Annotated in this window: 42 protein-coding genes (1 of these 42 only partly in view); 31 read left to right on the plus strand and 11 right to left on the minus strand. The window is 72.6% G+C overall.

What is annotated here, in order from left to right:
- The 5 genes from ACFWU6_RS06940 to gatB form a co-directional block, all read left to right on the plus strand.
- Positions 1-1090: the 3' portion of a putative bifunctional diguanylate cyclase/phosphodiesterase gene (locus ACFWU6_RS06940; protein WP_383802708.1), read on the plus strand. 1094 nt of this gene lie to the left of the window's left edge; only the last 1090 of its 2184 coding nucleotides appear in the window; the start codon falls outside the window, past its left edge; its stop codon occupies positions 1088-1090.
- Positions 1091-1390: 300 nt separating this feature from the next.
- A complete protein-coding gene (gene gatC, locus ACFWU6_RS06945; protein WP_165335824.1) occupies positions 1391-1687 on the plus strand; it encodes an Asp-tRNA(Asn)/Glu-tRNA(Gln) amidotransferase subunit GatC in 297 nt (98 codons plus the stop codon).
- 5 nt (positions 1688-1692) lie between these two features.
- Positions 1693-3186: an Asp-tRNA(Asn)/Glu-tRNA(Gln) amidotransferase subunit GatA gene (gene gatA, locus ACFWU6_RS06950; protein ID WP_383802710.1), complete on the plus strand. Its 1494-nt coding sequence runs from the start codon at positions 1693-1695 to the stop codon at positions 3184-3186.
- On the plus strand, positions 3183-3428 hold the full coding sequence (locus ACFWU6_RS06955; RefSeq protein ID WP_383802712.1) for a hypothetical protein: 246 nt from the start codon (positions 3183-3185) through the stop codon (positions 3426-3428). Before gatA ends, ACFWU6_RS06955 begins: the two co-directional genes overlap by 4 nt.
- A 16-nt stretch (positions 3429-3444) precedes the next feature.
- On the plus strand, positions 3445-4956 hold the full coding sequence (gene gatB / locus ACFWU6_RS06960; protein ID WP_383979012.1) for an Asp-tRNA(Asn)/Glu-tRNA(Gln) amidotransferase subunit GatB: 1512 nt from the start codon (positions 3445-3447) through the stop codon (positions 4954-4956).
- 84 nt (positions 4957-5040) lie between these two features.
- Here the strand turns inward: gatB and ACFWU6_RS06965 are convergent, their stop codons facing one another.
- The gene (locus ACFWU6_RS06965; RefSeq protein WP_383979014.1) at positions 5041-5166 is read right to left on the minus strand and encodes a hypothetical protein; all 126 of its coding nucleotides are present in this window, start codon (positions 5164-5166) and stop codon (positions 5041-5043) included.
- 144 nt (positions 5167-5310) lie between these two features.
- On the opposite strand from ACFWU6_RS06965, the gene ACFWU6_RS06970 reads away from it, so the two are divergent.
- Positions 5311-6024, plus strand: a complete 714-nt coding sequence (locus ACFWU6_RS06970; RefSeq protein ID WP_383979074.1) for a siderophore-interacting protein — start codon at positions 5311-5313, stop codon at positions 6022-6024.
- Between the two features lie 229 nt (positions 6025-6253).
- Here ACFWU6_RS06970 and ACFWU6_RS06975 read toward each other — a convergent pair whose 3' ends face one another.
- Positions 6254-7051: a GNAT family N-acetyltransferase gene (locus tag ACFWU6_RS06975; protein WP_383979016.1), complete on the minus strand. Its 798-nt coding sequence runs from the start codon at positions 7049-7051 to the stop codon at positions 6254-6256.
- Between the two features lie 54 nt (positions 7052-7105).
- On the opposite strand from ACFWU6_RS06975, the gene ACFWU6_RS06980 reads away from it, so the two are divergent.
- The 3 genes from ACFWU6_RS06980 (at position 7106) to ACFWU6_RS06990 (ending at position 10659) form a co-directional block, all read left to right on the plus strand.
- The gene (locus tag ACFWU6_RS06980) at positions 7106-7504 is read left to right on the plus strand and encodes a signal peptidase I (RefSeq protein WP_383802721.1); all 399 of its coding nucleotides are present in this window, start codon (positions 7106-7108) and stop codon (positions 7502-7504) included.
- A 211-nt stretch (positions 7505-7715) separates the two neighbouring features.
- A complete protein-coding gene (locus ACFWU6_RS06985; protein WP_383979018.1) occupies positions 7716-9965 on the plus strand; it encodes an MMPL family transporter in 2250 nt (749 codons plus the stop codon).
- Between the two features lie 73 nt (positions 9966-10038).
- The gene (locus ACFWU6_RS06990) at positions 10039-10659 is read left to right on the plus strand and encodes a hypothetical protein (protein ID WP_383979020.1); all 621 of its coding nucleotides are present in this window, start codon (positions 10039-10041) and stop codon (positions 10657-10659) included.
- Between the two features lie 135 nt (positions 10660-10794).
- On the opposite strand, the gene ACFWU6_RS06995 is transcribed toward ACFWU6_RS06990, so the two are convergent.
- The 3 genes from ACFWU6_RS06995 to ACFWU6_RS07005 all read right to left on the minus strand — a co-directional run bounded on the left by ACFWU6_RS06995 (position 10795) and on the right by ACFWU6_RS07005 (position 13428).
- Positions 10795-10983 (minus strand): DUF6191 domain-containing protein, encoded by a 189-nt coding sequence (locus ACFWU6_RS06995; RefSeq protein WP_383979022.1) that lies wholly within the window; start codon positions 10981-10983, stop codon positions 10795-10797.
- 33 nt (positions 10984-11016) lie between these two features.
- Entirely contained in the window at positions 11017-12315 is a 1299-nt protein-coding gene (locus ACFWU6_RS07000) for a PQQ-dependent sugar dehydrogenase (protein ID WP_383979025.1), read from the minus strand.
- Positions 12316-12420: 105 nt separating this feature from the next.
- Complete coding sequence (locus tag ACFWU6_RS07005; RefSeq protein WP_383812841.1) at positions 12421-13428, minus strand: aldo/keto reductase; 1008 nt, start codon at positions 13426-13428, stop codon at positions 12421-12423.
- A gap of 73 nt (positions 13429-13501) precedes the next feature.
- On the opposite strand from ACFWU6_RS07005, the gene ACFWU6_RS07010 reads away from it, so the two are divergent.
- The 7 genes from ACFWU6_RS07010 (at position 13502) to ACFWU6_RS07040 (ending at position 23937) form a co-directional block, all read left to right on the plus strand.
- Positions 13502-14458 carry a 2-hydroxyacid dehydrogenase gene (locus ACFWU6_RS07010; RefSeq protein ID WP_383979028.1) on the plus strand — a complete coding sequence of 319 codons (957 nt, stop codon included), beginning with the start codon at positions 13502-13504 and terminating at the stop codon, positions 14456-14458.
- Positions 14459-14731: 273 nt separating this feature from the next.
- Positions 14732-17596 (plus strand): putative bifunctional diguanylate cyclase/phosphodiesterase, encoded by a 2865-nt coding sequence (locus ACFWU6_RS07015; RefSeq protein ID WP_383979031.1) that lies wholly within the window; start codon positions 14732-14734, stop codon positions 17594-17596.
- A gap of 210 nt (positions 17597-17806) precedes the next feature.
- Positions 17807-19684 carry an acetolactate synthase large subunit gene (locus tag ACFWU6_RS07020; protein WP_383812837.1) on the plus strand — a complete coding sequence of 626 codons (1878 nt, stop codon included), beginning with the start codon at positions 17807-17809 and terminating at the stop codon, positions 19682-19684.
- A 32-nt stretch (positions 19685-19716) separates the two neighbouring features.
- On the plus strand, positions 19717-20241 hold the full coding sequence (ilvN, locus tag ACFWU6_RS07025) for an acetolactate synthase small subunit (RefSeq protein ID WP_053677671.1): 525 nt from the start codon (positions 19717-19719) through the stop codon (positions 20239-20241).
- Positions 20242-20349: 108 nt separating this feature from the next.
- Complete coding sequence (ilvC, locus tag ACFWU6_RS07030) at positions 20350-21351, plus strand: ketol-acid reductoisomerase (RefSeq protein ID WP_383812840.1); 1002 nt, start codon at positions 20350-20352, stop codon at positions 21349-21351.
- Between the two features lie 282 nt (positions 21352-21633).
- A complete protein-coding gene (serA, locus tag ACFWU6_RS07035) occupies positions 21634-23223 on the plus strand; it encodes a phosphoglycerate dehydrogenase (protein ID WP_383810371.1) in 1590 nt (529 codons plus the stop codon).
- A 105-nt stretch (positions 23224-23328) separates the two neighbouring features.
- Complete coding sequence (locus tag ACFWU6_RS07040; RefSeq protein ID WP_383810367.1) at positions 23329-23937, plus strand: TetR/AcrR family transcriptional regulator; 609 nt, start codon at positions 23329-23331, stop codon at positions 23935-23937.
- A 13-nt stretch (positions 23938-23950) separates the two neighbouring features.
- Here ACFWU6_RS07040 and ACFWU6_RS07045 read toward each other — a convergent pair whose 3' ends face one another.
- Complete coding sequence (locus ACFWU6_RS07045) at positions 23951-25354, minus strand: PucR family transcriptional regulator (RefSeq protein ID WP_383979034.1); 1404 nt, start codon at positions 25352-25354, stop codon at positions 23951-23953.
- A 182-nt stretch (positions 25355-25536) separates the two neighbouring features.
- Between ACFWU6_RS07045 and ACFWU6_RS07050 the strand changes: the two genes are divergently transcribed.
- Entirely contained in the window at positions 25537-26463 is a 927-nt protein-coding gene (locus tag ACFWU6_RS07050) for a proline dehydrogenase family protein (RefSeq protein WP_383810361.1), read from the plus strand.
- A gap of 20 nt (positions 26464-26483) precedes the next feature.
- Complete coding sequence (gene pruA, locus ACFWU6_RS07055; RefSeq protein ID WP_383810358.1) at positions 26484-28115, plus strand: L-glutamate gamma-semialdehyde dehydrogenase; 1632 nt, start codon at positions 26484-26486, stop codon at positions 28113-28115.
- Positions 28116-28191: 76 nt separating this feature from the next.
- Here pruA and ACFWU6_RS07060 read toward each other — a convergent pair whose 3' ends face one another.
- The gene (locus ACFWU6_RS07060; protein WP_383810355.1) at positions 28192-28893 is read right to left on the minus strand and encodes a nitroreductase family protein; all 702 of its coding nucleotides are present in this window, start codon (positions 28891-28893) and stop codon (positions 28192-28194) included.
- A 41-nt stretch (positions 28894-28934) separates the two neighbouring features.
- Here ACFWU6_RS07060 and ACFWU6_RS07065 point away from each other — a divergent pair, with 41 nt between their 5' ends.
- Positions 28935-29516 (plus strand): GNAT family N-acetyltransferase, encoded by a 582-nt coding sequence (locus tag ACFWU6_RS07065; RefSeq protein ID WP_383979037.1) that lies wholly within the window; start codon positions 28935-28937, stop codon positions 29514-29516.
- Positions 29517-29667: 151 nt separating this feature from the next.
- Here ACFWU6_RS07065 and ACFWU6_RS07070 read toward each other — a convergent pair whose 3' ends face one another.
- Positions 29668-30681, minus strand: a complete 1014-nt coding sequence (locus ACFWU6_RS07070; RefSeq protein ID WP_383979040.1) for an NADP-dependent oxidoreductase — start codon at positions 30679-30681, stop codon at positions 29668-29670.
- A 100-nt stretch (positions 30682-30781) separates the two neighbouring features.
- Here ACFWU6_RS07070 and ACFWU6_RS07075 point away from each other — a divergent pair, with 100 nt between their 5' ends.
- The 4 genes from ACFWU6_RS07075 (at position 30782) to ACFWU6_RS07090 (ending at position 34554) form a co-directional block, all read left to right on the plus strand.
- The gene (locus ACFWU6_RS07075; RefSeq protein WP_383979043.1) at positions 30782-31678 is read left to right on the plus strand and encodes a LysR family transcriptional regulator; all 897 of its coding nucleotides are present in this window, start codon (positions 30782-30784) and stop codon (positions 31676-31678) included.
- Positions 31679-31899: 221 nt separating this feature from the next.
- Complete coding sequence (locus ACFWU6_RS07080; RefSeq protein WP_383810374.1) at positions 31900-32070, plus strand: hypothetical protein; 171 nt, start codon at positions 31900-31902, stop codon at positions 32068-32070.
- 113 nt (positions 32071-32183) lie between these two features.
- The gene (locus tag ACFWU6_RS07085; RefSeq protein ID WP_383979045.1) at positions 32184-33224 is read left to right on the plus strand and encodes a 3-isopropylmalate dehydrogenase; all 1041 of its coding nucleotides are present in this window, start codon (positions 32184-32186) and stop codon (positions 33222-33224) included.
- Positions 33225-33453: 229 nt separating this feature from the next.
- Positions 33454-34554, plus strand: a complete 1101-nt coding sequence (locus ACFWU6_RS07090; protein WP_383810341.1) for a branched-chain amino acid aminotransferase — start codon at positions 33454-33456, stop codon at positions 34552-34554.
- Here the strand turns inward: ACFWU6_RS07090 and ACFWU6_RS07095 are convergent.
- Complete coding sequence (locus tag ACFWU6_RS07095; protein ID WP_383979048.1) at positions 34551-36002, minus strand: cytosine permease; 1452 nt, start codon at positions 36000-36002, stop codon at positions 34551-34553. The two genes, ACFWU6_RS07090 and ACFWU6_RS07095, sit on opposite strands and share 4 nt — an antisense overlap.
- A gap of 157 nt (positions 36003-36159) precedes the next feature.
- On the opposite strand from ACFWU6_RS07095, the gene ureA reads away from it, so the two are divergent.
- The 6 genes from ureA (at position 36160) to ACFWU6_RS07125 (ending at position 43903) form a co-directional block, all read left to right on the plus strand.
- Positions 36160-36957: an urease subunit gamma gene (gene ureA, locus ACFWU6_RS07100; RefSeq protein WP_383979051.1), complete on the plus strand. Its 798-nt coding sequence runs from the start codon at positions 36160-36162 to the stop codon at positions 36955-36957.
- A complete protein-coding gene (locus ACFWU6_RS07105) occupies positions 36954-38687 on the plus strand; it encodes an urease subunit alpha (RefSeq protein ID WP_383810331.1) in 1734 nt (577 codons plus the stop codon). Before ureA ends, ACFWU6_RS07105 begins: the two co-directional genes overlap by 4 nt.
- Before the next feature lie 80 nt (positions 38688-38767).
- Positions 38768-39826, plus strand: coding sequence for an agmatine/peptidylarginine deiminase (locus ACFWU6_RS07110; RefSeq protein ID WP_383979054.1), 1059 nt, complete (start codon positions 38768-38770; stop codon positions 39824-39826).
- Between the two features lie 29 nt (positions 39827-39855).
- The gene (locus ACFWU6_RS07115; protein WP_383810325.1) at positions 39856-40482 is read left to right on the plus strand and encodes a TetR/AcrR family transcriptional regulator; all 627 of its coding nucleotides are present in this window, start codon (positions 39856-39858) and stop codon (positions 40480-40482) included.
- Between the two features lie 352 nt (positions 40483-40834).
- Positions 40835-42454 (plus strand): citramalate synthase, encoded by a 1620-nt coding sequence (cimA, locus tag ACFWU6_RS07120; protein ID WP_383810322.1) that lies wholly within the window; start codon positions 40835-40837, stop codon positions 42452-42454.
- 105 nt (positions 42455-42559) lie between these two features.
- Entirely contained in the window at positions 42560-43903 is a 1344-nt protein-coding gene (locus ACFWU6_RS07125; RefSeq protein ID WP_383979057.1) for a hypothetical protein, read from the plus strand.
- A gap of 38 nt (positions 43904-43941) precedes the next feature.
- Here the strand turns inward: ACFWU6_RS07125 and ACFWU6_RS07130 are convergent, their stop codons facing one another.
- Complete coding sequence (locus tag ACFWU6_RS07130; protein ID WP_383979060.1) at positions 43942-44565, minus strand: YceI family protein; 624 nt, start codon at positions 44563-44565, stop codon at positions 43942-43944.
- Between the two features lie 268 nt (positions 44566-44833).
- Between ACFWU6_RS07130 and ACFWU6_RS07135 the strand changes: the two genes are divergently transcribed.
- The gene (locus tag ACFWU6_RS07135; RefSeq protein WP_383810312.1) at positions 44834-46417 is read left to right on the plus strand and encodes an acyl-CoA carboxylase subunit beta; all 1584 of its coding nucleotides are present in this window, start codon (positions 44834-44836) and stop codon (positions 46415-46417) included.
- Positions 46418-46434: 17 nt separating this feature from the next.
- Entirely contained in the window at positions 46435-46632 is a 198-nt protein-coding gene (locus ACFWU6_RS07140; RefSeq protein ID WP_383810309.1) for an acyl-CoA carboxylase subunit epsilon, read from the plus strand.
- 226 nt (positions 46633-46858) lie between these two features.
- Here ACFWU6_RS07140 and ACFWU6_RS07145 read toward each other — a convergent pair.
- Positions 46859-47203, minus strand: a 345-nt coding sequence (locus tag ACFWU6_RS07145; protein WP_383979063.1) for an ATP/GTP-binding protein, incomplete at its 5' end; no start/stop codon positions are given.

Raw genomic sequence — 47203 nt, forward strand, 5'->3', positions numbered from 1 at the left:
CGCCGTCCTGCTGCCCGTCGCCGACTCCACCACCAGTGCCCAGCGGATCGCCCGCCACCTGGTGGCCGAGCTCAGCTCCCCCCTGGACCTGGACGGCCTCACCCTCGTCCTGGAGGCCAGCGCCGGCCTCGCCGTCTTCCCCGACCACGCGCTGGACGCCGAGGGGCTGCTGCGCCGCGCGGACGTGGCGATGTACCAGGCCAAGCGGGACCGCACGGGCGTGGAGGTCTACGAGTCCAAGCGGGACAGCAACACACCCGACCGCCTCGGCCTCCTCGGGGACCTGCGCAGAGCCCTCGACGCGGGCGAAGTGGAACTCCACTACCAGCCCAAGGTCCGCTTCGACGGCCAGGTGGCGGGGTTGGAAGCACTGGTCCGCTGGGTGCATCCGGAGCGCGGCCGGGTGTCCCCCGACGAGTTCATCGCGATCGCCGAGACCTCCGGCCTGATGCCGCACCTGACGGAGTACGTCCTGGAGACCGCGCTCGCCCAGGTGGCGCGCTGGCGGGCCCAGGGCCTGAAGGTGCCCGTCGCCGTCAACGTCTCGCCGCGCGACGTCCACACCCCGGGCTTCGCCGGCGCGGTGGCCGCACGGCTGGCCCGGCACGGGGTCCCGGCGAGCGGCCTCCAACTGGAGATCACGGAGCACGTGCTGCTGGAGGACCCCCAGCGGGCGGCGGACACCATGGCCGGGCTCACCGGCCACGGCGTGAAGATGTCGCTGGACGACTTCGGAACGGGCTACTCCTCCCTGGTGCACCTGCGGCGGCTGCCGGTCAGCGAGTTGAAGATCGACCGGTCGTTCGTCGGCCGGCTCGCGGTCGACGCGCAGGACGCGGAGATCGTGCGGTGCACGGTGGACCTGGCGCACTCCCTGGGCCTGCTGGTGGTGGCCGAGGGCGTGGAGGACGACGAGACCTGGGAGCGGCTGCGGGACCTGGGATGCGACGCGGTGCAGGGCTGGCTGGTCGCGGCCGCGATGCCGCCGCAGGAGGCCACGGCCTGGCTGCTGGCCCGCGGGGAACGGGGCTGGCGCCGCCCGGCGGACATCTCGGCCGAGCTCGCTGCCGCCGAGGCCGAAGCCGTCTGACGCCACCACCCGCGCCGGCCCACCCCGCGCCCCCGGCCCACCGCTGCGCCCAGGCCCCACCCCCGCGCCCCAGGCTCATCGCGCCCAGGCCACCCCCGCGCCCAGGCTCATCGCGCCCCCGATCCGCCGCGCCCCCGCCCGCCGTCGCGCCGCCCTCCCGGGGGCTCCGGCGCCGGGCTCCGGGGGCCGCGCGGGGCGGGCCCGGACCGGCCCGCCGGAAACCGGTTTCACGCGTCCGGGGCCCAGCCCCATAGGATTGGGCCCGCAACCACATACTCACCACCCCCAGAGGATCGCTGCATGCCTGGCATCACGCGCGAGGAGGTCGCCCACCTCGCTCGGCTGGCACGTCTGGAGCTCAAGGCCGAAGAGCTGGAGCACTTCGCCGGACAGCTCGACGACATCATCGGCGCGGTCGCCCGCGTTTCCGAGGTCGCCGACCAAGACGTCCCGCCGACCTCCCACCCGCTGCCCCTGACGAACGTCATGCGCGCGGACGAGGTCCGTCCTTCGCTCACCCCCGAGCAGGCGCTCTCCGGTGCTCCCGCCCAGGAGCAGCAGCGTTTCAAGGTGCCGCAGATCCTGGGGGAGGACTAACAGCCATGACCGACATCATCAAGCTCACGGCCGCGCAGACCGCCGAGAAGATCGCCTCCGGCGAGCTCACGGCCGTCGAGGTCACCGAGGCCCACCTGGCCCGCATCGACGCGACCGACGAGAAGGTCCACGCCTTCCTGCACGTCGACCGCGAGGGCGCGCTCGCCCAGGCCCGCGCCGTCGACGCCAAGCGCGCGGCAGGAGGGAAGCTCGGCCCGCTGGCCGGCGTCCCGCTCGCCCTCAAGGACATCTTCACCACCGTCGGGGTCCCGACCACCGTCGGCTCGAAGATCCTCGAAGGCTGGATCCCGCCGTACGACGCGACCCTGACGCGCCGGCTGAAGGAAGCCGACGTCGTCATCCTCGGCAAGACCAACATGGACGAGTTCGCCATGGGGTCCTCCACCGAGAACAGCGCCTACGGCCCCACGGGCAACCCCTGGGACCTCACCCGCATCCCCGGCGGCTCCGGCGGCGGCTCCGCGGCCGCGCTGGCAGCCTTCCAGGCGCCCCTGGCCATCGGCACGGACACCGGCGGCTCCATCCGCCAGCCCGCCGCCGTCACGGCCACCGTCGGCGTGAAGCCCACGTACGGCGGCGTCTCGCGCTACGGCATGGTGGCCTTCTCCTCCTCCCTCGACCAGGGCGGCCCCTGCGCCCGTACGGTCCTGGACGCGGCCCTCCTCCACGAGGTCATCGCCGGCCACGACCCGATGGACTCCACTTCCGTCGACGCGCCGGTCCCGCCGGTCGTCGAGGCGGCCCGCAACGGCTCCGTCGCCGGCATGCGCGTCGGCGTGGTCAAGCAGTTCGCCGGCGAGGGCTACCAGGCAGGCGTCGTCCAGCGCTTCAACGAGTCGGTGGAGCTCCTCAAGGAGCTCGGCGCCGAGATCGTCGAGCTGGACTGCCCGTCCTTCGACCTGGCCATGGCCGCGTACTACCTGATCGCGCCGTCGGAGGCCTCCTCCAACCTGGCCCGCTTCGACGCCATGCGCTACGGCCTGCGCGTCGGGGACGACGGCACCAAGTCCGCCGAGGACGTCACCGCCCTGACCCGCGAGGCCGGCTTCGGCGACGAGGTCAAGCGCCGCATCATCCTCGGCACGTACGCGCTCAGCTCCGGCTACTACGACGCGTACTACGGCTCGGCCCAGAAGGTCCGCACCCTCATCACCCAGGACTTCGAGAAGTCCTTCGAGCAGGTCGACGTCATCGTCTCCCCGACGACCCCGACCACGGCCTTCCCGATCGGCGAGCGCACCGACGACCCCCTCGCCATGTACCTCGCGGACCTGTGCACCATCCCGACCAACCTGGCCGGCAACGCCGCCATGTCGCTGCCCTGCGGCCTGGCGCCGGAGGACGGACTCCCGGTCGGACTGCAAATCATCGCCCCGGCGATGAAGGACGACCGGCTGTACAAGGTCGGCGCGGCCGTGGAGGCCGCCTTCATCGAACGCTGGGGCCACCCGCTGCTTGAGGAGGCACCGTCCCTGTGAGCACCAGTGCACTGTCCAAGGCCAAGGGCTTCAAGAAGTCCAAGACCGGCACCTACCTGTCGATCGGCACCACCGCCTTCGGCGCGCTCAGCGTGATCAAGCAGGTCAGGTTGGCCCGCACCGACAACGACGTGCTGAAGCTGGTCGACGCCGCCGTGTCCGCCGCCGCCATCGTCACCGGCCTCGCGATCCTGTACCGCGAGCTGAAGCGCCTCGGCGACGACGACGTCCTGCTGGGCTGAGAGGGAAAGTTTCACCGTGACAACCTTCACCGAACTGCTGTCGTACGAGGACGCTCTCGCCTCGTACGACCCCGTCATGGGCCTGGAGGTCCATGTCGAGCTCGGCACCAGGACCAAGATGTTCTGCGGCTGCTCGACCGAGCTGGGCGCCGAGCCCAACTCGCAGACCTGCCCGGTCTGCCTGGGCCTGCCCGGCGCCCTCCCGGTCGTCAACGAGATCGGCATCGAGTCCGCCGTCAAGATCGGTCTCGCGCTCAACTGCGAGATCGCCGAGTGGTGCCGCTTCGCCCGGAAGAACTACTTCTACCCGGACATGCCGAAGAACTTCCAGACGTCCCAGTACGACGAGCCGATCGCCTTCAACGGCTTCCTCGACGTGCAGCTGGAGGACGGCGAGATCTTCCGCGTGGAGATCGAGCGCGCCCACATGGAGGAGGACACCGGCAAGTCCCTGCACGTCGGCGGAGCCACCGGCCGCATCCACGGCGCCTCGCACTCGCTGCTGGACTACAACCGCGCCGGCATCCCCCTCATCGAGATCGTCACCAAGCCGATCGAGGGCGCCGGCGAGCGGGCCCCCGAGGTCGCCAAGGCGTACGTCGCCGAGCTGCGCGAGGTCATCAAGGCGCTCGGCGTCTCCGAGGCCCGCATGGACAAGGGCCAGATGCGCTGCGACGTGAACCTGTCGCTGCGCCCGACCCCCGAGTCCGAGTTCGGCACCCGCAGCGAGACCAAGAACGTCAACTCGCTGCGCTCCGTCGAGCGCGCGGCCCGCTACGAGATCCAGCGCCACGCCGCGGTGCTCTCCTCGGGCGGTTCGATCGTGCAGGAGACCCGGCACTTCCACGAGGAGGACGGCTCCACCACGGCCGGCCGCATCAAGGACAACGCCGAGGACTACCGGTACTTCCCGGAGCCCGACCTGGTCCCCGTGGCCCCGGCACGCGCCTGGGTCGAGGAGCTGCGCGCCGCTCTGCCCGAGATGCCGCGCACGCGCCGCAACCGGCTCCGCGAGGACTGGGGCGTCACCGAGCACGACATGCAGTCCATCCTCAACGCGGGCGCGGTGGACTCGATCGTCGCCACGATCGAGGCGGGCGCCGACTCGGCCGCCGCGCGCAAGTGGTGGATGGGCGAGCTCGCCCGCAACGCCAACGAGCAGGGCGTCGTCGTCGACGAGCTGCCGATCACCCCGGTGCAGGTCGCCCGGGTCGCGGCGCTGGTTGCGGCCGGGGAGCTGAACGACAAGCTGGCCCGCCAGGTCCTGGAGGGCGTCCTCGCCGGTGAGGGCACCCCGGACGAGGTCGTCGAGAAGCGCGGCCTGAAGGTCGTCTCGGACGAGGGCGCGCTCGGCGCGGCCGTGGACGAGGCCATCGCGGGCAACGCGGCCATCGCGGACAAGATCCGCGGCGGCAAGGTCGCCGCCGTCGGCGCCCTGGTCGGCGCGGTCATGAAGACCACCCGCGGCCAGGCGGACGCGGCGCGCGTCAAGGAGCTCATCCTGGAGCGCCTGGGCGTCGGCGAGTAGCCCCGCGTCCCGCCCGAGGGCACAGGCGTACGGCGGCCCCGCACCGGAAGTCCGGTGCGGGGCCGTCCGCGCGGGACGGACCGCTCAGCGGGCCGGCTGCGGGGCGGCGATCACGACGGTGCCGTTGTCGCAGCCCTTCTCCACCTCGATGCGCAGGCGCAGCCCACCGCTCACGTCGACCGACTTCGTGACGGGCTTCCCCAGCTCCACGAGCTCGGAGAAGGCGGCAAGGGCGGGGGCGGGACGGGTCCCGGACCTCCCCCGGCGTGCTGAGTTAGGGTGTCCTAACCACAGGCGCGCGGGGGAGGGGTCGGAGATGGCGGTCGGCAAGGGCTGGGCGTGGTCCTCAAGCTCATGCGGGGCAAGGACTTCACGTTCACGGTGACGCGGACGGAAGAGGTCACGGAGCACTACCGGCGGATCCACTTCACCGACGGCGGGCTGCTCGCGGCGGCGGGCGGGTCCCCGCACCCCACGATGTGGGTCCGCGTCTGGTTCGAGGGCGCCGGCCGGCCGCACCAGCGGGCCTACACCCTCGTGGACCCCGACCCGCGGGCAGGCACCTTCGCGCTGGAGTTCGCCCTGCACGAGGGGGTCGCGAGCGCTTGGGCGCGCGCCGCCGAGCCCGGCGACACCGTCGACGCCACCGTGCAGGGCACCGGCTTCACCGTCCCCGAGCCGGCGCCCGAACGGCTGCTGGTCATCGGCGACGCGGCGTCCCTCCCGGCGATCAACTCCCTGCTGGACGCCTTCCCGAGGACCGCTGCGACGATCTGGTTCGAGACGCAGCACGACTCGGACGCGGAGCTGCCCGTACGGCTGGACGCGGACCGGCACGAGCTGCGCCGGGTGGCGCGGGACGGCACGGCGCTGGTCGACCGGGTCAAGGCGGAGCTGCCGGAGCTGGTCGGGGACCCGTCGTCGGCGTACGTGTGGCTGGCCTGCGACACGGCGACGACGCGCGCGCTGACGTCGTACCTCCGCAAGGACCTCGCCCTGCCGAGACAGCGGGTGAACGGGCTCGGCTACTGGCGGGCCGGAGCCGGAGCGGGAGCCCCGGCGGCCTGACGGTACCGGGGGCCCGCTCCGGTGCGGCGGTCAGACGCCGCCCCGGCGGTCCGGTCCCGGTGGTGCTGTCCCCGGTGGTCCGGTCCCGGCAGTGCGGCCCCGGGGAGTCCGGCTTCGGCGGTACGGCCTTAGCGGTCCGGTCCCGGCGGCGCGGCCATATCCAGCCGGCTCCGGCGGTCCGGGCGGGCCGGTCCGGGCGGTGCGGCCCCCGCGGGTCCCGCGGTGCGTTTCAGCCCGCCCACATGTACGGCACCGTCACCCCGAGCACCTCGAAGCCCAGCCGTTCCAGGATCGGGCGGCTGTCCTGCGACGCGTCCACCTGGAGGTAGGGGATGCCCCGCTCCGCCGCCAGGCGGGCGCGGTGCGCCACCAGCAGCCGGTAGATGCCCCGGCCCCGCCACAGCGGGTCCGTGCCGCCTCCCCAGAGGCCCGCGAACTGCGTGCCCGGCCGCATCTCCACCCGGGCCGCACTCACCGGGGTCCCGCCCGCCATCGCGACCACGGCCGCGATGCACTCCGGCTCGTCCCGCACCATGCCCAGCACCTGCTCCCGGAGGCCGGGCCGGGCCGTCCCGAAGGCCCGCGCGTGGACCGCCATCATCAGGTCCACGCCCGCCTCGTCCGTCACCGGCCGCAGGGTGACCCCCTCCGGCGGCTCCACCGACAGCTCCGCCAGCTCCGCGGTCAGCCCCACCATCAGCGTCTCGGCCGGCTCCGGGACGAACCCGGCCGCACGCAGCCGACCGCCCAGGTCCGCCGGCCGGTCGTGCGCGTACAGCTTCCACTCGAACTCGGACACCTCGTTCTCGGCGATGAACGCCACCTGGGCCGCGATCTCCGCGTCCGCCGTCTCCTCGTCGAGGTCCGACCAGAGCACCCCGCTCCACCCCGGGCCCGGAAGGGTCTGCCGTACCACCCGGCCCACCCGCTCCACGCGGGCGTCGGGGGCGTCGGGTCGGGCGTCCCGCCGCATCAGGGCGTCGTAGCGGTCCCGTATCCCGGTCAATTCAGCACGATCGATCGTCATCGGACCAGCTCATCAGGGTCCAGGCCGCCCGCACAACTGCATTAGCCTCGGTCCGTGACCGCCGACTCCACCATCTACACCGGCAGGGCCGCCCCCGACGCGGCCGCCGACCGAGGCTGGCTCCTGGGCCACTTCAAGGACGCCGCCGACCCCCGCCACAGCCAGGACGTGGAGATCAAATGGGGCGTCCACCCCAAGGGCGACGCACGCGAGCGGTGGGCGACCGGGGAGCGGCGCACCGCCCTGCTGGTCCTGATCAGCGGCCGCTTCCGGATGGACTTTCCGGAGCGCAGCGTCGTCCTCGCCGAGCAGGGCGACTACGTCGTGTGGGGCCGCGGCGTCGACCACTCCTGGTACGCCGAGGAGGACGCGGTGGTCCTCACCGTCCGATGGCCCTCGGTCCCCGGCTACCGGGCCGACCGGCCCGACGCGGCGGAGCCCGGCGCCGCATAGGTCCCGCATTCCCGCGGCCCCCTGTGACGATGCACACGAAAGGGGCCGACGATCAACGAACGCTGAGATCGTGGACGTGCGTACCGATCGTGGAACCCCCGGGCGACCTCCGGGTCCCGGTCGGGCCTCCATCATCCGAAGTGTTCAGTTCACGTGTTCTTTCCGACGGGCCTCCCCCGGTGAAGATCCGTACCACCAGGGAGCACGACCGTTGGCCGCAATCGCGCGGTGGTGCATGCGCCACCGGCTCCTCGCCGTCCTGATCTGGCTGCTCGCCCTCGGCGCGAGCGCGGCGGCCGCCGGGACCGCCGGAGCGGCGTTCTCCACTGACTACCGGGTCCCCGGCACCGAGTCGGGCAGGGCCGACGACCTCCTGCGCGAGGCCTTCCCCGGTCAGGGCGGAGACACCGACACCATCGTGTGGCGGGCGCCGGAGCACCACAGCGCCCGCACCCCGGACATCGAGGCGCGCATGACCCGCGCCCTGCGGGCCGTCGCCGGCCTGCCGGGCGTCGGCTCGGTCGTGAGCCCGTACGCGGCCGGCCCCGAGAGCGCCGCGCAGATCAGCCCCGACGGGCGCACCGCCTACGCCGTGGTCACCTTCGACCGGCAGGCCGACGCCGTACCCCGGGCGCAGGCCCAGGCGGTCGTCGACGCGGCGAAGAACGCGGACACCGAGGCCGGCGGCCTCCAGGTGGAGCTCGGCGGCCGAGCCGTCGGCCTGACCGAGGCCCCCACCGCGCACCTCGCCGAGGTCATCGGCGTCGCCGTCGCCGCCCTCGTCCTCTTCCTCGCCTTCGGCTCGCTCGCCGCCAGCCTGCTGCCCATCGCGACGGCCCTGGTCAGCGTCGGCACCGCCTACTTCGGCATCACCCTGCTCGGGCACGCCATGCCGGTCGCCGACTTCGCCCCGATGCTCGGCACCCTGGTGGGCCTCGGCGTCGGGATCGACTACGCGCTCTTCATCGTCACCCGCCACCGCAAGGGCCTGGCCCGCGGCCTGTCCGTCGCGGAGGCCGCCGAGAACGCCGTCTCCACCACCGGCCGGGCCGTCGTCTTCGCCGGGGCCACCGTCTGCATCGCCCTGCTCGGCATGCTGGTGCTGCGGCTGACCTTCCTCGACGGCGTCGCGATCGCCGCCTCGGTCACCGTGGTGCTGACCGTCGCCGCCTCCGTCACCCTGCTGCCCGCCCTCCTCTCGTACATCGGCGTGCGCGCCCTCTCGCGCCGCGAGCGCCGCAGGCTCGCCGCCGAGGGTCCTCGGCCGGAGCGCACCACCGGCTTCGCCGCCCGCTGGTCCGCCTTCGTCGAGCGGCGCCCGAAGCTCCTCGGGGCCGTGGCGACCGCCGTCATGCTGGTACTCGCCCTGCCCACGTTCTTCCTCCACCTCGGCACCTCCGACCAGGGCAACAACCCGGCAGGCTCGACGACCCGGCAGGCGTACGACCTGTTGGCGCAGGGGTTCGGTCCCGGCGCCAACGGCCCGCTGACCGTCGTCGCCCGCCTCGACGGCGCAGGCGACCGGCTCGCCGTGGGCCGCCTCGCCGAGGAGATCCGTACGACGAAGGGCGTCGCCTCCGCCGGACCGGCCGTCTTCGACCGGAGCGGGGACACCGCCGTCCTGACCGTCGTGCCGGACTCGGCCCCCCAGTCCCGGGCCACGAGCGAGCTCGTCGACACCCTCCGCGAGGAGGTGGTGCCGCGCGCCGGCCGCGGCAACTCCATGCAGGTCCACGTGGGCGGGGTGACGGCCGGCTACGACGACTTCGCGGAGGTCATCGTGGGCAAGCTGCCGCTGTTCGTCGGGGTGGTCATCGCCCTGGGCTGCCTCCTGCTGCTGCTGGCCTTCCGCTCGCTGGGCATACCGCTGAAGGCGGCGGCCATGAACGTCGCCGCCGTAGCCTCCTCCTTCGGCGTCGTGGTGGCGGTCTTCCAGTGGGGCTGGGGGAGTGAACTCCTCGGCCTGGGAAGCTCCGGGCCGATCGAGCCGTTCCTGCCCGTGATCATGGTGTCGGTGCTCTTCGGGCTCTCCATGGACTACCAGGTCTTCCTGGTCGGCCGGATGTACGAGGAGTGGCTGGCGACCGGTGACAACCGGCGGGCCGTCCGCGTGGGGCTCGCGGAGACCAGCCGGGTCATCAACTCGGCGGCCGTCATCATGATCTCCGTCTTCCTCGCCTTCGTCCTCAGCGGCGACCGGATCATCGCCATGTTCGGCATCGCGCTCGCCGCGGCGGTCGCCCTCGACGCCTTCGTGCTGCGGACCCTGCTGGTCCCGGCCCTGATGCACCTGCTCGGCGGCGCCAACTGGTGGCTCCCCGCATGGCTCGACCGGCGGCTGCCGCGGATCAGCATCGAACCCCCCGAGTGCCGCTCCCGTGCGGCACTGCCCGCGCAGCGCCCGGGCGCGGGGACCGCCGTGAGCGAGGACGGTGCCGGGCAGGCGACCGCCGCGAGGTGATCCGGCGGACCGCCGTCCGCACCCGCGCCCGATTCTCAGAAACCTCTCAGACGGGCCGCCTACGGTGCCCCGCATGGACACCACCAAGACCCCTGCCCCGAACGCCCCCGAGGCGGACGCCACCCCCACCGACCTGAAGAAGACCGAGGCCGCACGACCGGCCGGGGCGGCGGCCGGGAGCGGCATCGACCCCACGGCCGCGGAGCAGGACAAGCACACGGAGCAGGACAAGGACGCGGAGCAGCTCCGGGACCTGGACGACGAGGAGTTCGAGGAGGAGTACGCCGAGGACGAGGCGCAGCCCGCCGGCGTCGGCGCCGCCGCCTCCGCCCTCGTGGCCGCGGGCCTCGGGGGCGTCGCCCTCAGCGGCAGCTGGGCCTCCCGCGTCCTGGCCGAGCGGCAGACCCTCATAGGGCAGATCGAGGGCAACAAGGCGGCCCCGCCGGCCGACCAGATCTCCTCCCTCTACGGCGACGCCTGGCAGCTCACCGCCCTCGCGAACGGCGTCCTGGCCACCCTGGCCCTCCTCCTCGCCGTCTTCGTCCTCGTCCGTCCGGCCTTCGGCGCCCCCGGCCGCACCCTGCCCACCTGGGTCCGCGCCGTCGCCTGGGCTGCCGTCGTGCTCGGCGCCCTTGGAATCCTCGTCTTCGGTGCCATGTACTTCCTCCCGCTGCCCGCCGTCCCCGCGGTCTAGAGCGGTGAGGCCGGGCGGCGCGGGTCCGGCAGGAGCCGGCCGGGACGCCGCCCGGGTGGGGCCCCGGCGTCGCTGGCCGGGGCGATGCGGCCGCCCTCGCCCGCCGGCTCCGGCCCTTGCCCGCCCCGGGGCCGGTCAGGCCCCGTCCAGAGGCCCCTCGGCACGGCGTATGAGCACCCGGCCGGAGTCGAGGTCTATCGGACCCCGGCCCGGGTCGCCGTCACCGACGTCGGTCCGGGACAGCTCCAGCCGCTTCCTCTCCTCGTCCGTGTGCTTGCGGCCCGGACCGAACAGCTCCTCGATCATGTTGAACACCGCGTCCACCACTCCTTCCGCCCCCGGCCGGGGGCGCGCCGCTCACCGCACCGTCAGTGTCAGGATCCGGTCGTCGCCCGCCTCCGGCGACCCGCGCCCGTCCGTTTCGCTCGTGACCAGCAGCACTCTGTCCCCACCCAGGGCCACCACCGAACGCAGCCGGCCGTACTTCCCTTCCAGGAAGGCCTCGGGCTCCGCGACCGGGCCGGTCCCGGACAGCGGGATCCGCCACAGCCGCTTCCCCTTGAGGCCGGCCATCCACACCGACCCCTGGGCCCACGCGATCCCGCTCGGCGAGGCCTCATCGGTCTTCCACACGGCCACCGGGTCGCGGAAGCCGGGCCGGCCAGCCTTCCCCTCGGCCTCCGGCCAGCCGTAGTTCGCTCCGGGCTCGATCAGGTTCAGCTCGTCCCAGGTGTTCTGGCCGAACTCGGCCGCCCACAGACGCTTGTCCTTGTCCCAGGCGAGCCCCTGCACATTGCGGTGGCCGTAGGAGTACACGACCGAATCGGGCTCCGGGTTGCCGTGGACCGGCTCCCCGTCGGGGGTCATCCGGAGGATCTTGCCGCCCAGCGACGCCTTGTCCTGCGCGAGCCCGGTCTCGCCGGTCTCGCCCGTCCCCGCGTAGAGCATCCTGTCCGGCCCGAAGGCGATCCGGCCGCCGTTGTGGATCAGGCCCTTGGGAATCCCGCGGAACACCGTGTCCGGAGCGCCCAGTTGCTGCCCGGGGGGTCTCTGCTCGTCATAGCGCAGCCGGGCGATGCGGTTGTCCGACTCGGTCGTGAAGTACGCGTACACCAACCGGTCCGAGGCGAAAGCCGGGGACAGGGCCAGGCCCATCAGGCCGCCCTCCCCGCCCGGAGCCACCCCCGGCACCCTGCCGATCTGCGTCACCGCGCCGGAGCCGACCGCGATCCTGCTGATCGTGCCCTTGTCCCGCGAGGCGACCAGCAGGTCACCGCCCGGCAGCGGGACCACCCCCCACGGGGACTCCAGGCCCTTGGCGACCTCGCCGGTCACCGTCACCGCCCCCCTGGCCGGCGGGGCGGATGCCGCCGGGGGGCCGGACGGCGTCCCCGAAGGGCCCGGCGAGCCGGAGCCCCCCGCCACCGCACCCGGTGGGGAACCGTCGGGCCGCGCGCCCCCGCCGCCCGCCGGGGGCGAGCACCCGGCCGCGAGCAGGGCGCCGCACCCCGCCAGCGCGACCGCCGCCAGCACGCCCCGCCTCCGCGCCCCCGCCCCCGGCGGCGCTCCCCGCCCCGCGTCGCGCGCTCCCCGCCCCGCGTCCCGCGCGCCCGGCAGAGCGCCCCGCCCCTCGTACCCCACCTGTCCGTACCGCATCGCCCTGCTCCCTTCCCGTCCCGCGATCGTGCCCTTCCCCAGTCTCAACAGCCTCGACGGTTCCCGAAGTTCCGCCGCTCGTACACTCGATCGAGTGGTTGCGGGTCAGTCCCAGGCTCCCACCGCGTCCGGGAGCGCCGCCAGCTCGGCCAGGTCCGCCGCCGTGAGCCTCACCTGCGCCGCCCCCGCGTTCTCGGCGGCCCAGGGCGCCCGGTCCGCCCCCGGCACCGGCACCACCTGCGGCCCCTGCGCCAGTACCCACGCCAGCGCGGCCTGCGCCACCGTCACCCCGGGCCCGTGCCGCCGGGCCACCCGGCGCAGCGCCGCCACCAGCACCTGGTTCGAGGCCATGGCGTCCGCCGTGAACCGCGGATGCCGGGCCCGCACGTCCTGCGACTCGAACCCCTCGCCCGGGGTGAGCGTCCCCGTCAGGAACCCGCTGCCCAGCGGCATCGCCGCCAGGAACCCCACCCCGCGCGCCGCGCACCACGGCAGCAGCTGCCACGCCGCCGCCGGCGACCACAGCGACAGCTCGGCCTGCACCGCGCTCACCGGGAACACCTGCTGCGCCCGCTCCAGGTGCCGCAGCGTCGTCCCGTACGCCCGGTCCCCGCCCCGGCCCGCCCCGGGCCCCGCCCCGGCACCCAGCGCGCAGAAGCCGAGCGAGCGCACCTTCCCCGCGCCCACCAGTTCCGCCATGGCGCCCCAGGTCTCCTCCACGGGCACGTCCGGATCCACCCGGTGCAGCTGGTACAGGTCGATGACGTCCGTGCGCAGCCGCCGCAGCGAGGCGTCGCAGGCCCGGCGCACGTAGTCCGGCCGCCCGTCCGCCACCACGTGCTGGTCCCCGGCGCGCAGCCCCACCTTCGCCGAGACGAACGCGTCCTGCCGCCGCTCCCGCAGCACCCGGCCCAGCAGCAGTTCATTGGTGTAGGGGCCGTAGACGTCGGCCGTGTCCAGCAGGTTCGACCCCAGGTCCAGCGCCGCGTGCACCGCGGCCAGCGATTCGTGTCCCCGCCTGCGCGAGGGCGCGTACGCCCAGCTCATCGGCATGCACCCGAGACCGATGGCGCCCACCGCCAGCGCCCCCGCCCCGATCGACCTGAGCTCCACTCCTGCGTCCCCCTCCCGGTCCGGAAAACAAACTAACGGCTCGTTCCCGCCGTCCTGGCATAGCCTCGTGATCATGAATGCAAAGACCGAGGACGTCTGGCTCCCCTTTCCGGCCGAGGAGGTCCCGGGCCTGCCCGACTCCTTCCGATACCGCCGGTGGGACGGCGAGGACGCCTTCCCCGCCGATCCGGCCGACTGCGTCTTCTACGTCGCCCCGTACATGAAGTCCCCCCAGGTCACCGTGCGTCCGCTGGCCGCGATGCCCGCCCTGCGGGTCGTCCAGACCCTGACCGCGGGCATCGACGACCTCCTCGGCGCCCGGGGCGGCCTCGACGCCCTGCCCGCGGGCGTACGGCTGTGCAACGCCGCCGGAGTCCACACGGCGAGCACCGCCGAGCTGGCCCTCACCCTCGTCCTCTCCGCCCTGCGGGGCATCCCCGGCATGGTCCGCGGCCAGGACCGCGAGGAATGGCGCTCCGGCTTCTACGAGGCCCTCGCCGACAAGTCGATTCTGATCATCGGCTACGGATCCATCGGCTCGGCCGTCGAGGACCGGCTGGTGCCCTTCGAGTGCGGCCCGGTCGCACGCGTCGCCCGCACGACGCGCACCACCGCGCGCGGACCGGTGCACGCCCTCCCCGAGCTCCCCCGGCTCCTGCCGCAGGCCGATGTGGTGATCCTCACGACCCCGCTGACCGACGCCACCCGGGGCCTGGCCGGGGCGGAGTTCCTGGGGCGGATGAAGGACGGCGCCCTGCTCGTGAACGTGGCCCGCGGCCCCGTGGTGGACACCGCGGCCCTGCTGGCGGAGGTGGGATCGGGGCGGCTGCGCGCGGCGCTCGACGTCACCGACCCGGAACCGCTGCCCGCGGGGCACCCGCTCTGGCATGCTCCGAATGTCCTGATCACGCCTCATGTCGGCGGCAGCAGCTCGGCGTTCGAGCCGCGGGCCAAGCGCCTGCTGGCCCGGCAGCTCAGCCGCTTCGCGGCCGGGGAGCCGGTGGAGCACACGGTGCTGGTCACCGGGTGACGGGCGGCGCACACGCTCCGCGATCGGGCGGATGCGCGCGGCCGGCCCAACTCCCCTACTGGTGACGGAGAGTAGAGCATCTATGTCCCTGAGTGACGAAAGTGGTGTATCGTCCGGAAGAAGGGGCTGCGCCACGAACGTCTGGCGCTGGGGAGTGATCGGACACTTTGGGGGGCGACGGGCGATGCACGGCCAATGGACGAAGGATCCGACGCGGTACAGCCGCCGGAGGCGACGATGGGGTGCGCCCGAACCAGTGGGCGAGGGGGACCGGTGAGTACCCCGGGGGCGGCGCTGCTGGACCGGCCGCCCCTCGCGGACCCCGGGCGCGGGACAGGCGTCCAGGTACTCCTGGCGGTGGTGTGGAGCGGATACGCCGTCGGCGCCGGCCTCGGCTGGGGCAGCGACGAACTGAGCGACATCATGGGTGACTTCGGCCTCAGCGCCGCTGCCCTCGTCGCCGCAGGATCCTGTTTCCAGTACGCGCGCACCCATGCGAACCGTGACCGGATCGCCTGGGTGCTCTTTGCTCTCTCGTCCCTGATGTCCGCCTGCGGGAACGCGGTCTGGGGGTGGTACGAGGTCGTCACCCACGAACCCATGCCGAACCCGTCCCCGGCCCAGTTCTTCTTCCTGTGCTTCGCCCCGCCGGCGATCGTGGGCCTGCTCCTGCTCGCCAAGCGACCCGTCACCCGGGCCGGCTGGCTCTGCCTCGCACTCGACTCCTGGCTGATCGCCGGATCGCTGCTCACCCTCTCGTGGAGCCTGGCCCTCGCCAAGGTGGCCAGGTCGCACAGCGCGGAGAGCGTCCCCGGGGCCGCGCTCGAACTGGCCTACCCCGTCCTGGACATCGCGCTCGTCTCGATGGTGCTCGTCCTGCACTTCCGGCGCTCCGCGACCAACCGGTCCGCCATCAACATGGCCATCGGCGCGCTCGCGCTCACGGTCCTGTGCGACGCCATCTTCACCTCGCCGCTGCTGAAGGAGACCTACCGCTCCGGCGAGCTCCTCGACGCGGGCTGGTTCGCCGGGTCCCTGCTGCTCGCGTACGCGCCCTGGGGCGCCCGGAGGATCAGCTCCGTCCATGAGCACGCGGCGGCGACCGGGCCGGAGCCCGACAGCGGGCCGATCTCGCGGTCGCTGCCGGCGCTCACCCCGTACCTCGCCGCGGCCGTCTGCACCCTCGGCATCCTCTACAACGTGATCGAGAGCCGCAGCGTCGACAAGGTCGTCGTCGTCGCCGGCTGCACGGTCGTCCTGGCCCTCGTCGTCCGCCAGGGCATCATGCTCCTCGACAACATCGCGCTGACCCAGGAGCTGGCCCAGAAGGAGAACCACTTCCGCTCCCTGGTCCAGGGCTCCAGTGACGTCATCATGATCGCCGCGCCCACCGGCACCCTGCGCTACGTCAGCCCCGCCGCCGCCGGGGTCTACGGCCGCGAGGCCGAGGAGCTGGTCGGCAGCGAGCTCGCCGCCCTGATCCACCCCGACGACCTCGGCCGGGTGGTCCACGAGGTGCGCCGCTTCCTTGCGGCGCCGCAGGCCGAGGAGCCCACCACCCGCATCGAGTGCCGCTTCCGGTCCGGCGCCGGGGAGTGGCTCAACGTGGAGTCCACCGTCAACCGCCACCAGGGCGGGCTCATCCTCAACAGCCGGGACGTCACCGAGCGGGTCCGGCTCCAGGCGCAGCTCCAGCACAGCGCCGAGCACGACCCCCTGACCGACCTGCCCAACCGGGCCCTGTTCACCCGCCGCGTCCGCCAGGCCCTGACCGGCCGCCGCGCGGGCGACCACAGCACCGCCGTCCTCTTCATCGACCTCGACGGCTTCAAGGCGGTCAACGACACCATCGGCCACCAGGCCGGGGACGAGCTGCTGATCGAGGCCGCACGCAGGCTCCAGGACTCGGTCCGGGCCGGGGACACCGCGGCCCGCCTCGGCGGGGACGAGTTCGCCGCGCTGATCGTGGGTGACGGCAGCCGCGACCACAGTGCCCGCGAGTACCAGGCGCACGAGATCGCCGACCGGCTCCGCACCACCCTCTCCCAGCCGTACCGCATCGCGGGCAGCGAGGTGCGGGTCGCCGCCAGCATCGGCGTGGCCTTCGCCGACCCCGGCATCACCCCTTCGGACCTGATGCGCAACGCGGACCTCGCCATGTACCGGGCCAAGGCGGGCGGCAAGAACCGCGTCGAGCTGTACGCCCCGCAGATGCAGGCCGAGGTCGTACGCAAGGCGGAGCTGGCCGGGCGGCTGAGGACCGCGCTGCACGAGGGGGAGTTCGTCCTGCTGCACCAGCCCGTGGTCTCGCTGGCCACCGGCGAGGTCTCGGTGGTGGCGGCCCAGGCCCGCTGGCGCTCGGCCCAGGGGATTCTCTTCACCCCGGCGGAGTTCCTGCGCGTCGCCGAGTACAGCGAGGGCGCCGCCTCCGGCGGTCCCGACGCCTCGCGCACCGCCGAGCTGGGGCGCTGGCTGCTGGAGGAGGCCGTGGAGCAGGCCGCCGACCGGCACCGCGCCGGGCACGGCGTACCGGTGGCGGTGCGGATGACCGCCCAGCGACTCCTCGACCGGGCGGTGCCGCTCGGCTCCGTGGAGGCCCTGTTGACCCGGCACGGGCTGCCCTCCGGGGCCCTCGTCCTGGAGCTGGCCGTCTCGGACCCCAGAGTGCCCTTCGACGACCTCGAACGCCGCCTGGCGGCCCTGCACCGGCTCGGGGTGGGGATCGCCCTGGACGGCTTCGGCAGCGGCTACGCGGCCATCAGCGCCCTGAGGCGGCTCCCGGTGGACATGCTCAAGCTGGACCGGGGACTGGTGGAAGGGGTCGCCGAGTCCGCCCGCCTCCACAAGATCACCGCAGGTTTGTTGCGGATCGCAAACGACCTGGGCATGCAGTCGGTGGCCGAGGGGGTGGACCTGCCCGAGCAGGTCGCGGCCCTGCGCGCGATGGGCTGCACGCACGGCCAGGGGATGGCCTTCTCCGGGCCGCTCGACGAGTACAGGCTGCGCCGCGCGCTCGTGCGCGGTACGTTCCCAGTACCGGGCGGGGCGGTCCAACCCGCCTGGGCCGGAGGCTCGCCCGGGGGTTCGATGGCCATCCACAGAGGCTCACATAATGAGACGCCCGTCCCACCCACTTGACATCCACCTCCCGCCAGAGGGAGGGTCAATGCCATGCGCACCCGAATTCTCGTACGTGGAAAGCGCGTCGGCTGAAGCCGGGACCAGCATGTCCCCGCTCAACGCACCCGACGCGCTCCCCTCGCCTGCCTCCCGGCACGAGGGGTTTTTTGTTGCACTGGCACAGAGTCGAATCCTCGTGAAACCCTCAGCTTCGAGAAGAGAATGCCGATGACCGAGCAGGCCACCGGGGCCCACCCGCAGCCGCGGCCCCGTTCCGGCGGACACCAGTCCGCCGCAGTTGAGCACGTCACGGGCGCGCAGTCCCTCATCCGCTCTCTCGAAGAGGTGGGGTGCGACACCGTCTTCGGCATCCCGGGCGGCGCCATCCTCCCCGCGTACGACCCGATGATGGACTCCAAGAAGGTCCGTCACATCCTGGTCCGCCACGAGCAGGGGGCCGGCCACGCCGCCACCGGCTACGCCCAGGCCACGGGCAAGGTCGGCGTCTGTATGGCCACGTCCGGGCCGGGCGCCACGAACCTGGTCACCCCGATCGCCGACGCGCACATGGACTCCGTCCCGCTCGTCGCGATCACCGGCCAGGTCTCCTCCAAGGCGATCGGCACGGACGCCTTCCAGGAGGCGGACATCGTCGGCATCACCATGCCGATCACCAAGCACAACTTCCTGGTGACCCGGGCCGAGGACATCCCGCGGACCATCGCGGAGGCCTTCCACATCGCCTCCACCGGCCGCCCGGGACCGGTCCTGGTCGACATCGCCAAGGACGCCCTCCAGTCGAAGACCACGTTCTCGTGGCCGCCCTCCCAGGACCTCCCCGGCTACCGCCCGGTCACCAAACCCCACGCCAAGCAGATCCGCGAGGCCGCCAAGCTGATCTGCCAGGCCAAGCGCCCGGTGCTGTACATCGGCGGCGGCATCATGAAGTCCGGTGCGACCGCCGAGCTGAAGGTGCTCGCCGAGCTGACCGGGGTCCCGGTCACCACCACCCTGATGGCGCTCGGCTCCTTCCCCGACAGCCACCCGCTGCACGTCGGCATGCCGGGCATGCACGGCGCGGTGACCGCCGTCACCGCCCTGCAGAAGTCGGACCTGCTGATCGCGCTGGGCACCCGCTTCGACGACCGCGTCACCGGCAAGCTGGACAGCTTCGCCCCGTTCGCCAAGATCATCCACGCGGACATCGACCCGGCCGAGATCGGCAAGAACCGCGCCGTCGACGTCCCGATCGTCGGTGACGCCCGCGAGGTCATCGCCGATCTGATCCAGGCCGTCCAGGCCGAGCACACCGAGGGCAACGCGGGCGACTACAGCGCCTGGTGGAAGGACCTCGGCCGCTGGCGCGACACCTACCCGCTGGGCTACGACCTGCCCGAGGACGGGATGCTCTCGCCGCAGCAGGTCATCGAGCGGATCGGCGCGCTCGCGCCGAAGAGCACGATCTTCGCGGCCGGCGTCGGCCAGCACCAGATGTGGGCCTCCCACTTCGTGAAGTACGAGGAGCCCCGCACCTGGCTGAACTCCGGCGGCGCCGGAACCATGGGGTACGCGGTCCCGGCGGCCATGGGCGCCAAGGTCGGCATGCCCGAGCGCGCCGTCTGGGCGATCGACGGCGACGGCTGCTTCCAGATGACCAATCAGGAACTGGTCACCTGCGCGCTGAACAACATCCCGATCAAGGTCGCGATCATCAACAACGGCGCCCTGGGCATGGTCCGCCAGTGGCAGACGCTGTTCTACAACCAGCGGTACTCCAACACCGTGCTGCACGCGGACGAGACGGGCCACGACACCGTCGGCTCCCAGCTCGGCGAGTCCGCCGCACCCCGCAAGGGCACCCGCGTCCCGGACTTCGTCAAGCTGGCCGAGGCCATGGGCTGCGTCGCGCTGCGCTGCGAGGACCCGGCCGACCTGGACCGGGTCATCGCCGAGGCCAACGCGATCAACGACCGCACGGTCGTGATCGACTTCATCGTCCACGAGGACGCCATGGTGTGGCCGATGGTCGCCGCCGGCACCTCCAACGACGAGGTCATGGCAGCCAGGGGCGTCCGTCCCGACTTCGGCGACAACGAAGACGACTGAGCCGAGAGAGCCCGAGAGAGAGAACGACTCACATGTCCAAGCACACGCTCTCCGTCCTGGTCGAGAACACGCCCGGCATCCTCGCCCGGATCGCCGCGCTGTTCTCCCGCCGCGGGTTCAACATCGACTCCCTCGCGGTCGGTGTCACCGAGCACCCCGACATCTCGCGCATCACCATCGTCGTGAACGTCGAGGACCTCCCGCTGGAGCAGGTGACCAAGCAGCTCAACAAGCTGGTCAACGTGCTCAAGATCGTCGAGCTGGAGCAGCACAACGCCATCGAGCGCGAACTCGTCCTGGTGAAGGTCCGCGCCGACAACGAGACCCGCTCCCAGATCGTCGAGATCGTCCAGCTGTTCCGCGCCAAGACGGTCGACGTCTCCCCGGAGGCCGTCACCATCGAGGCCACCGGCGGCACCGACAAGCTCGGCGCCATGCTCAAGATGCTGGAGCCCTTCGGCATCAAGGAGCTCGTGCAGTCGGGCACGATCGCCATAGGGCGCGGCGGCCGGTCCATCACGGACCGCAGCCTGCGCGCGCTCGACCGCAGCGCCTGACCGCAGCGCCTGCCGACACGCCCGGCTCGCATGGCGAGACCGGCAAACCAAGATTCCGTTCCCCGCCGTACGGTGGGAGCAACACCAGCGCACCAAGGAGATATCCCAGTGGCCGAGCTGTTCTACGAGAACGACGCCGACCTGTCCATCATCCAGGGCCGCAAGGTCGCTGTCATCGGCTACGGCAGCCAGGGCCACGCCCACGCACTGTCGCTCCGTGACTCCGGCGTCGACGTCGTCGTCGGTCTGAAGGAGGGCTCGAAGTCCAAGGCCAAGGCCGAGGAGCAGGGTCTCAAGGTCGTCTCCGTGTCCGAGGCCGCGGCCTGGGCGAACGTCATCATGATCCTGACCCCGGACCCGCTGCAGGCCGAGATCTACGAGGAGTCCGTCAAGGAGCACCTCGAGGAGGGCGACGCGCTCTTCTTCGGCCACGGCTTCAACGTCCGGTACGGCTTCATCAAGCCCCCGGCCAACGTGGACGTCGCCCTGGTCGCCCCCAAGGGCCCGGGCCACCTGGTCCGCCGCCAGTACGAGGAAGGCCGCGGCGTGCCCTGCATCGCCGCCGTCGAGCAGGACTTCAGCGGCAGCGCCTTCGCCCTGGCCCTCTCGTACGCGGCCGGCATCGGCGGCACCCGCGCCGGCGTCATCAAGACCACCTTCACCGAGGAGACCGAGACCGACCTGTTCGGTGAGCAGGCGGTCCTCTGCGGCGGCGCCTCCGCGCTGGTCAAGGCCGGTTTCGAAACGCTGACCGAGGCCGGCTACCAGCCGGAGATCGCGTACTTCGAGTGCCTGCACGAGCTGAAGCTCATCGTGGACCTCATGTACGAGGGCGGCCTGGAGAAGATGCGCTGGTCGGTCTCCGAGACCGCCGAGTGGGGCGACTACATCACCGGCCCCCGCATCATCACCGACGCCACCAAGGCCGAGATGAAGAAGGTCCTCGCCGAGATCCAGAACGGCGAGTTCGCCAACACCTGGATGGCCGAGTACAAGGCCGGCCTGCCGAAGTACAACGAGTACAAGAAGGCCGACGAGGAGCACCTGCTGGAGACCACCGGCAAGAAGCTGCGCAAGCTGATGAGCTGGGTCGACAACGACGAGAGCTGATCTCGCGGCGGCGGGGCCGGGACGGTGCGTCCCGGCCCCGCCGCGCACCACCGGACGGCCGGGACCGCCGGAACGTCGCCCTTCCCGGGGGCGGCTTGTCCACCCCGGCCAACCACGGACGGGTGATCCTTCCGTACAGGCGGAAATCCGGACCGCCAACGCCACTACACTGCTCAACACATACGCGTCAGGCCCACAGTGTCGTGCGTCTTCCACGCGGCTACCCCCTCCACGCCTGCGGCCGTCGGGACGGCCGTCCGCAATGGACTTGTGAGGAACCACGTGAGCTCGAAACCTGTCGTACTCATCGCCGAAGAGCTGTCGCCCGCAACGGTGGACGCGCTCGGTCCGGACTTCGAGATCCGGCACGTCAACGGCGCCGACCGCGCCGAGCTGCTGCCCGCGATCGTCGACGTCGACGCGATCCTCGTCCGCTCCGCGACCAAGGTCGACGCCGAGGCCATCGCCGTGGCGAAGAAGCTGCGGGTCGTCGCCCGCGCCGGAGTCGGACTGGACAACGTCGACGTCTCCGCCGCCACCAAGGCCGGCGTGATGGTCGTCAACGCCCCGACCTCCAACATCGTGACCGCCGCCGAGCTGGCCTGCGGCCTGCTCGTCGCCACCGCTCGCAACATCCCGCAGGCCAACACCGCACTGAAGAACGGCGAGTGGAAGCGGAACAAGTACACGGGCGTCGAGCTCAGCGAGAAGACCCTCGGCGTCGTCGGCCTCGGCCGCATCGGCGTCCTGGTCGCCCAGCGCATGTCCGCGTTCGGCATGAAGGTCGTCGCGTACGACCCCTACGTACAGCCCGCGCGCGCCGCCCAGATGGGCGTCAAGATGCTGACGCTGGACGAGCTGCTGGAGGTCGCCGACTTCATCACCGTGCACCTGCCCAAGACCCCCGAGACCCTCGGTCTCATCGGGGACGAGGCCCTGCACAAGGTGAAGCCGTCCGTCCGCATCGTCAACGCCGCGCGCGGCGGGATCGTGGACGAGGCCGCGCTGTACTCGGCCATCAAGGAGGGCCGCGTCGCCGGCGCCGGCCTCGACGTGTACGCGAAGGAGCCCTGCACCGACTCCCCGCTCTTCGAGCTGGACCAGGTCGTCTGCACCCCGCACCTCGGCGCGTCCACGGACGAGGCCCAGGAGAAGGCCGGCGTCTCGGTCGCCAAGTCGGTGCGCCTGGCCCTCGCCGGCGAGCTCGTGCCGGACGCGGTGAACGTCCAGGGCGGCGTCATCGCCGAGGACGTCCGTCCCGGCCTGCCCCTCGCCGAGAAGCTGGGCCGCATCTTCACCGCCCTCGCGGGCGAGGTCGCGGTCCGGCTCGATGTCGAGGTCTGCGGCGAGATCACCCAGCACGACGTCAAGGTGCTCGAACTCTCCGCGCTCAAGGGCGTCTTCGAGGACGTCGTCGACGAGACGGTCTCCTACGTCAACGCCCCGCTCTTCGCGCAGGAGCGCGGTGTCGAGGTCCGGCTGACCACCAGCTCGGAGTCCCCGGACCACCGCAACGTGGTCACCGTCCGCGGCACCCTGTCGGACGGCTCGGAGGTGTCGGTCTCCGGGACGCTCGCGGGCCCGAAGCACCTTCAGAAGATCGTCGGCATCGGCGAGTACGACGTCGACCTGGCCCTCGCCGACTTCATGGTCGTCCTGCGCTACACCGACCGCCCGGGCGTGGTCGGCACCGTCGGCCGCATCCTCGGCGAGGCCGGCCTGAACATCGCGGGCATGCAGGTCGCCCGCGCCGAGGAGGGCGGCGAGGCGCTCGTCGTCCTCACCGTCGACGCCGAGGTCCCGGGAGGCGTCCTCGCGGACATCTCCGCCGAGATCGGCGCCGCCTCGGCGCGCACGGTCAGCCTCGGCTGATCGCGCACGCCCGCTGAACGGGGGAAGGGCCCGGGGGAGACCCCGGGCCCTTCCGCGTACCCCGGGCAGCGGCTCCCCGGTCGGTGACATCGCTACGGTGTCGGCATGGGACATCGCGAAGATCTGCTCGAAGGTGCCAAGAAGTGCCTGGTCGAGAAGGGGTTCGTGCGGACGACGGCACGAGACGTCGTCAGCGCCTCGGGTACGAACCTGGCCTCCATCGGCTACCACTACGGCTCCAAGGACGCCCTGCTCACTCAGGCGTTCCTCGCCCTGACGGAGGAGTGGGGCGAGGGCTTCCAGTCCGGTCTGGAGGGGGAGGGGGGCTCGCTGGAGCGCTTCCGCGCGCTCTGGGAGGGCGTCCTGGCCCGTCGGGAGGACGCCGGGCCCATCTGGTCGGCCGGCATGGAGGTGGCGTTGATCGGGGACCGGCTGCCCGGCCTGAGGGCGATGCTCGCCGCCTCGCAGGGCGAGGGGCGCCGGGGGTTGGTCTCCATGCTGACCGGCACCCCGGAGGACGAGATCACCGAGCGGGACGTGCGCACCCTGGGCGCCTTCTACCAGGCACTGCTGAACGGCCTCATGATCCAGTGGTTGTTCGACCCCGAATCGGCGGCCACCGCCGAGGAGTTCACCGAGGGGATGCGGCGGGCCGCGGAGGCAGCGGTCGGCGGCGGGCCCGGGGGTGCGTCCGTCTCGTCGCCCGGTTCCTGATCCGGTGCCCGGTTCAGCCGTGCAGGCGCGAGGCCTTGAGGGCCATGTGGAGCAGCAGGCGGTCCTCTCCCTCGTTGAGGTCGAGGCCGGTCAGCTGCTCCACCCGGGCGATCCGGTAGTACAGCGTCTGCCGGTGGATGCCGAGGGCCGCCGCCGCGCGGCCCGCCTGACCGGCGCAGTCCAGGAACACCTCGGCGGTGCGGGCGAGTTCGCGGTGGGCCGGGCCGAGCAGGGCGCGGACCGCCGGGTCGTCGACCGGAGCCGGGGCGAGCGCTGCCAGCAGCCGGTACGGACCGATCGCCGACCACTGGGCCACCGGCCCGAACCGGGGCTGCGCCGCGGCCGCCCGCGCCGCCGCCCGGGCCTGTCCCCAGGCGCCGGGCAGCTCGGCGAGACTCCGGACCGGCTCGCCCACCCCGGCCGTCATCGCGGGCGGTGGCGCGGCGGTCCGAGGGCCGTCGGAGCCCGCCGCCGGTCGGCTGCCCGCGGCGGCCCCCGGCCCGCCGCTCCCGGCCGTTCCGCGGCCCGCTCCCGGGCGGCTGCCCGTGCCCGCGCCCGGTCCTGCGCTCCCGCCCGCTCCGCCGCCCGCGCCCGTGCCCGTGCCCCCGCCCGCTCCTGTGCCGCCGCCCGCTCCCGGGCCGGCGCCGCGGGACGGCCGCGGCTCCGGCGACGGGCCCGGTGTGCGGGGCAGCAGGCGGGCCACCGCCGTCAGGGCCGGAGCCAGGGCGTCCGCCGAACGGAGCCGCAGCAGTACCGCCAGCGCCCCGGCGCCCCGCGCGCCGGGACCGTCGCCGGCCGCCGCGGGCGGGACCACGCACACCGCCGCCGCGCCCGGTACCGCGGCCGGCGCCTCCCCGGGCCACGGCGCCACGCACACCGCCGCGTGCAGCCCGTCCCCGCCCGGCCCGAGGGCCACCCGCAGGGCCGCCACCGCCATGTCCTGCTGCCAGCCCCGGCCGGCCGTGAGCACCGCCAGGAACTCCCGCGACAGGTCGGCCCCCGCCTTCGCCTCCTCGGCGAGCAGGACTCCGACCCGCTCGGCCACCTCCATGGCCGCCGCCAGCGCCTGCGGCCCGGGTCCGGGCTCCTGGTCGAGGAGCCACACGTAGCCCTGCACGATGCCCCGGTACCGCACGGGCAGGCAGATCCGCCCCCGGAGGACCCCGGCGTCGGGCGCCGCCGGGATGCGTACCGGACCGGTCGCACGGGCGATGCCGAAGCCCTCGAACCAGGAGCGCACGGCCGCCGTGGACTGCCGCGTCAGGATCGACCTGGTCCGCACGGGGTCCATCTCCAGATCGTCGTCGCTGTCGTGCGCGCCGAAGGCGATGAGGCGGAAGTCCCGGTTCTCCAGCGTCGCCGGAGCGCCGAGCAGCGCCGAGATCTCGTCCACCAGGTCCTGGTAATCGCCCTTCACCCGGACATTCTCCCACCTCCGGACCGGGTCCTCAGACAGATGTATGAGATCCGGGACACGGATGCGTGACAGCTGTCGATGGCAGAGGATCGCAGGGATCCTTAGGTTTCACGGTGGTTTCACTTGCGTTCTTGTTCGCGCTTGATCGCGCTCTTCTCCTACCCCCCGTTGGAGGTGCCCCCGTGCTGGGTCCCGTGATCCTCGCCGCTTCGCGCAGCGAGGCAATGCGCCGCATCGTCTCCGCCGCTCCGGTGACCAAGCCCGTGGTGACCCGGTTCATCCCGGGCGAGACGGTCGACCAGGTCATCCCGATCGTCGAGGAGCTCACCCGCAACGGCCTGGAGGTCACCCTCGACGTCGTCGGCGAGGACATCACCGAGGTGGCGCAGTCGCACGCCGCCCGTGACGCCTACCTCCAGCTGATCGAGCGCCTGGCGGAGCTCGGCCTCGGCGAGGCCGTCGAGATGTCGGTGAAGCTGTCGATGTTCGGGCAGGCGCTGGAGGGCGGCCACGAGCTGGCCCTCGCCAACGTCCGCCCGGTCGTCGAGGCGGCCGCCGCCATCGGCACCACCGTGACGCTGGACGCCGAGGACCACACCACGCTCGACTCGATGTTCGCCATCCACGAGGAGCTGCGGCGTGACTTCCCGCAGACCGGCTGCGTGATCCAGGCGTACCTCTTCCGCACCGAGGCCGACGCCCGCCGCCTGGCCGCCGCCGGCAGCCGCGTGCGCATCGTCAAGGGCGCCTACAAGGAGCCCGCCGAGGTCGCGTACCTGGACAAGGCCGAGATCGACAAGGCCTACGTCCGGATCATGAAGATCCTGATGGAGGGCGAGGGCTACCCGATGATCGGGTCCCACGACCCGCGCCTGATCGCCATCGCCCAGGAGCTGGCCCGGCAGGCAGGGCGCAAGCTGGACGAGTACGAGTTCCAGATGCTGTACGGCATCCGCGGCGAGGAGCACCTGCGGTTGGCAGCCGAGGGGCACCGGATGCGCGTCTACACCGCGTACGGCACCGACTGGTACGGCTACTTCATGCGCCGCCTCGCGGAGAAGCCGGCCAACCTGCTCTTCTTCCTCCGCTCGATGATCACCAAGAACTAGGTCAAGGAGTTACCAGCCCCATGGATGCTGTGACCCAGGTCCCCGCGCCGGTCAACGAGCCGGTCCACTCGTACGCCCCCGGCACCCCGGAGCGCGCACGGCTCGAAGAGCAGCTCAAGCAGCTGTCCGAGAACCCGATCGACCTCCCGATGACCATCGGCGGCGTCAAGCGGATGGGCGGCGGCGAGCGCTTCGACGTGGTGCAGCCGCACGACCACAAGTCGGTGCTCGGCACCTTCGGCACCGCCACCGAGGCCGACGCGCAGGAGGCCGTGGACGCCGCCCTCGCCGCCGCCCCGGCCTGGCGCGCGACGTCCTTCGACGACCGCGCCGCGATCATCCTGCGCGCGGCCGAGCTGCTCTCCGGCCCGTGGCGCGAGAAGCTCGCCGCCTCGACCATGCTGGGCCAGTCGAAGACGGCGCAGCAGGCCGAGATCGACACGCCGTGCGAGCTCGTCGACTTCTGGCGCTTCAACGTCCACTTCGCCCGCCGGATCCTGGCCGAGCAGCCCGTCGCGAACTCCGCCGGCGTGTGGAACCGCAGCGACCACCGCCCGCTCGAAGGCTTCGTGTACGCGATCACGCCGTTCAACTTCACGGCCATCGCGGGCAACCTGCCGACCGCCCCCGCACTCATGGGCAACGTGGTCGTGTGGAAGCCGTCCCCGACGCAGACGCACTCCGCCGTCCTCCTGATGGAGCTGCTGGAGGAGGCCGGCCTCCCCAAGGGCGTCATCAACCTGGTGACGGGCGACGGCATCGCCGTCAGCGAGGTGGCGCTGAACCACCCCGAGCTGGCCGGCATCCACTTCACCGGCTCGACCAAGACCTTCCAGTACCTGTGGAAGACGGTCGGCAACAACATCGAGAAGTACAAGTCCTACCCGCGCCTGGTCGGCGAGACCGGCGGCAAGGACTTCGTCGTCGCGCACCCGTCCGCGGACCGCGCCACCCTCAAGACCGCACTGACCCGCGGCTCCTTCGAGTTCCAGGGCCAGAAGTGCTCGGCCTCCTCGCGCGCCTACGTCCCGGCCTCGATCTGGAACGACGGCTTCAAGGAGGCCTTCGCGGCCGAGGTCGACGGCATCGCCATGGGTGACGTCCGCGACCTGACCAACTTCATCGGCGCCGTCATCGACGAGCGCTCCTTCGCGAAGAACAAGGCCGCGATCGACCGGGCCGTCGCCGACCCGACGTGCGAGATCGTCGCGGGCGGCACGTACGACGACTCGGAGGGCTACTTCGTCCGCCCGACCGTCATCGCGTGCACCGACCCCGAGAACGAGGTCTTCACGACCGAGTACTTCGGCCCGATCCTCGCCGTGCACGTCTACGAGGACGCCGACTTCGACGCGATGCTCGCCCAGATGGAGTCCGTCTCGGCGTACGCCCTGACCGGCTCGATCATCGCCGGGGACCGGTACGCGGCGGCGGACGCGATGGAGAAGCTCCGCTTCGCGGCGGGCAACTTCTACATCAACGACAAGTCGACCGGCGCCGTCGTCGGCCAGCAGCCCTTCGGCGGCGGCCGCGCCTCGGGCACCAACGACAAGGCGGGCGCGGCGACGAACCTGCAGCGCTGGACCTCGACGCGCTCCATCAAGGAGACGCTGGTCGCGCCGACCGACTACGCGTACCCGCACATGGGCTGATCCGGCCCCCGCACGACCCCGCCCCCGCTCCGGTACCCCCAAGTCCGGAGCGGGGGCGGTCCCGTGTCCGCTCCGGTCACACCTCCACGATGACCTGGTCGAGGGACTTGCGGACCAGGTCCGGGACCTCGCAGTCGTCCGCCGGGTAGCCCACCGGCACGACCGCGAAGGCCTTCTCGTTCTCCGGGCGCTCCAGGACGCGGCCGAGGAAGCGCATCGGGCTGGGCGTGTGCACGAGGGCCGCGAGCCCGGACAGGTGGAGGGCGGACAGCAGCATGCCCACCGCGATGCCCACCGACTCGTCGACGTAGTAGTGCTTGCGCTTCGTGCCGTCCGGGCCGAGCCAGTAGCGCTGCTGGAAGACCACGACGAGGGCCGGGGCGTCGGTGAGGTGGGTCTTCACCGCGTCCGTGCCGATGGGGCGCAGCGCCGCGAGCCACTCGTCGCCCAGGCGGCCGTCGTAGGAGAGGGCCTCCTCCTGCTCGGCGGCGGCGCGGATCTGCTGCCGTACCGCCGGGTCCTTGACCAGGACGAAGGTCCACGGCTGCTGGTGCGCCCCGGAGGGGGCGGTGGCGGCGCAGGCGATGGCGTCCCGGACCACCTGCTCGGGGACGGGGTCGGACGAGAAGTGGCGCACGGTGCGCCGCTCGTCCATCCGGGCCCGCAACTCGGCGGCGCGCGCGAGGGACTCGGCGGCGGGCATCCGCGCCGGCCGGTAGGGCGCGGGGCGGTAGGGCCGGCCGTGCGTGGGGCTCCACTGCTGGGTTTCGGGCGACATGCAGCGAGTGTGCGGAGCCGGGTGCGCGCAGGGCCAGGACCATGTCGGTCGATCGGTGGCCGGGGGACACTGGTTCCATGACCGATACGCGGACACGCCTCGCGCACACCTCGCAGCTGGGCCCCGGCACGCTCGAGGAGGTCCGGGCGCTGCTCGACGCGGCCTTCGAGGGGGACTTCTCCGACGAGGACTTCGAGCACGGGCTGGGCGGGATGCACGCCCTGGTCCACGAGGGCGGCGAGCTGGTGGGGCACGGCAGTGTCGTGCAGCGCAGGGTCGTGCACCGGGGCGCCGCCCTGCGCACGGGGTACGTCGAGGCCGTGGCCGTACGGGCCGACCGGCGGCGCCGCGGCGTCGGGGCCGCCGTCATGGCCGCTCTGGAGACGGTCGTCGCGCGGGCCTACGTGCTCGGGGCCCTGTCGGCGTCCGAGGACGGGGCCGCGCTGTACGCGGGCCGCGGGTGGACGGTGTGGGCCGGGCGGATCGGGGCGCTCGGGCCCGCCGGACCGGAGCGGCTGCCGGGCGAGGAGGGGTCCACCTACGTGTGGGTGCCGCCCGGCGGGGCCCTGCTGGACCCCGCCGGGCGGCTCGACTTCGACTGGCGGGACGGGGACGTGCTCTAGGGTCCTGTCGTCACAGTAGCGCCGGTCAGGCCCGCGGTGTCCGGCGCCGGCCGTTGTTCCAGGCGGCACCGTGCCCGCAAGGGGGGCCGCGGCCGCGCCAAAGGTCCACGGTCGTGCGGCAAGCAGTCGGTGAACATCCGGATGTCGCACTTCAGCCGTCGAGCCGGACCAGCATCTTGCCCAGGTTGTCTCCCCGGAGCATGCCCCGGAAGGCCTCCACGGTGTGGTCGAATCCCTGGACGACGGTGGTGTCGGTGCCGATCCGGCCGCTGCGCAGGTGGGGGACGAGGAAGTCCTCCAACTCGTCCTGCAGATCGGTGTGATGGCGAACCAATACCCCTTCCAGGCGCAGCGACTTGTGCACGATCTCGAAGAGGTTGCGCGGCGCGGCGGGGGAGCGGTCGCCGTTGTAGAGGGAGACGGCTCCGACCCAGGCGATCCGCCCGTGCTCGCGCAGCACGTCGATCGCGCCCTCCAGATGGCCGCCGCCCACGTTGTCCACGTAGACGTCGATGCCGTCCGGGGCGGCCTGCGCCAGCTGCTCGCCGACCGGGCCGTCGTGGTAGTCGAAGGCCGCGTCGAAGCCGAGGGCACCGGTGAGGTGGCGGACCTTGGCCGCCGAGCCCGCGCTGCCGATGATCCGGCGGGCGCCGAGCAGCCGGGCGATGCGGCCGGTGGCCGTGCCGACCCCGCCCGCGGCGGCCGAGACGAAGAGGTCCTCGCCCTCGCGCAGGCGCGCGGTCCGGGTCAGGGCCGCGTACGCGGTGAGGCCGGTGCCGCCGAGGATGGAGAGGTGGGCCTCCAACGGGACGCCCTCGTGGCCGCGGAGCGTGCGGGTGCCGTCCACCCCGAGCGTGACGAGGGCGTGCGTGCGCCAGCCGGAGCGGTGGAAGACGAGGTCGCCCTCGGCCAGCCCCGGGTCGCGGGAGGCGGTCACCCGGCCCACCGCCCGGCCCTCCAGGGGGGTGTTCAGCTCGAAGCCGCCTTCGCCTCCGTCCATCAGGCCCCGGTGGTACGGGTCGACGGAGAGCAGCAGGTTCTCCACCAGGGCGGTGCCGGGAGCCGGTTCGGGAACCGGGAAGGAGACGCGGGTGAAGTCGGCGGCGGCGGGGAAGCCGTCGGGCCGGGCGCTCTGGTGGACGGCGTGGGCGGTGTGCGTGGTCATGGCGCAGACGCTAGGAGGGAATCCCGCGGCCCGGCAGGGGGTTGCGTTCATGGACGGCGCACGTCCATGAACGGCGCTCATAGGACGAGGGGGGAGCCCCGTGGCCAATCTCCATCCGCAGGAACTGCGCATCCTGGTCGCCGTCGCCGAGACCGGGGGCTTCTCCGCCGCGGCCGCTTCGCTCGGCCTCACCCAGTCGGCGGTCTCCCACGCGGTGCGCGGCAGCGAGGCCAAGACCGGCACCGTCCTCTTCGAGCGGGGCCGCGCCGGAGCCCGGCCCACCCCCGCCGGGGAGCGGGCCGTCGGCCACGCCCGGCGCATCCTGCGGATGTACGAGGTGATGGCCGAGGAGGTGCGCGCCGCGGCCCGGTCCGGGCGGGACGGGGACGGGGTCGGAGTCGGAGTCGGGGGAGTGCTGCGGATCGCCGCCTTCCGCAGCGCCGCCCTGCACCTGCTGCCGCCCGCCCTGGAGCGGCTCACCGCCCGGCACCCGGGCCTGCGCCCCGAGGTCCGAGTGGTGCGCGAGCTGGGCGCCGGAGCCGCCGGGGAGGTCGCGGCCGGCCGCGCCGACCTGGGCATCGCCACCCTCGACGGCGCGCGGGACCTGCCGCCCGGACTGCTGGCAGGGGTGCTCGTCGAGGAGGCGTACGCCCTGGTGCACCCGGTGGGCCACGCCGACCCCAGGGCGCTGCCCCTGCTGGACTGGGACGAGAACTGCGGCTCCCGGACGCGCGACTGGTGGCGGGAGCAGGACTGGATCCCGCGGGCCACCGTCAAGGCCGAGGACGACGGGATGGTGCTGACGATGGTGGGCCGGGGGCTGGGCATGGCGATCCTGCCCGAGCTGTCCCTGCGGGAGGCCCCCGCGACCGTGGAGATCACCGGTCTGGGTGCGCGGCGTCCGACGAGACGGGTGGGATACGTCACCACGCCGGAATCCGCCGCGACCCGCGCCGTCAGGGCCCTGATCAGGGAACTCCGCTCCGAGAGGGCCTGACGCGGAGCCCGTGGAGGGGCTGCGCCGCGGGCTTCGCCGTCTCAGATAGTAGGAAGTCCGAGTAAGTGCCGAGACATACAGCGCGGGCTGGCCTAGCTTTGTAGGAGCCGAACGTCTCGCCGATCAGGCGAATGGCGGTCGTGAGCGCGCGCCCCCGGCAGGCAATCCCTGCGGCGCACGGCTCCCCGCCTCTTCCGGCGCCTTGAAGGAACCCCTCATCCGTGGCCCTGCCACGCCGTGATCTCAAGGAGTCGATCACCATGACCCCCACCACCGCAGCCGTCCGCCGCACCCGCCACTCCTCCGCCGCCGACGCCGACCGCAAGAACGCGGCCGCGGCCCTCCAGCGGGCCCTCGACCGCCGGGACAACGGCGGTTCGACCGGCCACTGACCCCGGCTGACCAGGGCTTCATCCGCAGGCGACCCCAGGCGTGTTGCGTTCACGATGGTCCACATGGTGGACGCAATATGTCTGAGGGCTGGGACACGGAGTACGGTTCCGTCATGTCGACCAGCATCAATCTCGCAGTGATCCCCGGTGATGGCATCGGCCAGGAAGTCGTGGCTCAGGGACTCAAGGTCCTTACCGCGGTCCTGCCCCAGGATGTGAAGCTGGAGACCAAGGAGTACGACCTCGGCGCCCGGCGCTGGCACCGCACCGGTGAGACCCTCCCGGACGCGGAGCTCGACGCCCTCAGGCACCACGACGCGATCCTGCTCGGAGCCATCGGCGACCCGTCGGTCCCGTCCGGCGTGCTGGAGCGCGGCCTGCTGCTGAAGCTCCGCTTCGCCTTCGACCACTTCATCAACCTGCGCCCCTCGAAGCTCTTCCCGAACACGGCCACCCCGCTGGCCGGCCGTCCGGAGATCGACTTCGTCGTGGTCCGCGAGGGCACCGAGGGTCCGTACACCGGCAACGGCGGCAGCCTGCGCACCGGCACCCCGGCCGAGGTGGCCACCGAGGTCAGCGTGAACACCGCGTACGGCGTCGAGCGCGTGGTCCGCGACGCGTACGAGCGGGCGAACGCCCGCCCCCGCAAGAAGCTGACCCTGGTCCACAAGAACAACGTCCTCGTGTACGCCGGCCACCTGTGGAAGAACATCTTCGACGCGGTCGGCACGGAGTATCCCGAGGTCACCACCGACTACCTGCACGTCGACGCCGCGACGATCTTCTTCGTCACCCAGCCCGAGCGCTTCGACGTCATCGTCACGGACAACCTCTTCGGTGACATCCTCACCGACCTGGCCGCCGCCGTGACCGGCGGAATCGGCCTGGCCGCCTCCGGGAACATCAACCCGACCGGCGCCTTCCCGTCCATGTTCGAGCCCGTCCACGGCTCGGCCCCGGACATCGCGGGCACCGGCAAGGCCGACCCGACCGCGACGATCCTCTCCGTCGCCCTCCTGCTGCGCCACCTGGGCTACGAGGCCCAGGCCGCCCGCATCGAGGACGCGGTCTCCGCCGACCTGGCGGAGCGCGACGGCACCTTCCGCCCCACCGACGCCATCGGCGACGCCCTCGCGGCTCGCGTAGCCGGCTGACCCGGCAGCTCCAGCTCAGGAAGCCGCCGGGTCGCGATCATCGCCCCGGTGGCTTTTCCTGTGCGGCCCCGGGTGCCACCATCTCCCCTGGGCCGCAATCTCCCCGTTTCACCGGAGCCTCCTTGCGCGCGATAATCGAACGCGAGGCCGCGGAATGCGGGGATGCCCGGACGTCCTAGTACGCCGTGAGCGCGGTCCGCCCTACAAAACCGGTGAAGGACAAGCACTCATGACGACGCCCACGATCGAGCTCAAGCCCTCCTCGACCCCGCTGTCCGACGCGGAGCGCGAGGCGATCCTGGCCAGCCCCGGCTTCGGCCGCCACTTCACCGACCACATGGTGACGGTCAAGTGGACGGAGGGCCGCGGCTGGCACGACGCCGAGCTGGTCCCGTACGCCCCGCTGTCGATCGACCCGGCGAACATGACGCTGCACTACGCGCAGACGATCTTCGAGGGACTGAAGGCCTACCGCCAGCCCGACGGCACCGTCGCCACCTTCCGCCCCGAGGCCAACGCCGCACGCTTCCAGACGTCCGCGCGCCGCATGGCCATGCCGGAACTGCCGGCCGACCTGTTCATCGCCGCCTGCGACGCGCTGATCAAGCAGGACCGCGCCTGGGTGCCGGATTCCGGCGAGGCCTCCCTGTACCTGCGGCCGTTCATGTTCGCCTCCGAGGTCGGCCTCGGGGTCCGCCCGGCCAACGAGTTCCTCTTCATCGTCATCGCCTCGCCGGCCGGCGCGTACTTCCCCGGCGGCGTGAAGCCCGTCTCCGTCTGGCTTTCCGAGGAGTACGTGCGCGCGGTCAAGGGCGGCACCGGCGCGGCCAAGACCGGCGGCAACTACGCGGCCTCGCTCGTCGCGCAGGCCCAGGCGGCGTCGCACGGCTGCGACCAGGTGGTGTGGCTCGACGCCGTCGAGCACCGCTGGATCGAGGAGATGGGGGGGATGAACCTGTACTTCGTGTACCGCGAGGCGGACGGGACGCAGCGCATCGTCACCCCCGAGCTCACCGGCTCGCTCCTGCCGGGCATCACCCGCGACTCCCTCCTCACCATCGCCCGCGACCTCGGCTACACCGCCGAGGAGGGCCGGATCACCACCGAGGACTGGAAGCGCGACAACGAGAACGGCACCCTGACCGAGGTGTTCGCCTGCGGCACCGCGGCCGTCATCACCCCGGTCGGCTCGGTCAAGTCCGAGCGCGCCAACTGGACGCAGGGTGACGGCGAGCCCGGCCCCGTCACCATGCGCCTGCGCAAGGCGCTGCTGGAGCTGCAGACCGGCCACGCGGCGGACGCCCACGGCTGGATGCACCCGCTCGGCTAGTCCGCAGCCCTCCCCACGGCCCGGAGGCCCCCGCGCGGCGCGCGGGGGCCTCCGGTCGTGCGGCGCGGCGCGGCGCGCCGGACCGTCAGCGCGGTGTAGACCGCGCCGCCGACCAGCCCCGACAGGATGAAACTGCAGTCCACCCCGTGGGTGAGGGCCAGGAGCGGGCCCTCGTACACCGGGGAGGACACGGCGGCCAGTCCCACGGCCGCGCCGGCCGCCCAGGAGGCGGCGGCCCGGAGGTTCCAGCCGCCGCTGTACCAGTAGACGCCGCCGCGGGCCCGACGGTTGAACACCTGGAGGGCGTCGGGATCGTAGACCCCGCGGCAGCGCGCGTAGCCGATGAGGGTGATCACGGCCCACGGGGTGCCGAGCGCGGTCAGCAGCAGGACGAACGAGGTCATCGCGGACTGGACGTCCCACTCGAAGGAGCCCACGAACACGAAGGCGGTGGCGACGGCCGCGGCGGCCAGCGTGGCGGTGGTCCGGGTGGCCCTGGGCACGATCGCGTCGAGGTCGAGGCCCATGGAGTACAGCATCAGGCCCGCGTTGCCCACGGACCCGGCCGCGGCGGCGACGAGCAGCGGCACCAGGTACCACAGCGGTGCGGCGCCGACCAGCGGCCCGGCGTACTCGGCGCCGGCCCGGGCGGCGAGCGCGGTGTAGGTGCCGAACAACTGGGGCACGAGCAGGCCCGCGAGCAGGCCGAGGCCGGTGGCCCACAGCACCGTGCGGGAGCTGTGGCGGCGCGGGGAGACGTAGCGGGTGTAGTCGCCCAGCAGGGTGATGAAGGCGACCGGGCCGCTGAGCCCGGCAGCGACGGCGGCGAGCAGCCAGGTCGGCCAGAAGGAGCCGAGCAGGTACGGGGTCTGCGGCGGCGCGGCGGCGGTGAAGTCCGGGGCGTAGGCGAAGACGCCGGCGGCCAGCAGGACCAGCATCCCGATGGAGAGGACCTTGCTCATGCGCAGCAGCAGGCGGTAGCCGAAGACGGCCGCGACGACGGTGAACGCGGCCAGCGCCGCGTACATCACGGACCGCGAGACTCCGGTGTCGGGGAGCCCGGTGAGCCGGGACAGGGCGCCGACCGTGACGTCGCCGCCGATCCACAAGGTCAGTGCCGTGTAGCCGAGGGAGAGCAGCAGGCCGACCACCGAGCCGACCAGGCGGCCGCGGACGCCGAACTGGGCGCCGCTGGAGGTGGAGAGGTTGGTGCCGGTGCGCAGGGAGACGAGGGCGAGCGGCGCGGTGAAGGCGATGCCGACCAGGGTGCCCGTCACGATGGCGGTGACCGAGGGCCACAGCCCCAGCCCGAAGGACGGGGGCAGCCAGCCGAAGACGATCACGCCGAGGCAGAGGTTGGAGCCGAGCAGGATCGAGACCAGGTCGCGGGGACCGCTCGTCCGCTCCTCCTCGGGGATGGTGTCGACGCCGCGCTGTTCGATGGGCATGGGGAGACTCCCTTGGCAGGGCGGGGGGTGATGGCGCAGTGATTTGAACGGCACTCAATGTGACCCAGGCTGGTGTTCCAGGTCAATGACTACCGCCCAGGAAATGAGGAGTTAGAGTGATGCTCTAACTCATCGACTCAAGAGGTGGTGGATCGGCGTGCGGCTGACCCCTACGGAGCGCGACCGGCTGCTGCTGCGCAGCGCGGCGGAACTGGCCAGGGCCCGGCGGGCCCGCGGCCTGAGGCTCAACGTCCCGGAGGCCACCGCGCTGATCGCGGACACGGTCTGCGAGGCCGCCCGCGACGGCAAACGGCTGGCGGAGGCCATCGCCGAGGCCCGCAGCGTGCTGGGCCCCGGCGACGTCCTGCCCGGCGTCGCGGACGTGGTCACCGAGGTCCACGTCGAGGCCGTCTTCGACGACGGGTCCCGCCTCGCGGTGGTCTCCTCGCCCATCCAGGGCGCCGCATCGCTCGGCGACGACGCCCCGGGCGCCGTCGTCCCCGGTCCCGGCACCCCCCAGCCGGAGCCGGTGGTGCACCTGCACGTGCGCAACACCGCCGCCGTGCCGGTCAGCGTCACCTCCCACTTCCACTTCTTCGAAGCCAACCCGCGCCTCGACTTCGACCGCGCCGCGGCCTACGGGATGCGGCTGTGCGTCCCGGCGGGCTCGTCCGTGCGGTTCGACCCGCACGGCGAGGGCGAGGTCGGCCTCGTCCCGATCGGCGGCGACCGCATCGCGATCGGCTTCGCGGGGCTGGTCGACGGGCCGCTCGACGCCCCCGGGGCCAAGGAGCTCGCCCTGGAGCGGGCGGCGGCCTGCGGATACCTGGGCGCGGCCGCGCCCCAGGGCCCCGGCACCGGCCCGAGCACCGGCCCGAGCGCGGGCGCGAGCACCGGCCCGAGCACCGGCACCGGCACCGGCACCACCGAGCACGCGGACGGAGACCAGGCGTGAGCAAGAAGACCCCGCACAGCGACCACTGCGCGCCGGGCAGCCGGCACATCGACCCCCGCGAGTACGCCTCCGTCTTCGGCCCCCGTGCCGGGGACCGGGTCCGCCTCGGCGACTCCGGGCTCACCGTCCGCGTGGAGTCCGACTCCCAGAAGCCCGGCGACGAGTTCCTGGCCGGCTTCGGCAAGACCGCCCGCGACGGCCTGCACCTCAAGGCCGCGGCCGTCCGCGAGACCTGCGACGTCGTGATCAGCAACGTCCTCGTCATCGACGCCGTGCTCGGCATCCGCAAGGTGTCCGTCGGCATCCGCGAGGGCCGCATCCACGCAATCGGCCGCGCCGGCAACCCCGACACCCTCGACGGCGTCGACGTGGTCGTCGGCACGGGCACCTCGATCGTCTCCGGCGAAGGCCTGATCGCCACCGCCGGCGCCGTCGACACCCACGTCCACCTGCTGTCCCCCCGGATCATGGAGGCCTCGCTCGCGGCGGGCGTCACCACGATCATCGGCCAGGAGTTCGGCCCCGTCTGGGGCGTCGGCGTCAACTCCCCCTGGGCGCTGAAGCACGCGTTCAACGCCTTCGACGCCTGGCCCGTCAACATCGGCTTCCTCGCCCGCGGCTCCTCCTCGGACGCCGCCCCGCTGGTGGAGGCCCTGGCCGAGGGCGGCGCGAGCGGGTTCAAGGTCCACGAGGACATGGGCGCGCACACCCGCGCCCTGGACACCGCCCTGCGGGTGGCCGAGGAGTACGACGTCCAGGTCGCCCTGCACAGCGACGGCCTGAACGAGTGCCTCTCCGTCGAGGACACCCTGCGGGTCCTCGACGGCCGCACCATCCACGCCTTCCACATCGAGGGCTGCGGCGGCGGACACGTCCCCAACGTCCTCAAGATGGCCGGCGTGCCGAACGTCATCGGCTCCTCCACCAACCCGACCCTGCCCTTCGGCCGGGACGCCGTCGCCGAGCACTACGGCATGATCGTCTCCGTCCACGACCTCAAGCCCGACCTCCCGGGCGACGCCGCGATGGCCCGCGACCGGATCCGCGCGGGCACCATGGGGGCCGAGGACGTCCTGCACGACCTGGGCGCGATCGGCATCACCAGCTCCGACGCCCAGGGCATGGGCCGCGCGGGCGAGACCATCCGCCGCACCTTCGCCATGGCCGCCAAGATGAAGGGCGAGCTCGGCCCGCTGGCCGGCGACGGGGAGGGCGACGACAACGCGCGCGTCCTGCGCTACATGGCCAAGCTGACCATCAACCCCGCCATCGCCCACGGCCTGGCCCACGAGATCGGCTCCATCGAGGTCGGCAAGCTCGCCGACATCGTGCTGTGGCGCCCGCAGTTCTTCGGCGCCAAGCCCCAGCTCGTCCTCAAGTCCGGCTTCCCGGCGTACGGGGTCACCGGCGACCCCAACGCCGCCACCGACACCTGTGAGCCCCTCGTGCTCGGCCCGCAGTTCGGCTCGTACGGAGCCACCGCGGCCGACATCTCGGTCGCCTTCGTCTCCGCCGCGGCCGCAGCCCTCGGCAGCGACGAGATGCCCACCCGCAGGCGCCGGGTCGCCGTCCGCGGCACCCGCGGCATCGGACCGGCCGACCTCCTCCTCAACTCCCGGACGGGGGCGGTCGACGTGGACGCGCGCAGCGGACTCGTCTCCCTCGACGGGGAACCGCTGCGCTCCGAAGCCGCCGAGTCGGTCTCGCTCAACCGCCTGTACTTCCTGTAGGCCGGCCCGGCCCGTACGTCCGTACTCCCGCCGCCCGCCCGCCCGCATGCCCGCCCGCCCAGCCCGTGAGGACTCCCGTCATGACCGCTGCACAGCCCACGCCCGCCGGCAAGCCCGCCGACGACGGCTTCCGGATGCCCGCCGAGTGGACCCCCCACGAGCGGACCTGGATGGCGTGGCCCGGCCCCAACCCGACCTTCACCACCGAGCAGGAGCTCGCCGAGGCCCGCGCCGCCTGGGGCGCCGTGGCCCGCGCGGTGCGCGCGTACGAGCCGGTGACCCTGGTCGTCTCGCCCGGTGACGCCGAGAACGCCCGCGCACACGTCGGCGACGACGTGCAGATCGTCGAGCAGGAGCTCGACGACGCCTGGATGCGCGACATCGGCCCGACCTTCGTCACCGACGGCGCGGGCCGACTGGCCGCCGTCGACTGGACCTTCAACGGCTGGGGCGCCCAGGCGTGGGCCCGCTGGGACCACGACTCGAAGGTCGCCCGGTACGTATCGGACGTGGCCGGCACCCGTACGTACAGCACCGCGCTGGTCAACGAGGGCGGCGCGATCCACGTCGACGGCGAGGGCACCGTACTGCTCACCGACACCGTGCAGCTGGGGGAGGGCCGCAACCCCGGCTGGACCCGCCGGCAGGTCGAGGCCGAGATCCACGCCCACCTCGGCACCACGAAGGCGATCTGGCTCCCGTACGGCCTGGCCGGCGACTACGGCACCTACGGCACGCAGGGCCACGTGGACATCGTCGCCGCCTTCGCCCGCCCCGGCGTCGTCATGGTGCACACCCAGCCCGACCCGGCCCACCCCGACCACGAGCGCTGCAAGGCCATCGCCGCCCTCCTGCGGGCCTCCACCGACGCGCGGGGCCGACGGCTCGAGGTCGTGGAGATCCCGGCGCCGACCGTACTGGAGGAGGACGGCGAGTGGGTGGACTACTCCTACATCAACCACTACCTGTGCAACGGCGGCGTGGTGCTGTGCTCCTTCGACGACCCGCGCGACGAGGAGGCGGCCGAGATCTTCCGCGGACTGTTCCCCGAGCGGACCGTCACGCTCGTCGACGCACGTACGATTTTCGCCGGGGGTGGCGGCATCCACTGCATCACCCAGCAGCAGCCGAAGGTCTGACCGGCGGCACACGGACGAGGAGTGGGGCCATGACGGCGGGTGGAGTACCGGTACGGGCGGCGCGCAGGAACGCGCCCCCGCGCGAGGACGTACTCGTCGCCGCCATGGCCACGATCGCCGAGCGCGGACTGGAAGGCCTCACCATGGCCGGTCTGGGCCGCGAGGTCGGCATGAGCAGCGGACACCTCCTCTACTACTTCCGCAGCAAGGACGAGCTCCTGCTCCAGACCCTGGAGTGGAGCGAGGCCGAGCTCGGCACCCAGCGCCGGGCCCTGCTGTCGCGCCGCGGGCCGGTGGGCGAACGCCTGCGCGCCTACGTCGACCTGTACGTGCCCACCCGGGCCCGCGACCCGCACTGGACGCTGTGGCTGGAGGTCTGGAACCGCTCGCAGAACGCGGGTCCGCAGGAACGCGACCGGCAGGCGGCCATCGAGGGCGCCTGGCACCGCGACCTGGTGGCGCTGCTCGCCGAGGGGATCTCGCACGGGGAGTTCCGCGCGGTGGACGCCGAGCGGGTCGCGGCCCGCATCCGGGCGCTGCTCGACGGCTTCAGCATCCAGCTCGCGGTGGGACTCCCGACGCTGGACCGGGAGGCCATCCTGGCCCACGTCCGGGAGTTCCTCGAGGAGACGCTGAACCCGGACCCGCAGGCCTGACCCGGTGCGCCGGGCCCCCGGGCGGCAGCGCGGCCGGCGCACCGCCCAGATGCTGAGATCCGTGTCCGCGCGCCGCGGCCGGTGTGGCACACTGCGGGCGTGCCTGCTCAGCTCATGATTATCGCCAGCAGCGCGCCGGTCCCCAGTGGCCGCTGAACCGCGGAAGAACCTCGCGGAAGCGGCCGCCGTGCCCCAGACCCGCGCGCAGACCTCTCGCTACCCGCGAGGGGTCTTTTCGTTTCCCGGCCCCACCCCGCCGGGACCGGACCGCGCGCGATGATGGGGGCAGTGACGGCGGCCCGCCCCCTCGGCGGGCATCCGGAACCACTCATCCGACAGGAGTCAGATCAGCATGACGACGACACCAGAGGCGGCGGCAGCGGTCCTCGACGACAGTTTCCACGTCTTCGACACCACCCTGCGCGACGGCGCCCAGCGCGAGGGCATCAACCTCACGGTCGCCGACAAGCTGACGATCGCCCGGCACCTGGACGACTTCGGCGTGGGCTTCATCGAGGGCGGCTGGCCCGGCGCCAACCCCCGCGACACCGAGTTCTTCGCCCGGGCCCGCGCCGAGATCGACTTCAAGAACGCCCGGCTCGTCGCCTTCGGCGCCACCCGCCGCGCCGGCGGCTCGGCGGCCCAGGACCCGCAGGTGCGGGCCCTGCTCGAATCCGGCGCCCCGGTGATCACGCTGGTCGCCAAGTCCCACGACCGCCACGTCGAGCTGGCCCTGCGCACCACCCTCGAGGAGAACCTGGAGATGGTCGCCGACACCGTCTCCCACCTGGTAGCCCAGGGCCGCCGTGTCTTCGTCGACTGCGAGCACTTCTTCGACGGGTACCGGGCCAACCCCGCATACGCGAAGTCCGTCGTCCGCACCGCCCACGAGGCCGGCGCCGATGTGGTCATCCTCTGCGACACCAACGGAGGCATGCTCCCCGCCCAGGTCACGGCGACCGTCGCCACCGTCCTCGCCGACACCGGCGCGCGCCTGGGCATCCACGCCCAGGACGACACCGGCTGCGCCGTCGCCAACACCCTGGCCGCCGTCGACGCGGGCGCCACCCACGTCCAGTGCACCGCCAACGGCTACGGCGAGCGCGTCGGCAACGCCAACCTCTTCCCGGTCGTCGCCGCCCTGGAGATCAAGTACGGCCGCACGGTGCTCCCCGCGGGCGCGCTCGCCGAGATGACCCGCATCTCGCACGCCATCGCGGAGGTCGTGAACCTCACCCCCTCCACCCACCAGCCGTACGTCGGCGTCTCCGCCTTCGCCCACAAGGCCGGCCTGCACGCCTCGGCCATCAAGGTGGACCCCGACCTCTACCAGCACATCGACCCCGAGCGGGTCGGCAACACCATGCGGATGCTGGTCTCCGACATGGCCGGCCGCGCCTCCATCGAGCTCAAGGGCAAGGAGCTCGGCGTCGACCTCGGCGGGGACCGGGCGCTGATCTCGCGGGTCGTCGAGCGGGTCAAGGAGCGGGAGTTGCGGGGCTACACGTACGAGGCCGCCGACGCCTCCTTCGAGCTGCTGCTCCGCGCCGAGGTCGAGGGCCGTGCCCGCCGGTACTTCCGCACCGAGTCCTGGCGCGCGATCGTCGAGGACCGCCCGGACGGCACCCACGCCAACGAGGCCACGGTCAAGCTGTGGGCCAAGGGCGAGCGGATCGTCGCCACGGCGGAGGGGAACGGCCCGGTCAACGCGCTGGACCGGGCCCTGCGGGTGGCGCTGGAGCGGTTCTACCCCCAGCTGGCCAAGTTCGAGCTGGTGGACTACAAGGTCCGCATCCTGGAGGGCAAGCACGGCACGGAATCCACGACCCGCGTGCTCGTCGCCACGACGGACGGGGTCCGCGAGTGGTCCACGGTCGGCGTCGCCGAGAACGTGATCGCCGCGTCCTGGCAGGCCCTGGAGGACGCCTTCACCTTCGGCCTCCTCCACGCGGGCGTGGAGCCGGCCGAGTAGGTCCGGCCCCCGGGGGGCCCGGTCCGCGGGCGACCCGGCCCCGGACCGGGAGGCCCTTATGTCCAGCTCACACGGAAAACAGCCGGTTCCGGTAGCGTCGTAGCCATGAGGACCAGGCTGATGTCCGTTTTCTCCGGCCTGCTGCTGGCCCTGTCGGCGACCGTCCTGGTGGCCGCTCCTCAGGCGTCGGCCGACACCGGGACCGCCGCCGTGGCCGAGGCCCTGAAGAAGGGTCCGGTCTACGTCGATCCGCGGGCCGAGGCGCAACTGTCCGAGGCCCAGGCCGACGCGCTCGCCGAAAAGATCAAGGACGCGGGGAAGCCGCTGTTCGTCGCCGTACTGCCCGCCGCGGCCGAGTTTCCGCAGGACAAGGTCCTCGGCGCCGTCCGCGCCGAGACGGGCATCACCGGTCTGTACGCGATCCGCCTCGGCGACGGCTTCCGGGCCGCGGCCGACCGCACGGTCATGCCGGGGTACGTCGCCCAGAACCTCTCCGAGGCCGTCAAGGCCGGCGGCCCCGTCGACGCGGCCACCCAGCTCGACAACTTCGTGGACCAGGCCCTCGGCCAGACCAAGGGCTCCGCCCCCGCATCGTGGGGCACCACCGGAGCCGATGGCGGAGCCCCGGTCGGCGGCCTGATCGCGCTCGGCGCGGTGGCCGTAGTCGGAGGCGGCGGGGCGTACGCCCTGGTCCGCCGCAACCGCAAGCGCAGGGAAGAGGTCCGGCGCGACGCCGTCGCCCGCCTGGGCGTCGTGGTGGACGAGGACATCACCGCCTTCGGCGAGGAGTTGGAGCGCCTCGACTTCCACCCCGGCGAGCCCGGCGCGGACGACGCCATGCGCACGGACTACGCCCAGGGACTCGACTCGTACGAGAAGGCCAAGCAGATCATGGCCGGGGTCCAGCGGCCCGAGGAGGTCACAGAGGTCACCCGGACCCTGGAGGACGGCCGGTACGCCCTGACCCGCCTCGACGCGCGCCGCCAGGGCCGGCCGGTGCCCGAACGCCGCTCGCCCTGCTTCTTCGACCCGCGCCACGGGCCGAGCACCGAGGACGCGACCTGGTCCCCCTCCGGCGGCGCGCCCCGTACGGTGCCGGTCTGCACGGCGGACGCGGTGCGGCTGCGCGACGGCCGGGACCCGGCGGTCCGCACGGTCGACACGGAGCACGGGCCGCGCCCGTACTACGACGCCGGCCCGGCGTACGGGCCATGGGCCGGCGGGTACTTCGGCGGCGGGATGCTCCCCGGCCTGCTGATGGGCACGATGCTCGGCTCGATGATGGCCACTCCCGCCTACGCCTCGGACTTCGGCGGGGACGCGGGCGGCGGCTTCGAGGGCGGGGACGTCTCCGGGGCCGATTTCAACCCGTCCGACTTCGGGGGCGGGGACTTCGGGGGCGGCGGATTCGGCGGGGGCGGCGGGTTCGACGGCGGGGGCGGCTGGTAGCCGCCCCCGGGGGCCGTGCCGGGCGGTGCCCGGCCGGGTCAGGCCTGCTTGACGGCGGAGATGTCGAAGGTCAGCTTCACCTTGTCGCTGACCATCACGCCGCCGGCCTCCAGTGCCGCGTTCCACGTCAGGCCCCAGTCGGAGCGCAGGATCTCGGCGGAGCCCTCGAAGCCCACGCGCTCGTTGCCGTAGACGTCCGTGGCGGAGCCGGAGAACTCCAGGTCGATGGAGAGCGGACGCGTGACGTCCTTGATCGTCAGATCGCCGGAGATGCGGTACGCGTCGCCGCCGAGCCGGCTGGCCCCGGTGGAGCGGAAGGTCATCAGCGGGAAGGCCTCGGCGTCGAAGAAGTCCGGGCCGCGCAGGTGGCCGTCCCGGTCGGCGATGCCCGTGTCGACGGAGGCGATCCGCACGTCGATGACGGCCGTGGAGCGGGACGGGTCGCTCCCGTCCAGGTGCAGGGCGCCCTCGTGGTCGCCGAAGCTGCCGCGGACGTTGGTGACCATGGCGTGCCGGACGGTGAAGCCGATGCTGCTGTGGGCGGCGTCGATCACGTAGTCGCCGGTGAGTGCGGCGAGGGCCGGGTCCACTGCGAGCGCGGCGACGGCGCCGGTGGCGGTGGCGGTGGTGGTGTCCTGGCTGCGGCGGGTGAAGAGACCCATGGCCTGCTCCTCGGTGGTCTGCGGCGCTGAATAAGCGGTTGAAGATTCAACAACTTCAACGGGAAGAACGCTAGACGCATTCAGTTCAAATTTCAACTTCTCTGCCCCGTGCCGCGTGGTTTTGTGGAGCCTCCACAAAGGACGAAGGTCCCGTATGGCGTAGTCCGTACATCCCTCGGGGCTTCTGTGCGGGCCGGACAGCGGAAGACACCGGAGACTGTGCGGAATCAACGGAGGTTTTTCACCCCTCGCTTCGTAAGGTCGGTACATGACCGTTGTGGACCAGACCCCGAGCGAGCCCACGGACGCCCGCGGGCGCGTGGCCGAGCTGCACTCGCTGCGCGAGCAGGCGCGGCGCGGCCCCAGTGACCGGGCGACCGAGACCCAGCACGCGAAGGGCAAGCTGACGGCGCGTGAGCGCATCGCGCTGCTCCTGGACGAGGGCTCCTTCAAGGAGGTCGAGCAACTCCGCCGCCACCGTGCGACCGGCTTCGGCCTGGAGAACAAGAAGCCCTACACCGACGGCGTCATCACCGGCTGGGGCACCGTCGAGGGCCGCACCGTCTTCGTCTACGCGCACGACTTCCGCATCTTCGGCGGCGCCCTGGGCGAGGCCCACGCCACGAAGATCCACAAGATCATGGACATGGCCATCGCGGCCGGCGCCCCGCTGGTCTCCCTCAACGACGGCGCGGGCGCCCGAATCCAGGAGGGCGTCTCCGCGCTCGCCGGCTACGGCGGCATCTTCCAGCGCAACACCCGCGCCTCCGGCGTCATCCCGCAGATCTCCGTCATGCTCGGCCCCTGCGCCGGCGGCGCCGCCTACTCCCCGGCGCTCACGGACTTCGTGTTCATGGTCCGCGACACCTCGCAGATGTTCATCACCGGCCCCGACGTGGTCCGCGCGGTCACCGGCGAGGAGATCACCCAGAACGGCCTGGGCGGCGCCGACGTCCACGCCGAGACCTCGGGCGTCGCGCACTTCGCGTACGACGACGAGGAGACCTGCATCTCCGAGGTCCGCTACCTCATCTCGATGCTCCCCTCCAACAACCGTGAGAACCCGCCCGTCCACGAGACGTCCGACCCCGCCGACCGGCGCTCGGAGGTCCTCCTGGACCTGGTCCCCGCGGACGGCAACCGCCCGTACGACATGCTCAAGGTCATCGAGGAGCTCGTCGACGAGGGCGACGTCCTGGAGATCCACGAGCGCTGGGCCCGCAACATCATCTGCGCCCTGGGCCGCCTCGACGGCCAGGTCGTGGGCATCGTCGCCAACCAGCCCGGCCACCTCGCGGGCGTCCTGGACATCCACGCGAGCGAGAAGGCCGCCCGCTTCGTCCAGCTCTGCGACGCCTTCAACATCCCCATCATCACCTTCCTGGACGTCCCCGGCTTCCTGCCGGGCGTCGACCAGGAGCACGGCGGCATCATCCGCCACGGCGCCAAGCTGCTGTACGCGTACTGCAACGCCACCGTCCCGCGGATCTCGCTGATCCTGCGCAAGGCCTACGGCGGCGCGTACATCGTCATGGACTCCCAGTCCATCGGCGCCGACATCACCTACGCCTGGCCCACCAACGAGATCGCCGTCATGGGCGCCGAGGGCGCGGCCAACGTCATCTTCCGCAAGCAGATCGCGGACGCCGAGGACCCCGAGGCCATGCGCACCCGCATGGTCAAGGAGTACAAGGCCGAGCTGATGCACCCCTACTACGCGGCCGAGCGCGGCCTCGTCGACGACGTCATCGACCCCGCCGAGACCCGCGGAACGCTCATCAGCGCCCTCGCGATGCTCCGCAACAAGCACGCCGACCTGCCGTCGCGCAAGCACGGCAACCCGCCGCAGTAAAAGGAGACACGCCACCGATGAGCACCGACACACTGCTCCGCGTCGAGAAGGGGCACGCCGCCCCCGAGGAACTGGCCGCGATCACCGCGATCCTCCTCGCCCGCGCCGCCGCCGCGCCCGAGGGCGCCGAGGTCCCCGCGGGCCGCTCCCAGGCCGGCTGGCGCCGCCTGGAGCGCACCCCGGGCTTCCGCGCCCCGCACAGCTGGCAGGGCTGAGCCCCCAGAGCCGCACGAGGCCCCGCACCCCCAGGGTGCGGGGCCTCCGCGCGTCCCGGCGCGGCGCGCGCGGCCGTACGGGGTCCTCCGGCGGGCCCTGCGGGCCCTGCGGGCCCTGCGGGCCCTGCGGGCCGCGTACGGGCTCTGCGGCCCGCAGGAGACCGTACGACGAAGGCCCCCGCCCGTCCCGGAGGACGGCGGGGGCCTTCGCGGCTGACGACAGGGCCTAGCGCAGGCGTGCCATGAGGGCGTGCTCGACGAGCGTGATGAGCGCGCTCTTGGCGTCCGCGCGGTGGCGGGCGTCGGTGGTGATGATGGGGGCGTCCGGGCCGATCTGCAGGGCCTCGCGGACTTCCTCCGGGGTGTACGGCTGGTGTCCGTCGAAGCCGTTGAGGGCGATGACGAAGGGGAGGCCGCTGTTCTCGAAGTAGTCGACGGCGGGGAAGCAGTCGGCGAGGCGGCGGGTGTCGACGAGTACGACGGCGCCGATGGCGCCGCGGACGAGGTCGTCCCACATGAACCAGAAGCGGTCCTGGCCGGGTGTACCGAAGAGGTACAGGATCAGGTCCTG

Origin of the sequence: Streptomyces sp. NPDC058674 (assembly GCF_042716505.1) — a bacterium.
Taxonomy (GTDB): Bacteria; Actinomycetota; Actinomycetes; order Streptomycetales; family Streptomycetaceae; genus Streptomyces.

Bases quoted from the DNA above. Each gene is read 5' to 3' on its own strand.
- gatC (WP_165335824.1), top strand. From the start codon at position 1,391: ATGCCTGGCATCACGCGCGAGGAGGTCGCCCACCTCGCTCGGCTGGCA.
- gatA (WP_383802710.1), top strand. From the start codon at position 1,693: ATGACCGACATCATCAAGCTCACGGCCGCGCAGACCGCCGAGAAGATC.
- ACFWU6_RS06970 (WP_383979074.1), top strand. From the start codon at position 5,311: ATGCGGGGCAAGGACTTCACGTTCACGGTGACGCGGACGGAAGAGGTC.
- ACFWU6_RS06975 (WP_383979016.1), bottom strand. From the start codon at position 7,051: ATGACGATCGATCGTGCTGAATTGACCGGGATACGGGACCGCTACGAC.
- ACFWU6_RS06990 (WP_383979020.1), top strand. From the start codon at position 10,039: ATGGACACCACCAAGACCCCTGCCCCGAACGCCCCCGAGGCGGACGCC.
- ACFWU6_RS07000 (WP_383979025.1), bottom strand. From the start codon at position 12,315: ATGCGGTACGGACAGGTGGGGTACGAGGGGCGGGGCGCTCTGCCGGGC.
- ACFWU6_RS07010 (WP_383979028.1), top strand. From the start codon at position 13,502: ATGAATGCAAAGACCGAGGACGTCTGGCTCCCCTTTCCGGCCGAGGAG.
- ACFWU6_RS07020 (WP_383812837.1), top strand. From the start codon at position 17,807: ATGACCGAGCAGGCCACCGGGGCCCACCCGCAGCCGCGGCCCCGTTCC.
- ilvN (WP_053677671.1), top strand. From the start codon at position 19,717: ATGTCCAAGCACACGCTCTCCGTCCTGGTCGAGAACACGCCCGGCATC.
- ACFWU6_RS07040 (WP_383810367.1), top strand. From the start codon at position 23,329: ATGGGACATCGCGAAGATCTGCTCGAAGGTGCCAAGAAGTGCCTGGTC.
- pruA (WP_383810358.1), top strand. From the start codon at position 26,484: ATGGATGCTGTGACCCAGGTCCCCGCGCCGGTCAACGAGCCGGTCCAC.
- ACFWU6_RS07060 (WP_383810355.1), bottom strand. From the start codon at position 28,893: ATGTCGCCCGAAACCCAGCAGTGGAGCCCCACGCACGGCCGGCCCTAC.
- ACFWU6_RS07065 (WP_383979037.1), top strand. From the start codon at position 28,935: ATGTCGGTCGATCGGTGGCCGGGGGACACTGGTTCCATGACCGATACG.
- ACFWU6_RS07070 (WP_383979040.1), bottom strand. From the start codon at position 30,681: ATGACCACGCACACCGCCCACGCCGTCCACCAGAGCGCCCGGCCCGAC.
- ACFWU6_RS07085 (WP_383979045.1), top strand. From the start codon at position 32,184: ATGTCGACCAGCATCAATCTCGCAGTGATCCCCGGTGATGGCATCGGC.
- ACFWU6_RS07090 (WP_383810341.1), top strand. From the start codon at position 33,454: ATGACGACGCCCACGATCGAGCTCAAGCCCTCCTCGACCCCGCTGTCC.
- ACFWU6_RS07095 (WP_383979048.1), bottom strand. From the start codon at position 36,002: ATGCCCATCGAACAGCGCGGCGTCGACACCATCCCCGAGGAGGAGCGG.
- ACFWU6_RS07110 (WP_383979054.1), top strand. From the start codon at position 38,768: ATGACCGCTGCACAGCCCACGCCCGCCGGCAAGCCCGCCGACGACGGC.
- ACFWU6_RS07115 (WP_383810325.1), top strand. From the start codon at position 39,856: ATGACGGCGGGTGGAGTACCGGTACGGGCGGCGCGCAGGAACGCGCCC.
- cimA (WP_383810322.1), top strand. From the start codon at position 40,835: ATGACGACGACACCAGAGGCGGCGGCAGCGGTCCTCGACGACAGTTTC.
- ACFWU6_RS07125 (WP_383979057.1), top strand. From the start codon at position 42,560: ATGAGGACCAGGCTGATGTCCGTTTTCTCCGGCCTGCTGCTGGCCCTG.
- ACFWU6_RS07130 (WP_383979060.1), bottom strand. From the start codon at position 44,565: ATGGGTCTCTTCACCCGCCGCAGCCAGGACACCACCACCGCCACCGCC.
- ACFWU6_RS07135 (WP_383810312.1), top strand. From the start codon at position 44,834: ATGACCGTTGTGGACCAGACCCCGAGCGAGCCCACGGACGCCCGCGGG.
- ACFWU6_RS07140 (WP_383810309.1), top strand. From the start codon at position 46,435: ATGAGCACCGACACACTGCTCCGCGTCGAGAAGGGGCACGCCGCCCCC.